Annotated in this window: 47 protein-coding genes, 5 tRNA genes and 1 other RNA gene (1 of these 53 running past the window's edge); 17 read left to right on the forward strand and 36 right to left on the reverse strand. The window is 37.2% G+C overall.

Translation table 11 applies throughout. From position 1 onward, the window contains the following. Positions 1-575: 575 nt before the first annotated feature. From SUCMO_RS0100005 to SUCMO_RS0100015, 3 genes are read right to left on the reverse strand one after another with little or no spacing between them, the layout of a single operon-like run. Positions 576-1,022 (reverse strand): hypothetical protein, encoded by a 447-nt coding sequence (locus SUCMO_RS0100005; protein ID WP_019878286.1) that lies wholly within the window; start codon positions 1,020-1,022, stop codon positions 576-578. Further along, positions 1,022-1,819: a DUF3100 domain-containing protein gene (locus tag SUCMO_RS0100010; protein ID WP_019878287.1), complete on the reverse strand. Its 798-nt coding sequence runs from the start codon at positions 1,817-1,819 to the stop codon at positions 1,022-1,024. Before SUCMO_RS0100010 ends, SUCMO_RS0100005 begins: the two co-directional genes overlap by 1 nt. Before the next feature lie 21 nt (positions 1,820-1,840). Beyond that, the gene (locus SUCMO_RS0100015; RefSeq protein ID WP_019878290.1) at positions 1,841-3,142 is read right to left on the reverse strand and encodes an amidohydrolase; all 1,302 of its coding nucleotides are present in this window, start codon (positions 3,140-3,142) and stop codon (positions 1,841-1,843) included. A 321-nt stretch (positions 3,143-3,463) separates the two neighbouring features. Between SUCMO_RS0100015 and cysE the strand changes: the two genes are divergently transcribed. Together cysE and SUCMO_RS0100025 are read left to right on the forward strand one after the other, a co-directional pair. Next, entirely contained in the window at positions 3,464-4,174 is a 711-nt protein-coding gene (gene cysE, locus SUCMO_RS10015; protein WP_019878291.1) for a serine O-acetyltransferase, read from the forward strand. Next, positions 4,167-5,480, forward strand: coding sequence for an NAD(P)-dependent oxidoreductase (locus SUCMO_RS0100025; RefSeq protein WP_019878292.1), 1,314 nt, complete (start codon positions 4,167-4,169; stop codon positions 5,478-5,480). Before cysE ends, SUCMO_RS0100025 begins: the two co-directional genes overlap by 8 nt. A gap of 238 nt (positions 5,481-5,718) precedes the next feature. Here the strand turns inward: SUCMO_RS0100025 and SUCMO_RS0100030 are convergent, their stop codons facing one another. Then, positions 5,719-7,320, reverse strand: coding sequence for a carbon starvation CstA family protein (locus tag SUCMO_RS0100030; protein WP_019878293.1), 1,602 nt, complete (start codon positions 7,318-7,320; stop codon positions 5,719-5,721). Positions 7,321-7,372: 52 nt separating this feature from the next. After that, positions 7,373-7,759, reverse strand: a complete 387-nt coding sequence (locus SUCMO_RS0100035) for a hypothetical protein (protein ID WP_019878294.1) — start codon at positions 7,757-7,759, stop codon at positions 7,373-7,375. Between the two features lie 109 nt (positions 7,760-7,868). On the opposite strand from SUCMO_RS0100035, the gene SUCMO_RS0100040 reads away from it, so the two are divergent. Next, a complete protein-coding gene (locus tag SUCMO_RS0100040) occupies positions 7,869-8,447 on the forward strand; it encodes a YqaA family protein (protein ID WP_019878295.1) in 579 nt (192 codons plus the stop codon). Positions 8,448-8,664: 217 nt separating this feature from the next. Beyond that, positions 8,665-10,062 (forward strand): sodium:solute symporter family protein, encoded by a 1,398-nt coding sequence (locus tag SUCMO_RS0100045; RefSeq protein WP_019878296.1) that lies wholly within the window; start codon positions 8,665-8,667, stop codon positions 10,060-10,062. A gap of 651 nt (positions 10,063-10,713) precedes the next feature. On the opposite strand, the gene SUCMO_RS0100055 is transcribed toward SUCMO_RS0100045, so the two are convergent. The 8 genes from SUCMO_RS0100055 to SUCMO_RS10020 form a co-directional block, all read right to left on the reverse strand. Next, a tRNA-Val gene (locus tag SUCMO_RS0100055) sits at positions 10,714-10,789 on the reverse strand. Positions 10,790-10,794: 5 nt separating this feature from the next. Next, a tRNA-Glu gene (locus SUCMO_RS0100060) sits at positions 10,795-10,869 on the reverse strand. Between the two features lie 9 nt (positions 10,870-10,878). Further along, a tRNA-Lys gene (locus tag SUCMO_RS0100065) sits at positions 10,879-10,954 on the reverse strand. 112 nt (positions 10,955-11,066) lie between these two features. Beyond that, positions 11,067-11,142 (reverse strand) — tRNA-Lys (locus SUCMO_RS0100070). 49 nt (positions 11,143-11,191) lie between these two features. After that, positions 11,192-12,307, reverse strand: coding sequence for a M20/M25/M40 family metallo-hydrolase (locus SUCMO_RS0100075; RefSeq protein WP_019878299.1), 1,116 nt, complete (start codon positions 12,305-12,307; stop codon positions 11,192-11,194). A 33-nt stretch (positions 12,308-12,340) separates the two neighbouring features. Beyond that, entirely contained in the window at positions 12,341-12,700 is a 360-nt protein-coding gene (locus tag SUCMO_RS0100080; protein ID WP_019878300.1) for a YkvA family protein, read from the reverse strand. A gap of 5 nt (positions 12,701-12,705) precedes the next feature. Beyond that, entirely contained in the window at positions 12,706-13,077 is a 372-nt protein-coding gene (locus tag SUCMO_RS0100085; RefSeq protein ID WP_019878301.1) for a VOC family protein, read from the reverse strand. Between the two features lie 35 nt (positions 13,078-13,112). After that, complete coding sequence (locus tag SUCMO_RS10020; RefSeq protein WP_019878302.1) at positions 13,113-13,610, reverse strand: DUF456 family protein; 498 nt, start codon at positions 13,608-13,610, stop codon at positions 13,113-13,115. Positions 13,611-13,717: 107 nt separating this feature from the next. On the opposite strand from SUCMO_RS10020, the gene SUCMO_RS10025 reads away from it, so the two are divergent. Beyond that, complete coding sequence (locus SUCMO_RS10025) at positions 13,718-14,797, forward strand: mechanosensitive ion channel family protein (protein WP_019878303.1); 1,080 nt, start codon at positions 13,718-13,720, stop codon at positions 14,795-14,797. Here the strand turns inward: SUCMO_RS10025 and SUCMO_RS0100100 are convergent. Together SUCMO_RS0100100 and SUCMO_RS0100105 are read right to left on the reverse strand one after the other, a co-directional pair. Further along, a complete protein-coding gene (locus tag SUCMO_RS0100100; RefSeq protein ID WP_019878305.1) occupies positions 14,785-16,032 on the reverse strand; it encodes an HD-GYP domain-containing protein in 1,248 nt (415 codons plus the stop codon). The two genes, SUCMO_RS10025 and SUCMO_RS0100100, sit on opposite strands and share 13 nt — an antisense overlap. Positions 16,033-16,043: 11 nt before the next feature. Beyond that, positions 16,044-16,805, reverse strand: coding sequence for a DUF3153 domain-containing protein (locus SUCMO_RS0100105; RefSeq protein ID WP_019878306.1), 762 nt, complete (start codon positions 16,803-16,805; stop codon positions 16,044-16,046). A 153-nt stretch (positions 16,806-16,958) separates the two neighbouring features. Between SUCMO_RS0100105 and SUCMO_RS0100110 the strand changes: the two genes are divergently transcribed. From SUCMO_RS0100110 to SUCMO_RS0100120, 3 genes are all read left to right on the forward strand, one after another. After that, the gene (locus SUCMO_RS0100110) at positions 16,959-17,762 is read left to right on the forward strand and encodes a MetQ/NlpA family ABC transporter substrate-binding protein (protein WP_019878307.1); all 804 of its coding nucleotides are present in this window, start codon (positions 16,959-16,961) and stop codon (positions 17,760-17,762) included. 19 nt (positions 17,763-17,781) lie between these two features. Next, positions 17,782-18,153, forward strand: coding sequence for a thioesterase family protein (locus SUCMO_RS0100115; RefSeq protein ID WP_019878308.1), 372 nt, complete (start codon positions 17,782-17,784; stop codon positions 18,151-18,153). 126 nt (positions 18,154-18,279) lie between these two features. Continuing rightward, complete coding sequence (locus SUCMO_RS0100120; protein ID WP_019878309.1) at positions 18,280-20,133, forward strand: diguanylate cyclase domain-containing protein; 1,854 nt, start codon at positions 18,280-18,282, stop codon at positions 20,131-20,133. A 116-nt stretch (positions 20,134-20,249) separates the two neighbouring features. Here the strand turns inward: SUCMO_RS0100120 and SUCMO_RS0100125 are convergent, their stop codons facing one another. From SUCMO_RS0100125 to perR, 8 genes are all read right to left on the reverse strand, one after another. Beyond that, complete coding sequence (locus SUCMO_RS0100125) at positions 20,250-24,680, reverse strand: AAA domain-containing protein (RefSeq protein ID WP_019878310.1); 4,431 nt, start codon at positions 24,678-24,680, stop codon at positions 20,250-20,252. Between the two features lie 252 nt (positions 24,681-24,932). Next, positions 24,933-25,055, reverse strand: a complete 123-nt coding sequence (locus tag SUCMO_RS11730) for an autotransporter outer membrane beta-barrel domain-containing protein (protein ID WP_019878311.1) — start codon at positions 25,053-25,055, stop codon at positions 24,933-24,935. A gap of 3 nt (positions 25,056-25,058) precedes the next feature. After that, positions 25,059-27,038, reverse strand: coding sequence for a putative bifunctional diguanylate cyclase/phosphodiesterase (locus SUCMO_RS10030; protein ID WP_019878312.1), 1,980 nt, complete (start codon positions 27,036-27,038; stop codon positions 25,059-25,061). Between the two features lie 358 nt (positions 27,039-27,396). Continuing rightward, a complete protein-coding gene (locus tag SUCMO_RS0100140) occupies positions 27,397-28,362 on the reverse strand; it encodes a helix-turn-helix transcriptional regulator (RefSeq protein WP_019878314.1) in 966 nt (321 codons plus the stop codon). A gap of 247 nt (positions 28,363-28,609) precedes the next feature. Then, entirely contained in the window at positions 28,610-29,086 is a 477-nt protein-coding gene (gene rlmH, locus SUCMO_RS0100145; RefSeq protein WP_019878315.1) for a 23S rRNA (pseudouridine(1915)-N(3))-methyltransferase RlmH, read from the reverse strand. A gap of 1 nt (position 29,087) precedes the next feature. Next, on the reverse strand, positions 29,088-30,191 hold the full coding sequence (locus tag SUCMO_RS0100150; protein WP_019878317.1) for a S1C family serine protease: 1,104 nt from the start codon (positions 30,189-30,191) through the stop codon (positions 29,088-29,090). 170 nt (positions 30,192-30,361) lie between these two features. Further along, positions 30,362-31,156: an MBL fold metallo-hydrolase gene (locus tag SUCMO_RS0100155; RefSeq protein ID WP_211209212.1), complete on the reverse strand. Its 795-nt coding sequence runs from the start codon at positions 31,154-31,156 to the stop codon at positions 30,362-30,364. 148 nt (positions 31,157-31,304) lie between these two features. Then, positions 31,305-31,718: a transcriptional regulator PerR gene (gene perR / locus SUCMO_RS0100160; protein WP_019878319.1), complete on the reverse strand. Its 414-nt coding sequence runs from the start codon at positions 31,716-31,718 to the stop codon at positions 31,305-31,307. Positions 31,719-31,850: 132 nt separating this feature from the next. Here perR and SUCMO_RS0100165 point away from each other — a divergent pair, with 132 nt between their 5' ends. Continuing rightward, complete coding sequence (locus tag SUCMO_RS0100165) at positions 31,851-34,034, forward strand: Tex family protein (RefSeq protein WP_019878320.1); 2,184 nt, start codon at positions 31,851-31,853, stop codon at positions 34,032-34,034. Here SUCMO_RS0100165 and SUCMO_RS0100170 read toward each other — a convergent pair. Next, positions 34,026-34,622 (reverse strand): LysO family transporter, encoded by a 597-nt coding sequence (locus SUCMO_RS0100170; RefSeq protein ID WP_019878321.1) that lies wholly within the window; start codon positions 34,620-34,622, stop codon positions 34,026-34,028. The two genes, SUCMO_RS0100165 and SUCMO_RS0100170, sit on opposite strands and share 9 nt — an antisense overlap. Next, positions 34,622-34,900 (reverse strand): LysO family transporter, encoded by a 279-nt coding sequence (locus SUCMO_RS0100175; protein ID WP_019878323.1) that lies wholly within the window; start codon positions 34,898-34,900, stop codon positions 34,622-34,624. Before SUCMO_RS0100175 ends, SUCMO_RS0100170 begins: the two co-directional genes overlap by 1 nt. A 115-nt stretch (positions 34,901-35,015) precedes the next feature. Between SUCMO_RS0100175 and SUCMO_RS0100180 the strand changes: the two genes are divergently transcribed. Beyond that, positions 35,016-37,151 carry a cell division protein FtsA gene (locus tag SUCMO_RS0100180; protein WP_051084551.1) on the forward strand — a complete coding sequence of 712 codons (2,136 nt, stop codon included), beginning with the start codon at positions 35,016-35,018 and terminating at the stop codon, positions 37,149-37,151. Here SUCMO_RS0100180 and SUCMO_RS0100185 read toward each other — a convergent pair. From SUCMO_RS0100185 to SUCMO_RS0100230, 10 genes are all read right to left on the reverse strand, one after another. Further along, positions 37,146-38,405 carry a GGDEF domain-containing protein gene (locus tag SUCMO_RS0100185; RefSeq protein WP_019878326.1) on the reverse strand — a complete coding sequence of 420 codons (1,260 nt, stop codon included), beginning with the start codon at positions 38,403-38,405 and terminating at the stop codon, positions 37,146-37,148. The genes SUCMO_RS0100180 and SUCMO_RS0100185 overlap by 6 nt on opposite strands. Before the next feature lie 112 nt (positions 38,406-38,517). Next, a complete protein-coding gene (hemL, locus tag SUCMO_RS0100190) occupies positions 38,518-39,813 on the reverse strand; it encodes a glutamate-1-semialdehyde 2,1-aminomutase (RefSeq protein WP_019878327.1) in 1,296 nt (431 codons plus the stop codon). Positions 39,814-39,833: 20 nt separating this feature from the next. Continuing rightward, on the reverse strand, positions 39,834-40,817 hold the full coding sequence (gene hemB / locus SUCMO_RS0100195) for a porphobilinogen synthase (RefSeq protein WP_019878328.1): 984 nt from the start codon (positions 40,815-40,817) through the stop codon (positions 39,834-39,836). 1 nt (position 40,818) lies between these two features. Then, entirely contained in the window at positions 40,819-42,342 is a 1,524-nt protein-coding gene (gene cobA / locus SUCMO_RS0100200; protein WP_019878329.1) for a uroporphyrinogen-III C-methyltransferase, read from the reverse strand. 12 nt (positions 42,343-42,354) lie between these two features. Next, positions 42,355-43,275: a hydroxymethylbilane synthase gene (gene hemC / locus SUCMO_RS0100205; protein WP_019878330.1), complete on the reverse strand. Its 921-nt coding sequence runs from the start codon at positions 43,273-43,275 to the stop codon at positions 42,355-42,357. Then, positions 43,247-44,548, reverse strand: coding sequence for a glutamyl-tRNA reductase (gene hemA / locus SUCMO_RS0100210; protein WP_019878331.1), 1,302 nt, complete (start codon positions 44,546-44,548; stop codon positions 43,247-43,249). Before hemA ends, hemC begins: the two co-directional genes overlap by 29 nt. Further along, positions 44,523-45,161: a precorrin-2 dehydrogenase/sirohydrochlorin ferrochelatase family protein gene (locus SUCMO_RS0100215; protein WP_019878332.1), complete on the reverse strand. Its 639-nt coding sequence runs from the start codon at positions 45,159-45,161 to the stop codon at positions 44,523-44,525. The genes hemA and SUCMO_RS0100215 overlap by 26 nt, the downstream gene beginning before the upstream one ends. 22 nt (positions 45,162-45,183) lie before the next feature. Next, complete coding sequence (locus tag SUCMO_RS0100220; RefSeq protein ID WP_019878333.1) at positions 45,184-46,551, reverse strand: LCP family protein; 1,368 nt, start codon at positions 46,549-46,551, stop codon at positions 45,184-45,186. Between the two features lie 21 nt (positions 46,552-46,572). Beyond that, a complete protein-coding gene (locus SUCMO_RS0100225; protein WP_019878334.1) occupies positions 46,573-47,235 on the reverse strand; it encodes an NUDIX hydrolase in 663 nt (220 codons plus the stop codon). A gap of 144 nt (positions 47,236-47,379) precedes the next feature. Then, positions 47,380-48,921 carry a Ppx/GppA phosphatase family protein gene (locus SUCMO_RS0100230; protein WP_019878336.1) on the reverse strand — a complete coding sequence of 514 codons (1,542 nt, stop codon included), beginning with the start codon at positions 48,919-48,921 and terminating at the stop codon, positions 47,380-47,382. 108 nt (positions 48,922-49,029) lie between these two features. On the opposite strand from SUCMO_RS0100230, the gene SUCMO_RS0100235 reads away from it, so the two are divergent. Together SUCMO_RS0100235 and SUCMO_RS0100240 are read left to right on the forward strand one after the other, a co-directional pair. Then, positions 49,030-51,153, forward strand: coding sequence for an RNA degradosome polyphosphate kinase (locus SUCMO_RS0100235; RefSeq protein ID WP_019878338.1), 2,124 nt, complete (start codon positions 49,030-49,032; stop codon positions 51,151-51,153). A gap of 96 nt (positions 51,154-51,249) precedes the next feature. Then, a complete protein-coding gene (locus SUCMO_RS0100240) occupies positions 51,250-51,543 on the forward strand; it encodes a hypothetical protein (RefSeq protein ID WP_019878339.1) in 294 nt (97 codons plus the stop codon). Positions 51,544-51,692: 149 nt separating this feature from the next. Here SUCMO_RS0100240 and SUCMO_RS0100245 read toward each other — a convergent pair whose 3' ends face one another. Further along, positions 51,693-52,322, reverse strand: coding sequence for a YigZ family protein (locus SUCMO_RS0100245; protein ID WP_019878340.1), 630 nt, complete (start codon positions 52,320-52,322; stop codon positions 51,693-51,695). A 405-nt stretch (positions 52,323-52,727) separates the two neighbouring features. Between SUCMO_RS0100245 and SUCMO_RS0100250 the strand changes: the two genes are divergently transcribed. From SUCMO_RS0100250 to dnaX, 5 genes are all read left to right on the forward strand, one after another. Beyond that, the gene (locus SUCMO_RS0100250) at positions 52,728-55,172 is read left to right on the forward strand and encodes a cation-translocating P-type ATPase (RefSeq protein ID WP_019878341.1); all 2,445 of its coding nucleotides are present in this window, start codon (positions 52,728-52,730) and stop codon (positions 55,170-55,172) included. Between the two features lie 114 nt (positions 55,173-55,286). Next, on the forward strand, positions 55,287-56,150 hold the full coding sequence (locus SUCMO_RS0100255; RefSeq protein WP_019878342.1) for a universal stress protein: 864 nt from the start codon (positions 55,287-55,289) through the stop codon (positions 56,148-56,150). A gap of 49 nt (positions 56,151-56,199) precedes the next feature. Continuing rightward, positions 56,200-56,290: transfer RNA gene (locus SUCMO_RS0100260), tRNA-Ser, on the forward strand. Between the two features lie 28 nt (positions 56,291-56,318). Further along, positions 56,319-56,418: signal recognition particle sRNA small type (gene ffs / locus SUCMO_RS11095), an RNA gene on the forward strand. Between the two features lie 88 nt (positions 56,419-56,506). Continuing rightward, positions 56,507-57,671, forward strand: partial view of a DNA polymerase III subunit gamma/tau gene (dnaX, locus tag SUCMO_RS0100265; RefSeq protein ID WP_019878343.1) — the 5' portion only. 467 nt of this gene lie beyond the right edge of the window; only the first 1,165 of its 1,632 coding nucleotides appear in the window; it begins with the start codon at positions 56,507-56,509; the stop codon falls past the right edge of the window.

A 57,671-nucleotide genomic window follows, 5' to 3' on the forward strand; every position in this document is an offset into this window, starting at 1 on the left:
CAATATATTTATTGAAAAAGCTAATCTGCTCATTCTACCTATTTGTTTGTGATTTTTAAAACTTTTCTTGTTTTGTTTTGACTTTAAGCAGGATGCGCTTACGCAGTAAACTGCATTTCGCTTATGCAATTTAAAGAACAACTTGTTGCACTTTGAATTGTATTCCATACTCGTTTGTCCCGCACATTCATTATATAATCGTATGATTATCTTACCATTATCCAGTTTTCAAGGAACATCTTGTCAGCCACTTTCTTGACTGCTGAACTAGTTTACTACTTCAACCGTCTTTTGTCAAGCTTTTATTTCGTTTAGTCTAAACCTGCTCGGTGACGACTTTTATATAGTAACATTCTCTAGAGAAGTTTGCAAATAGCTAATTCCTGCTTTTCATTGCTTTATTCGCTTTTATTTTCTTTTTTCTTTTTTTTTCGACTTTTTCCGCCTTTTTGTTAACTTCTTAACAAAAAGGCGAAGTGGATTATCCACTTCGCCTCAAAGCCTAATTATCAGGAGTTGCGCAGCTTTTTAGTATACAACTGCCCTTTCATAATATTAACTTAAGTTAGATAATATTATATTTGTCCCAAAAACTTTAATAATCCTTGTGCAATTAGCGCTGAAGCAATATAGGTCCCTGTGAAAACTACACAAGATACTACCACTACCCGCCAACCTAATTTTTTTAACGCATCTAAATCTCTACCAATTGCAATCCCAGCATAGGCCAAAATAGGTGTAGTTAAAGCTAGAAAGTTAACTTTTTTAATAAGTGCATTCATAGTTTCTGCACCTGGGAAGCCCGGATAAGTTACTATACAACCTAAAGTTACTACATAAGCAACACCAGGTATTCCACCCGGCATATATTTTCCTAATAAGATCCCCCCCATAGAAATTGCTATTAATATCAGCATTCCTGGCAAGGCTTCAAGTATGCCATTTTTAAACCCAACGAAATTCCCCACCAAGGACATTAACCCAACTAACAATAATACATATAGTGTTTCTTTCAAGTTCATTATTTCGCATCCTCCCCTTGTGGTAAAACACCATATTTTAATCTGTAAATTCGTTTGTACAACCATTCACTAAGCGGCAAACCCATCCATAGTGACATATATATTCCATCTAACCCACTTAACATGTTACTTGCTGCTCCAAAGGCAGCAATTTGTTCAGCCATTTGCGGATACATAACTTGTAAAGAACCTACTGCTGCCGTCATCATGCCAGCACTACCTACCCCTGAAGCCATAGCCAAAGCATAAGGATGCAAAGGCGTATAAGCCGCGGCAAAACTAGCCATAAGCCCAAAAAATATCGTTCCAAATACGGTACCGCAAATATAAACACCCATTACGCCGCGCCCCTCTGCGCCGCCCATACCATAAACATCGCCAATCAAGGCAACATTAGGCTCGCGCGCAATAGAATGTGCCGCACCAATACTCTCGCGTTTAAGTCCTAAATACATAGCTACAGGAATTCCGACAATAACCGTCCCTAGGTTTCCAAACTCCTGTAAAATTAAAGCCGGGCTTGCGCTTAAAATTTTAGGCAAAGATGGTCCTACCAAAGTTCCATATCTAGCCATCAATAACATCATTGTTAAACCCACCAACGAATTAGCATCTAACATGTCCTTATCGTTGACGATATTGGTAAACTTAGGTGTTAAAAGTATCCCCATAAGTAAAGCATATAATAGTGGTAATAATACAATTTTACCTACACCTAAAGTAATTGGGATAATACCAATCATTTCCGCAATTACAATCAAAGCAATTACCAAGGCATGTAATTTCAAGTTTTTCAAATTAATCCACCCTCCATTTTTTTATTCTTTGCAAGAAAAATAACTGTCTAATTTTTTAATATATTCTTCTTTAGTAAATACTGGTTTGAAATCTTTTAGAACTTCTTTTGCGGTAATTGCCTTATTAGCTAACAAATCGATTACTGTCATCGCCAAAGTTTTAGCTGGAACTATACAGGCTTTATAATAATCAACTACGCAAAAATCCTTCGAATGTAATTCTCCAGTTACTCCACCTGTAAAGGGGTGTATTACTGGCATCAAGTGCGAAACATCTCCCATATCTAAAGATGCCGCAAAATGATCCCGCTCAAACACTTGCATATCTGACGCAGCAACTTTAGCATTCTCGACAAAAAGTTTATTCATTTTTAAATTACTAATCAAAGGCAAATAGCCTGGCGTGGTTTTTATTACTACTTTCGCACCTACAGCCATAGCTCCTGCTTGCAAAGCTCGATCCACTTTTTCATGTGTTGCATCGATTGCCTGCATAGTTTTAGCACGCACGTAAGTCTCTAAACGCACATCAGCTGGTACTGAGTTTACCAAATCACCGCCCTTGGTAATAATAGGATGAACGCGAATCGCATCAGCATCGCGAAAAGTTTCACGCATGGCATGAATTCCCATCAACCCCAACATTGCCGCATTTAAGGCATTAACTCCTAAGTCTGGCGATTCTGCCGCATGAGAAGTTTCTCCAATATATTGGATAGTTTTGCCAATAAAACCATTACTTGACTTGCCAATAGAAACACTATTTGCTGGTTGATTTTTTTCCGAGTGAATCATCATCGCCATATCCACATCATCAAACTCGCCCAATCTGATTAATTCTTGTTTGCCACCTAAATATTTAATTTTTCCTTGTTCACGCAAAGCATTGCGATAAGCAATCTCAACATATTCCTCCGCAGGAACAGCCATGAAGGTAATTTTACCTGCCAGTTCTTGCATAATTCCTTCATTAAATGCAGTCGCTACTGCCAACAACGCTCCTAATTGTACCGCATGTCCGCAAGCATGTGCTGCACCAGTATTAGGGTCTGCTTTAGGGCTGTCTGCACACAAAACAGCGTCCAACTCTCCCAAAATCGCTACATTCACATCACCTGCGCCAATCGAAGCCTTAACCCCTGTCAAGGCTAGACCAGTTTGATAAGGCAGACCTTGCTTAGCAAAAAAACTTGCTATTTTGGCCGCTGTTTTTTGTTCTTTATACCCAAGTTCGGCCTCAGACTCAATACTCTTAACTAGGGTAATAACTTCTTGTGCCTGTTCATCAATACGCGCACATACAAGTTGCTTTAATTTTTCCATATCTTACTCCTTTCCCCTCAAAATAATATTTGTATTTTACCACAAAACACTGTTCTTGCCAACAATTAGTTGCTTTGCATTTTCTTTATTTTTAATTAGTTTTAACAGATTTTTGTTAAATACATTATCTCTTTTTTAAACCCTCGATACTATTACCAATGTAATCACTGTCTATTCTTCAAGAACATATTAGGGCTTTGTTTTTTCTACACAAACACAGCCCCAGTGGATAAATTAAGTTTACAAAAATATATAATTTATGTTAGAATATCTTTCGAGTTAATTATTCTAGAAACTGACTTTAGGAGAAAATAAAAAATTATGTTGAAACAATTTAAGAAAGATATCGATGTTATCATGGAACGCGATCCCGCAGTTCGGTCTAGACTAGAAGCGGCTTTATGCTATCCTGGTTTACATGCAATTTGGTTACATCGCCTTGCACATCGTCTATACAAAAATAATTATATTTTGCTCGCTAGAATAATCAACACTTTATCTCGTTTCTTAACTAATATTGATATTCACCCTGGCGCAAAATTAGGTGAAGGACTTTTTATAGATCACGGTTTAGGCGTGGTTATTGGTGAAACAGCAGAAATCGGCAAAAATGTTACCTTATATCAAGGAGTTACACTTGGTGGTACTGGTAAAGAAAGTGGCAAACGCCACCCAACAATCGGCAATAATGTTGTCGTAGCGAGCGGCGCCAAAGTTCTTGGTTCTTTTAGTGTCGGTGATAATTCTAAAATCGGAGCTGGTTCTGTAGTTTTAAAAGAAGTTCCTGCAAATTCCGTAGTAGTAGGTATTCCCGGGCGGATTGTTGTCCAAAACGGACAAAAAGTTTCCGAAGATAACGATGCCAATATCGACTTAAATCATGATCGTTTGCCCGATCCTGTAGCTGATTTCGAAAAAATGCTCCAAGACCACCTAGACTTAATCGAACAACGCTTACAAGAAATAGAACATAAATGTTTAAAACGCAAAATTCCTGAAACAAAAGAACAAAGAGGTGCTAATATTGAGTAAAAAACTTTCAACTCAAGAGGCTATAACCGAAGCCAAAAGATGTCTAAACTGTTTAAAACCAGCCTGTAGCAAAGGTTGCCCGATTGAAAATAATATCCCCCACTTTATCCGGTTCCTCGCTGAAGGCAATATTGGTTCAGCCTACGAAGTAATTGCCGAAAAAAGCAACTTACCAGCTGTTTGTGGACGCGTATGTCCTCACGAAAAACAATGCGAGGCCCATTGCATTCTCGCCAAAAAAAATAAGGCCATAAATATTGGCAGTCTAGAAATGTTCATCGCAGATTTTGCGGAAAACAATAATCTTTCGCCACTACCAGCTTCAAATGGTAGCCGCGGGAAAATTGCCGTTGTCGGTTCCGGCCCTGCTGGTTTAACCATTGCTGCAGATATGGCCAAGATGGATTTCGCTGTAACAATTTACGAAGCTCAAGCTGAGCCTGGCGGAGTATTGTTATTCGGAATTCCGCAGTTTCGTTTAGATAAAAACGTAGTAAGGCGAGAAATTCAAAAAACACAAAAGCTAGGTGTAGATATCAAAACTAACTGCGTAATTGGTACAGACGTAACCATCGATGAGCTTTTCACCAAAGGTTATGATGCTGTATTTATTGGTTCTGGTACTGCATTACCTAAAACTTTAAATCTACCTGGTAAAGATTTGCATGGAATTATCACCGCAACCTATTTCTTAAAAACTGTAACCCTCGCCAACAATGGTTACCTAGATAAATCAGAAATCGTCATGAAAGAAAATGATCAAATTATCGTTATCGGTGCCGGCAATGTAGCCATGGATGCGGCAAGAACTGCCATCCGCCAAGGTGCACGTAGTGTAAAAGTTGTTTATCACAAAACTCAAGCAGAAATGACCGCGCTTAATGTTGAATATCAAGGCGCTGTGGAAGATGGTATTGAATTCTGTTTTCTCAATAGTCCTCTAGCCTTTGAAGGTAGTGATAAAGTTACCGGTCTCCTAGTTGAAAAAATAAGCAAAAACGAAGCAGGCGAATTTATTAATACTGGTGAGAAAGAAATCCTTCCTGCCGATGTGGTGATTTTGGCTGTAGGCCAAAAACCTGCTAATCGAATAGTTTCTACCTGCCCACAAATCGAAATCGACAAATGGGGCTTTGTTATAACCCGTGAGCGACCTTATGGTATGACAACTTATCCTGGTGTATTTGCCGGCGGCGATGTAGTTCACGGTCCAGCTACCGTAGTTCTAGCCATGAAGGAAGCAAAAAAAATAGCTTTAGGTATGTCTCAATATGTCGATGCCAAAAAGCTTTTAGCCGAATGTTAAAAACCAATAAAAACAAGGGGCTGTCTCAAAATAGGTTTTAACCTGTTTTAGACAGCCCCTTGTTCATGTTATAAGTCTTTTTATCTAAGCAAAAAACACACAATAAAAAGGCACAGAGTATTGCCTATAAAGAAGGGCTGTATCAATAAATTATTTATACAGCCCTTCTTTTTTATTACAAAATTTATTTCACCTTATTTAATTTCTAGCTAAAACCCATAAGCCAATATAAAAAATTCTAGTTAAGCTCGCTCTTTTCGCATTTCAATGCCGTCCAAGCCTCTTTGCAAAGCATTATCGCCAACACTAACAACAGTGCCGACAAACCAGCTACAATTGGCTTATTTAAATTGTTAACCACTAGTTGTATTAGAGCCACAATTGTTGTCAGCAACATAAATGCCATTGGATACATAACAAAACGCGCATCTTTTTTCAAATCACGAATTATCCACACACCCAAAGCTAACAGGGCTAAAGCCGCCACCAGCTGATTAGATGCCCCGAATACTGGCCAAATAAGCTGCCATACCGCAACATTTCCCGTTTTTACAAAAATCAAAGCCAGTGCAACACCTACCCCAATTGCCGTAGCAATATACTTATCTAATTTCATATCAAAAAATTCTTGTAATTGATAACGTGCCAATCTAGTAGCTGTGTCTAGCGAGGTTAAAATAAATGAATTCAACGCCAACAGCCCAATTGACATTCCTAGTTTAGGAGCTATACCGATTAAAGCGGCAAATTGACCCAAACCTTGACCATAAACCACAGTAGGACCACCTTTAGCCATAACACCACTCATCATTATCGTACCTAAAGCTATAACACCTACCAAACCTTCAATTAACATCGCACCATAACCAACAGGTAAAGCATCGGTTTCACGTTTCAGTTGTTTAGATGTCGTCCCACTGCCAACCAAGGAATGAAAACCAGAAATAGCTCCACAAGCCACAGTTACAAACAACAATGGCCAAATATAATCACCATTAGCAGTACTAATTCCTTTAAAGGCCGCTAGTTTAACCTCAAATTTGTTGCCAAATAGCATCCCTACACCACCAATAAACAAAGAAAAATAGAGCAAGTATGATGCCAAATAATCACGCGGTTGCAACAAGAGCCATACTGGCATTACTGATGCTGCAAAAATATAAATAACTAAAAATATCCGCCAAGTATTAATATCTAAAGTAAAAGCACTTTGCACCCAAGGGCTATAACTGCCATAAATTACAGCGCCAAATATAATCGGTACCATAATCAAAGTGCTGACACTTAAAGAAACGCCAAAACGATAAATCAAAATTCCAAAAAACATTGCGACAAAAATATATAAGCTTGCCGAAAATGCTACTGCTGGATCAGCAGTAAAAGTTTGAGCGGCTAATTCCAAGAACACAGCAATAACTAAAGTCAAAGCTAGCCAAGTAAAAATTAAAAACAAGCGTTTGGCTTTAGCCCCAATCCATTTGTTAATTACTTCCCCAATTGAAAGTCCTTTATGGCGTACTGAGGCTACAATAGAACCCATATCATGTACCCCACCAAAGAAAATACTACCTAATAAGATCCAAATATAAGTGGGTAACCAACCAAACAAAGAAGCCGCTACTATTGGTCCGACTATTGGTCCAGCCCCAGCAATAGAAGCAAAATGATGCCCTAACAACACCGCGGGATGTGCTGGACAATAATCCATCCCATCATTTAACTTTGTTGCGGGTGTTTCTGCGTTGGGATCTAAATCATAAAGTTTTTTCTGAAACCGACCATAATACACATACCCTAATCCTAAGACAACTATCGCCACGATAAAAAGTGTCAATAACATAAAAACCCTCCAATTAATTTTTTATCTATCTCCACAGCCTAAGGCTGTAATTTTAACCCAGTTCTAATAGTTCTAATAAATCCCGAAATTTTTTCTGTGGCTTACAATTTTCTTGATAACCCCAAACTTCTAACCAGCCTTTAAAACCTAACGCAAATGACTTAACCTTTACTTTTTCTTGTGGATGCTGCCATAATAAGAATCTTTGTTTTACTACATCTGCCTTGGCTTTGTAGTTCGCCAAAATATATTCTACACTGTCCACCCCACTATGTTGCTCGACAATATAATCTTCCGCATAATATTCTGCCACAACCCCTATCATAGAGTCTTTTTTAAAAGTATTTCTCCGATAATAGCCCTGTAATCCATTATCTGTCCAAGGTGTAAACCCAACCTGTATCAGGCATTCTCTAATCTTCGAATTAACAATTAGCAACTTTATTCCTCCTCTCTCCAATATAAATTGTTGGAAAATATTAACGCTTGCGGTATAATGAACGAGTACGCCTCTTAAAGGTGAATTTTAACTAAAAGGTGATAAAGTTTTGATTAATTTAGATAATATAATTGCCATTGCTGAACAAAATATCGACCTAGGGGTTTTTCTGTTATCATTTACTGATGCTTTTATTTCCCCAATCGTTCCCGATATTGTTATAATCCCCGCCAGTATCGCCAACCCACAAAATGCCCTTTGGCTAGCTACCCTCGCAACTATTGCCTCAGTTTTAGGCGCTTTCATTGGTTATTTTATCGGCCACAAATTTTCCAATTTCGCTCAACAAAAAATAATCCCCAAAAAACATATGGAACACATTCGTTCCTTAGTAGAAAGATACGGTGGTTGGGCTGTTTTTTGGGCAGCGATGGCTCCTATACCTTACAAATTTGTGGCTATTAGTGCGGGCGTTCTAAAAATCAACTTGAAACTCTTTACGCTAGCTACAGTTTTAGGTCGCGGCAAACGCTTCTTAATAATCGGCATTGCCGTACATTACCTTGGACCACAGGTAATCCCCATTATCCATAAATATTCGCAACAAAGCGCAATTGCTTTAGCCTTAGTAATCTTAATTCTTGTTGGTTATGCCTATTTCCGCTATCGTAAAAAAAAAATTAGCTAAATAACATCTGCGAGTCAGCACAAACGTTTCCTTTTAGAGAGGACGTTTGTGCTATTATTTTTCTTGTCTATCACCAATATTCAATATTATAACCGATTTTATTTTTTTTGTAAGCATTTTTTGTTTATTTTTTTATTTTTAGCCTTTTTTTAGTGGACACAGGTTTTGTGAAAGTGTATAATTTACAACATCATCACTTTGAAAGGAGTTTTTTCATTTGAATATCCCGTTAATAATAATCCTCGTTTACATTTTCATTTTATTTAGCATTAGTCTTATTTCGCGCAAATACTCTCAAACAAATTCAGGCTTCGTTTTAGCTGGTCGTCAATTAAAGACACCCTTAATTATGCTTAATGTTGTTGGTATAGCCATTGGCGGAGCTTCTACAATCGGGGTCTCCGAAACAGCTTATAAAATTGGTCTTTCCGCTGGTTGGTACAATGGTGCCTGGAGCGTTGCAGCAATTTTAGTTGGATATTTTTTAGCAGGCAAGTATCGTGCTGCTAATTTTACAACAATAGCCGAATTTCTTGAGCGTTATTATGGTCAAAATTGCAGTATTCTTACTGTACTTGCTCAAATAATTATTCAAGTAGTAGTTACCGCTTTGCAATACATTGCCGGCGGCAGTATCTTGCATGCACTTTTGCCAGAAGTATTTACCTTCGAACTCGGACTTTTAACTAGTGCCATTGTTTTTGTGACAACAACTTTTATCGGCGGTCTTTGGTCTGCCAGCATTAGCAATATTTTAAATACGACTTTAATTTACTTCGGTATTATAATGGCAACAATTGCCTGCGTTTCTGCCCAAGGTGGCTTAAGCAATATTACTGCTAAATTACCAGCAAACAGTCCCCAAATGCTAGATTTTTTTGCCGGTGCAGGCACAGCAACTATCATAACCTGGTTCAGCGTAATGATTCCCATGGTCGCCTCTTTGCAAGGAGTAATTCAAGTTGCCTCTAGTGCTATCGATACAGCCTCTGCCAAGCGAGGTTACATGTTAGCTGGCGTTTTAATTTTTCCTATGGGCTTTCTTTCTGCCTTACTAGGCATTATCGCGCGCGCTACCTTTCCAAATGCCACGGCAACAACGGCAATGCCACTTACCATAATGTCACTCGATCCACTTTTAGCCGGAATAACCTTGGCTGCACTTTGGGCTGCCGATATTTCCACGGCTTGCAGCATGCTCCTGGGCGCCAGTACCATGCTTTCCCAAGATATTGGTAAAAAGATCATCAATCCTAATCTAAGTGCTAAAGCTTCTTTAACGATTACTCGTGTTTCTGTATTGGTGTTAGGTAGTATCGCCTATTTTCTAGCAGGAAAAGTTAGTGGTATCCTTAGTACTATTATGATAGGTCTAAGTCTTACAGCCGCTTTCACCTTATTAATGGTTGCAACTCTTTATTTCCCGAGCATCTGTCGTAAATCCAGTGGTTTTTACACTTTGTTAGCAGGATTACTTACTTTGTTTATTTGGCAACTTTTCCCTGCGGTGCGTATTTTACCACATCTGATTTACGCTGAATGGTTAGTATGTATTTCTGTCTTTACTTTGGTAGCAATTTTTGATAAAAATAAAATTGTCCTACCCGCAGAATAGCATTTCCACATTTAAAAAGCTATTGCCGCTTAAAATTAAAAAAATCGCCCTTAATTTTCTTCCAGTTCGACAGTTTGAGTGTATAGCTATTTATATTGAGCATGATTTGAAAATCCACCTTTGATTTGTTTAAAAACTTTATCATAAAGGATTTTTCAATATCATGCTCATTTTTTTGTAAAAAAACATGCTGTGATATACAGAATTTTTCCACACACCACAACATATATTATAGAGCCTTTTTTTGTAAAAAATATGTATTCTAGCATATCATTTGGTTGATACTGAGTAAAGACCGTGCTAAAGTACTAAAGGGTATTAGAAGCTTCACCAGTTTCCACAATAGATTATTATTCATTGCTTCTTCAAAAAGTTAAAACTGGATTAAGAACTTTTTCATTCTTAATCCAGTCTAAATATGTTTCTTTATTATTTACACCGCAACATTTTACACAGAGGCATCGCATATGTAGTTCGTTTCCTCAGACCAGAGCTTTTCCGCTGACTGCTATTTATTGACCCCTTGTCTCAGATAATTATTTCAAGCTAATGTTTAACCTTCGTATTGAACTTTTCCCAAAAGTAAGGCCGATACTGGGCGCACACGACAAAAAGGACTTGCAAATTTATTGCAAGTCCTAAAATTACATTTGGTGGGCGATGACGGGATCGAACCGCCGACATCCTGCTTGTAAGGCAGGCGCTCTCCCAGCTGAGCTAATCGCCCAAATGTGGTGACCCGTAAGGGAATCGAACCCTTGATACCGCCGTGAAAGGGCGGTGTCTTAACCGCTTGACCAACGGGCCTTAATATTTTGGTGATCCATGAAGGGCTCGAACCTTCGACACCCTGATTAAGAGTCAGGTGCTCTACCAGCTGAGCTAATGGACCATTAAAGTCATCCAAGTCAACACAACGGCAGGGGTAGAAGTTCTTCTACTCATGTCACTTTTTAATTATAACATGTAGATATATACGTGTCAATAATTAATAATTGTAAATTTGGTGATCCACCCGCGACTCGAACGCGGGACACCCTGATTAAAAGTCAGGTGCTCTACCGACTGAGCTAGTGGATCGCAACACAACAAAAGTAATTATATATTATAAGTTTTCTTTTGTCAAGAATTATTTTACAACATTTTTAATTATCGAAACTACTACACGAGCTGTATCATATAAATGCTCTTCTTTTATGTACTCTTCTTTCGTGTGAACTTTAGTCATCCCTGTCGCTAAAACTGCGCAAGGCACGCCATAAGAGTTTATAAAGTTCGCATCACTACCGCCTCCAGTAGCTTTAGTTTTTGCTTGCAAACCAATAGCTTCTATTGCTTTTTTAGCCGTTTGGATTACTGGATCTGTTTCTTGTAACACATAAGGATTATAGGCTTTAGCAGTTGTTATTTCAACTTCCCCACCATTTTCCTTAACTACTGATTCAAAAGTTTCAACCATCAATTTTAATTGTTTTTCCAATTTTTCAGGATTTCTACTTCTAGCTTCACTAATTATTTTCACATTATCGGGAACTACATTAGTGGCTGTTCCACCATTAATAATGCCTACATTAGCAGTTGTTTCTTCATCAATTCTTCCTTGAGATACGGCTGCAATTGCTTTTGCCGCTAAAGTGATTGCATTCAACCCAGTTTCTGGCGCTAAACCAGCATGTGCAGTCCGCCCTTTAACAACCGTCGTAATTTTGTATTGTCCTGGCGCCATAACAATAATTTCACCTGGAGTACCACTAGAATCTAAAGCATAGCCAAAATCAGCTTTCAACAATGATTTATCCATGTTTTTAGAACCATTTACGCCACCTTCTTCTGATACCGTAAATAAAACTTGAATATCACTGTGCTGCAATTTTTGTTCTTTAACTACTCTCAAAGCTTCTAAAATTGCTACTACGCCAGATTTATCATCGGAACCAAGAATAGTTGTCCCATCAGAAGTAATAATCCCATCTTTTAATTGTGGTTTGATTCCTGTGCAGGGTTCTACGCAATCCATATGGGCACTAAGCAACAAGCAAGGTCCAGCTACATTGCCTTTGAGAAAACCAAAAACATTGCCTGCGTTGCCACCAATTTTTTCTCCAGTATTATCTTCTTGAACTTCCAAGCCTAATGCTGCGAGTTTGCCTTTCAAAATATCAGCTATTTGTCTTTCATTTTTAGTTGAACAAGGCACTTGCACCAACTCGAAAAATTCTTTTAAAACTCTTTCTGTGTTTACCATTATTAAAAATCCCCCTATGTGTTTTTTTATTTATTAGAGGCTTTTAGTACGTGTTAGCTGCGAAAACACTTTTCTTGCTTGTTGTCTAACCTGTTCATCTATATAGGGTTCTATTAAGGCCAGCGTGTAAGTCAGCGCCGCCAAATCGTCTGTATAACCCAATACAGGCATGAAGTCAGGAATGAAATCCAAGGGCAATATTAAATAGCCTAACGCACCATAAACCTTTAATTTTACTGTTAAAGGCATCTTTGGATTTTCTGTTGCATAATATAACTCTAACGCTTTTAAGAGCAGCTCTTGCGTTAAATTTTTAATATTATGTTTTAATTTATTAAAAAACAGTTGTGGCGCAAAATATTTGCGGTATTTCAAATAACTCTTTTCTTCCATAAACTTTACTTTCTAGTTGGAACTACTTCTAACCAATAGCCATCAGGATCGGCAATAAAATAAATCCCCATTTTAGGATTTTCATAACAAATGCAACCCATTTCTTGGTGTTTTTGATGTGCCGCAGCAAAATCATCTACCCGAAAAGCTAAGTGAAATTCGTTATCGCCCAAATTATAAGCTTCTGTCCGATCTCTTAGCCACGTAAGTTCTAGTTCATGGCTGGTTTGTCCATCGCTCAAATACACAATGATAAAACTATTATCTTGCGGAACATGCCGGCGAATCTCTTTTAGTCCCAAAGCCTGTTCATAAAACTGTAGACTCTTTTCTAAATCCAAAACATTAATATTATTATGCGCAATCGTAAATTTCATGTAAACACTCCCTTTCTCTAAACTCTCTTCTTATTCTACCATGCAAGATTAACAATGAACATAATCAACATAATACAACCCACAATTATTTTCCCAAAAGCTGCTAGCAACTGCATACTGGCTGCAACGCAAGCTATATACCAGGAGCGATAACGTGTTTCTCCGCGCAAGCGTTCAATAATAAACGCAAAGCAAAAAGCACCAATACTTGCCCCTAATAAACTACCTACCAACGGCATAACTAAAGTCCCGACAAGACTGCCTATTATGGTTCCACAAGCAATAAAAAAAACTGTAAAAGTTGAAACCTGCTCTTTTTTTATTCCTAAAAAACTTACGCCAAATTCCCAAATTTCGCCTAAAATAAACATAATAAATAACCACAATAAAGTGTTACCTGTAAGTGTCGAAAAATCCGTACTAATGGCATATACAATTGCTAAAACTAAGATTAAGCCATTTCCAGCCAACCCAACTATCGTGAACATCAAAAACCCCAACGCCAAAACAGATAGCAAAATACTTACTAGCATCACCATTCCTCCCCTCAGTTTTCTGTAAGTTATAGCTTATTTCTTGTAAACAATTTCTATCAGTGTTAAAATAATCAAAATAAACTCTAGAAAAAAAGGAGCAACTTATGAACTTAGAAATTTTGAAACCTTGGTTACCAGCGCTACTTATTTTACTGTTATTTCTTTCTTTAAGATTAATTTGCTTTAAATACTTGATTAATTTTATAAAAAAGCTCGCAAACAAAACTACCTCCGAGTTTGACAATCAGCTAATCGAAGCTTTTGAACGGCCCTTCGCAGCTTTAATTTTAGTTTTTGGTATTTATTCTGCTTTAAACCTGGCTCCCCTAGATATCAGTAACTATAAAGTTCTTTTAAGCCGTTTAGTGCGCACTTTTAGCATCTTCTGTTTTTTCTGGGGCATTTATAATTTAACCAATGAAACTAGCGGTTTAATCAATCGTATTTTAACTTCCATGGGCTGGAAATGCGATACTGTTTTGGTCCACCTTATTGCCTCTAGTTCTCGCTTCATAATTATAACTTTGGCTTTTACCATGCTTGCAACTGAATGGAATTACGATATTAATGGTTTTATCACAGGACTAGGTCTAGGCGGTTTAGCTTTTGCCCTCGCCGCCAAAGATTCCTTAGAAAATATTTTCGGGGGAATTTTAATTATTGTCGATAAACCTTTTTCTATCGGGGATTGGGTGCAAACCGCTAGCGGCGAAGGTATCGTCGAAGAGATTTCTTTCCGCAATACTAAAATTCGCACTTTCACCCAAGGAATGATCTATATCCCCAACTCTAAACTTTCTAAAGAGGCTATTACTAATTGGTCTAAAATGACCAAAAGGCGTGTGCGTTTTAACATCGGTCTCACTTATGATACCCCTATCGATAAATTACAATTATGCATTCGAGATATCGAGACTATGATTAGTACTCATTCGGAAATCGATCCTAGTGATATTGTCGTTAAGTTTGATAACTATGGTGCTAGCAGCTTAGACATTTTAATTTCTTATTTCTGTATTCACAAAGATTATAGCAACTATATTCGCGTCAAAGAGGATGTTAATTTGAAAATTATGCAAATTGTAAGCAAGCACCAACTTAGTTTTGCTTTGCCTAGTGCGAGCCTTTACTTTGAGACAGCTTTGCCGCTAGAAAACCTCGATAGTCCTAATCATAAATTATAGCCACTTATTGTTAAACTCGACTTATTTAAATCAATAATATCGCCCTTCGCCGTCAAAATAACAGGTTGCTTAAAAGCCCTGTGGCGATAAATAATTTCCGCTTGTTGTCCATCGCTTAAGACAACCTGATTTACCAACAGGAATCCTTCTAAATACTCTTGAAAAACTTTACAGATCTCTGGATCGTATTTATCCGCTAAAAAAGGTATTTGAGTTACAAAATCAGAAATTTTCAATTTGTTGCCAGACTTATCTTTGCTATGCATCAAGATATCTACTTGATTTGCAAAACCAATAATTCTCGCATATTGACTTATATCCTTGCCTTTAGTTCCAGATGGGTAACCACTACCATCCATTCTTTCATGGTGTTGTAATACTCCTAAGAGAATATCTTTCTTTATTATTTTTTTATCCTTTAATAACACCATTGCCTTGAAGACATGGTTATTCATTTCTTTTTCTTGTACAGTTTTAGGGATATCTTGGTTAATATTACCGCCTGGAACCAAATTGCTCAAGCCAATATCATGCAATACGGCTGTGAACACCACTCCTACCACTTCTTTTTGATCCATTTTTAATAATTGTGCTACTTTTCCAGCCACAATTGCTACCCCTAAAGTATGAGCCACAAGGGCTGGCATATTAGGATAAGTGTGAAAAGCGTAACCAAGTACTCCCGTGGTATTATTTATATAGTTGGTCAGATCACTAGAAAATTGAATTATCTCCGTCATAAAAGTATCATTGTTGTGATTAGATTGTTCGAACAACCGCCTTAGATCAGTCGCAAATTGATAATAATCATCTACTCGTTCTTTTTTTAACAAAGAATGACGTTTAACGTTTAGATTGTTCGCGGCCTTAACAATTTTTTTGGATTTAGCATAACTTTTGCTGTATAATTTTTCATCACCTTGTCCAGCTAAAATACTTAAAATATTTTCAACATAAATCCCCAAAGCTTCTTGAGCTGTTTTTCGCCGTTCATCTGGAGTCATAGTTTCTGTTTCTAAAATCATCCGGTCTAGAAAAAGCTGTTCCGCCAAAGATTCGTCCGTATCAAACTCTTCTCTTATGCGCACAAACGGTACTTGGGCCTGTTGTAAAGTCAAAATCTGCTCGCGCGTTAAAATAGTGTGTTCTGACAAAATCACCTGTTCTGCTTGATTTACGGCATTTTCAGCAAGCACCATACCTGCTTGCAACTCATTTATCGCTAATCTTATCATCTATATCGCTCCTAGCTCTTTCTTTTTTGATAGTTATAAAAACAAACTCCGCCAATAGAAACCACCGCTATAAATAACAACCCCGCATTTTTTAAATTTAAAATTGTTGCCTCTGCCACAATTTGATTTTCTTCCCCGAGGACTAGATTCCACATTAAAGTCCTGCCATCTTCACTAACCTTGTTAGCATTACTTACATCAATTTCCGTAGGTAACTTCAAAATAAATTTCAAGTCAATTTGAGCTAATAAATTTTTTATAAGCCAATTTTCTTCCTTGGGTTGTAATTTTTCCCCTGTTCGCAAGTCAACATTTAAATCAATTTTATATTTATCAAATAAAAAACCTTTCTCTACGACTACTTGTGGCTTTTTTACTAAATTTTCTAAATTATCTTTAGCAGGCGTACTATTTATACTATTTTCTTTTGGTGTTACTTCTCCAGGCTTCGCGATTTTTTTATTTTGGGGTAATTCTATTTTTTGAAAGACCTTTAACTCGCGCATTTGAGACACATTATCAAAATTACGCACAGCTTGAAAACCTTCTAAGTTATTTTCCTTAATATCCATTACCTTAAAATTATCTTGAATAAATTTATCTTTCAAAAGTTTAAGATTTTCTTTTACAAAGGCTGGTACCAATATTTTGGTATTTAAACTGGCACTGCCTGTTCGGCCTAGTTCCAATAAGATTTCACCTTTAACACAACCTGTAGTTGAGAGCAAAATAAAAACTAATAAAATCCCTAATAGTAATTTTCGATATCGCAAAACTTAATCCTCGCTTTCGCTACTTATTCCTAGCATGATTATACCACTTTCGCAAATTTTAGCCAATTACCTAAATCCACTTTCCAATTCTTACAAATCATACGCAATTATGTTATAATACTATAAAAAATAGCAAAGGAGGCGTTTCTATTTATGAAAAAGTCACTAACTCTGCTGCTCATTATTATTTTCACTGTATTGCTTGTGGGTTGTGCTACTAACCAAAAGCAAGATTTCGGCAAAACAATTAAAGTTGGCGCTAATGCAATTCCGCATGCCGAAATTTTAAATTATGTAAAACCAATGCTTGCCAAAGAAAATATTAATTTAAATGTCGTAGAAATTAATGACTACATTCGTCCTAATCTTGCAGTTGCAGACAAAGAATTAGATGCCAATTTTTTCCAACACATACCGTTTTTGATGAAATTTAATAGTGAACGCAACCTTTCTTTAGTTAAAATCTGCAATATTCATATTGAACCGATGGCTATTTATTCAAATAAAATTAAAACTCTGGAACAATTGCCCGAAAGAGCTATTGTTTCTATCCCTAACGATCCTACTAATTCCGGCAGAGCCTTATTGCTGTTAGAAAAAGCCGGTCTAATTAAATTAAGAGAAAATAGTGGCCTTAGTGCCACCAAAGAAGATATTGTCACAAACCCCAAGAAGCTTGAAATAAAAGAACTAGAAGCACCTCAATTACCCCGTTCCTTAGTAGATGTGACTCTAGCTGTTATTAATACAAACTACGCTTTAGATGCCAAACTGCATCCACTAAAAGACGCGCTATACATTGAAGACAAAAATTCTCCCTATGTCAACATCTTAGTTTGCCGCCAAGGCGAAGAAACTCGTCCTGAACTTAAGGCTTTAGCTAAAGCTTTAAATAGTCCTGAGGTGAAGAAATTCATTAAGGAAAAATATAAAGGTGCTATAATTCCAGCATTTTAAACTTTATGAGGTGATAATTATGAAAATTGGTTTAACTGCTACTGCTAGCGAACTAGTAACTACAAACAATACGGCCGCCACTTTAGGTAGTGGCTTTTTAGATGTATACGCAACACCTGCCATGATTGCTTTGATGGAAAAAGCTGCTAGTTTAGCGGTTGCAGACTTTTTACCAGCAACTGAAAGTACGGTAGGCATCAGTTTAAATGTACAACATTCTGCCGCTACACCACTTGGACAGCAGGTTACCGCTACAGCAACTTTAGTTTCTATTGAAGGAAAAAAGTTAGTTTTTGAAGTTACTGCGAAAGATGAACAGAAAACAATCGGACAAGGAAACCACGAGCGCTTCATTATTAACATAGAAAAATTTTTAAATAAATTAAAATAACCCCTTACTTTGGTCGGTTAAAATATTTAAAGGTCAGGCTCCCGCTAAAAAGAGCCTGACCTTTTGCGCCTTATTTTTTTTGTGCTATAATTTATTAAAATACTGTTAAACAGAGGTCGTAATATTATGTTAAAAGTGCCTTTCGCGAAACTAGCCTCAACTATCAAAACTAACACCCTCAGCTATGCGCTTTGCTTACTTATACCAATTTTAGTTTTTATCGGCTACACTTATATAACTCATATTAAAACTCTACTTTTAACCGATGCGCGTAATTCTTTAATAGCAATTTCTACCCATACCAGTAAATCTATCGACCAAAGTCTTGATAATAACCTCTTACAACTAAAGCATTTTAATCTCAATCCTCAACTACACGAAGATTTATCTCTTGAAGAAAAAATCAAGTTAATCATCGCCGATCCTCACTATCAAACCTTCTCTAAAATAGCAATTGCTGATTTAGCAGGTAATGCGATAAGCAGTGATGGCGTAGCTTTTTCGATCGCCGATCGCGATTATTTTCAACAAGCTAAGCAGGGCAGCACAGTCGTTTCTGAGCCCCTAGATAGCCGTATTGATGATGGTCAAAAAATTATTGTACAGGCTCTGCCGCTAAGAAATAATGGCCAAGTAACTGGCGTACTCTTAGCTAGTGAACACCCTGAAAATATTACCAATGCTATTGCCAATATGTATTACCTAGGCCAATTGCGCTTTCTCATAACTAGAGATAACGGCCAAATTATTTCTCAATCAGCCACCGTGCCTATGATAACCGCCACTAACATTTTAGAACTATTTCACGCCCCAGAATACAGTGAAATTCTCCAACAATTAAAACATGGTCTAGCTAGCCGCACCCCCCTTACTTTAAATTATCGCCAAGATGACCGTGGCTATATCCTAAGCTATACTCCCATTCCTAACTTTGTTTATGACTGGCATCTTTTTGTAATCCTCCCCAACTCTGTTGCCCTGGCTCTAACTAATGAGGTTTTGCAATTAACCGCCGTATTAGTGTTTATAGTTATTGCCCTATTAAGTATTATTTTTATCTATATTTTAAAAAATAAAAAGGAATACATTGAAGCCCTAAAAATAAGTGACTATCGCTATAAAATTATCAGCGAGCAGACCGAGAATATTATTTTTGACTGGGATTTAACTAAAAACACTACTTATTTTTCAACAGCTTGGAATAATAAATTTACTTGTTCTCCACCTTTAAATATTTTAACCGATGATTTTTCTTCCTTGTATTCAGCCGATATTCCGCTTTTAAAAACAGCTATTGCCAAACTAGTTACGGGTGAACAAATAGCTGATTTTGATGTACGGGTAAAAACAGCCCACCAAAAATTCGTCTGCGTAAACATTCACCCCACGCTAATTTTCAACGAAGAAAAAAAGCCAATTCGCATAATTGGGGTTATAACTGATGTTACCGCGCGGCGTTTAAAGGAAATTGAAATTAAACAAAAAACCGAGTATGATCCATTGTCAAAACTCCTAAATCGTATTACCTTTGAAGAACGCGCACGCCAAACTTTAGAAACTGCTGCCAGTAACCAACAGCCCTTGGCCTTTCTTTTTGTAGGCATCGATGATTTCCGCTTATTCAATAACAACTACGGTCATGCTTTTGGCGACCGAGTTATAACCTTTATCGGTTCCTGCCTCAATAATTTCGCGCACAATATTGGTTTTGCTGGCCGTAATAGTGGTGACGAATTTATTGTCTGCGTAACCGACCCTAATAGCATTAATAACATTGAGTACATTACCAACAGACTTCAAGCTTTTCTTAAAGATGGCTTACATGCCCGCGAAAGTGATCCTAAAATAAGTGTTGGAAGTAGCATTGGTATTGTTAAATTTCCAGAATCAGGAAAAACATATGATGAATTGATAAAGAAAGCTGATGAAGGTATGTATAAAGCCAAAGCAGCTGGCAAAGGTCGCTATTATCTATTATAAGCAACACTCAACGTCGTTTTATTGGGTATTTTTTGTAACTTCGCATCTTATGTTTAACAGGAACAATGGGCTGTCTAAAACAGGTTCAAACCTATTTTTAGACAGCCCATTTTATTTTAACCAAAACTATTTAAAATTTCTTCTAAAACTGTCTTGCGTTTGAAAAACAGCTCACTTGGTAATAAATGGTAATATTGCCAGCCTACTCGTTGTAAACTCAATTTGCGATTAATACCTTCACTATAATCACGCATAAAGCCACTACAATCTATGGCCATCGTTTTTCCTTGTTTATTCATCACTAACAAGTCACAACAGACATCATCAGCAATCGGATAATCTTCAATTACCTGATAATCCAGGTTTAAGAGATATTGTTTTATTTCTTGCTTGCTTTTTTCAATTGCTTTAAATTCGCTTACTTTTACTTCGCAAAGTCCTGTAGTGTCCAATTTTCGGTAATGATTGCAATAATTAATCAACTTATAACGCAGGCAATCGCGCTCTAGGTTGTTGCTTACTACCGAATGATATAAAAACAGCTGTTCTTTAGCTCTAGTCATAGCAACATTAACCATTTGTTCGTCTTTAATCTTATTTAAAACTCTAAAATCAGTATCAGGCATCACTACCATTGACAAGAAAATAATATCGCGTTCATCACCTTGAAAAGAATAAGCGTCACCACAAACAATTCGACGATTTAAAATTTCATACTCCCCAATCGTATTTCTTAATAAACTCGCAATAAATTCTGCTTGCTCATTTCCCGCCAAGGATATTACGCCCATGCTTTTACCTTGATATTGTTCCAATTGACAAAATTCGGCAATTTTTTCAACTATCAATTGTGCTTCCCGCATGTTTATTGTTGGAATTTCGCTATAACTAATACTATCTTCTACTAAACAACTGTTAATAGCATTGATAGCCTTATTTAATTTTAGTGGTTTAATACTTCCCGAATAGAACTCCCGATTACTAAAATTAATAATTTCTGGGAAACAGCGAAAATGTTCTTTTAACATCAATTGGCTTTCAATATAGGTTTGCTTGGCGATATCATACAAACTATTTTCAACATTAAATCTGGTCTGCAACAAGGGGGTTTGCAGATACTTATTCATTAAGCTATTTACTCGCGCGTTATCGGCAATAATCATCTCGGGGCTAATTTGTTTATCATCACCAACAATAACTACTTGTTTAGCTCGCAATAATACACTTAAAGCAAAAATATCACACTGACTACTTTCGTCAATTATCACCACATCGAATAGTTGCGTACTCGCTGGAATATAGTCTAAAACCTCAGCAATCGGCATAATCCACACCGGCATAAGTTGCGTGCACTGCGGTAATTCTTGGCGAGCATTTTCTAAATACCTATTACTTAACTCATCTTTATTCCGCAAACACTGCAAAACATTTTTCACCCAAACTTTTAGGCTCAATTTATTATTTTTATTTGCAGCCTGCAACATTTGTAACCAAGCTTTATTAGTAACTATTTCCGCGGCTACTACTAGCTCTTGGTCTTTATAATGCAAATAATCGGCATAAAGTTTTCTAATATCTTGTTGCAAATGATTTTGCATAAAGTCTTTTGCTTGTCGCCAAAAATAAGCCTTCTGCCAATCAGGGCGACGCTGAATAAAATCTAAGCGCAATTTTTCAGAATGAAGTTTTTCCAATAAAGCTGGCATCCAAGTTTGCACAATTTGATAAATACTGGAAAGTTCTTTAAAATTCCTTCTTAGACTATCTATTTTCACTAACTCTTCGAACAACAATTTAAAGGTCTGTTCATCCTGTACTAGAAACGCTTTCAAAAACATCCCCCATAATTGATGCGCATTGCTAGAGTTTATTCCAGCCTTTAAAAAGGCTAATGTTTGTTGATAAGTGTCTTGCATTTGTTCTAGCTGTTCACAGGCATGGTGATATTCTAACGCCTCTTGCAACAATGTCAAATCTTGTTTATTGACAATATTAATATGCTGGTCCGGATTTAGAAAATTAATAACTTCTTTTATCTTATCCCAATACTCTAATTTATAAGCAAAAGCTAACTGCATTTTTTGAATTACCGCTTCTACAAAATCTAAGTTGTTTTGCGAAGCACTGGTAATAGCAATTTGCTCACCTAATTTACCTTGATTCCAATACTCCAAAAATTCTTGTTTGGTTTTAGCCAATACCACATAATCTAAAACTACATCTACATCTTGCAAGTTAGAAATTCTAATCCCATTAATTTCGATGGTTTCAAAAATATATTTAGTATCTTTATTGGACAAATATCGGAATAATAACAAGCCTATTTTGTCATTGTCAATTAGTTTTGCTTTAATCCGCTCTAAATCTTGCGCTAGTTTGTCTAAATCTAATTCTTCAACTCCTGTTAAAGTATAGCCCTCCAAGCGACTTTGTAATTCTGCAATTTGATTTAACTTATCTTTCACGGTAATTATAAATTCCCGCCAAAAAGAAACACTCCAAATATTTTGCGAAATATCTTCAATAAATACTTTCAAATATGTCTCTTGGAATTCTTCAAGTTTTTCAATACTTAGCGACAATAACCGCCGGTAAGAAAGATAATGTTCACTTAAATTATTAGCAAAAACCCAGTTAGCAAATTTGTTTACTTGCAAAACTTTTCGCAAGTCGTTAATTTTACTATTCAAATCAATATTTTTAAGAATTTCTCCAGTTTTACTAACCTCTGGTAAGTCTTGTTGCAAAATCCTCAATTTTTCTGGAGTAAAAGGAATACACATTTTAAAATATTCACTGAATTGTTGATTAGTATAGGGGAATTCTTTAGTTGCCGCAGCTTCATCAATAAACCAGTTGTATTCTTGTTCTTTACTTAAAATAAAATCGATTAATTCCGCTTGATTTAAATTTTTATCTACAAAACAACCTTTTTCAAATTCTTCTTGTGAAAGTTTATGAATTTTTTCGATAGTTATTTCGGCCTGTTTTGAGAGCTTTTTAAATCTAGCTTGAGCTAACTCAATATTAGCAGCTAAATGCTCTGCATCTAACTTATCTAATTTAAATAAGTTGTTATCTAAAATATATTCTAATTTATTTAGATCTTGTTTATCATCGCCAAAGATCGTCACACAAAAATTAGCCAATTCCGAGAATTGTCTAGCTATCATATTGTCTATTACTTTCAAGGCTTTCGTTGTTTGACTAGTTACTAAAACCTTTTTGCCACTAGCAACTAAATGCGCCACTAAATTTACAATGTTATGACTTTTACCTGTTCCCGGTGGACCTTGTACAACTACCGCTGGATTTTGTTTAATTTTTTCCACTATTTGTCTTTGCTCTAAATTGGAATACAAAGGGAAATAAATGTCCTCACCTAAGTCATTAGGGGTAAAATTAACCTGGTCTTCATTATTAAGTAAACGTAAGGTTGCTGGAATTTCTAATCCTTTAGCTGTTTTAGCCGCCGCTAAAATATTCAAATATTCTTCTTGCCATTTACGCGAAATTTTATTGCGCACAAACAACACATCTAAATCATGAAAAACAAGGTTGGGGGTATATTCGATGTTATCAATATGCCCAATATTATGAGCTGCATTGAACCGAATTGTTGTTTTAAATAGTTTTTTAACTTGAAAAAACAGCTTTTTGCGTTCTTCTGGCGAAAAAAGATTTACTGGTTTATCCAATAATTGCTGTTGCAATTGCCACAAATTATTTTTATCAATTTGTGGATGATCTGTCAACGCAATGTAATCTAAACAAGTTATTGCCGTAAGCGGAAAAACTTTAAACGCATTCGCCTGTAAATCAAATACCAACTTCAATTTTGTAATAAAGAGCGGATGGGCAATATCAGTATCACCATCACGATAAGTAATTAAACCCTGCCCACAAACAAACTCCAAGGTATTGCCACTACTTTCTAACTTTTGATATAGATCAAAAATATCATCGTAAATTTGTCTACTCTTGGCATTTTCTATTTCTAAATTAGCCCATTTTTGCCAATCTTGATATACTTCTTGAGCGGCACTTAAAATTTCCGGATTTTCTGCCAATTTTTCTAGTTTACAATCAATTATTTCTTGCAACATTAATTTCTTTATTGCAATTTGCTCTTGAATTTGCTTTAGACCATTTTCCTCAAATAATTCCGGAAAGTTGTTTACTTTGTTTTCTAAGCTTTGTATTTCTGCTTCTATTTTTTGAAAAAGTTCTCGATCGGCTGCGGCTAAATTTACTTTTTCTTTTTTCAAGCGAAATTGTGCCGTTTGATTTTCCAAGTCAAAATCCAGCCATTCCCGCACTAAATCCAGTTTTTCACTATCAAAATTATGCTGCGCCGGTTTTTTAAATTTCCAAAGACATTTATTATCAGATAGTACTGGCATTGGATTGTTTTGCCAAGAAATTTTTGGTAATTCCCGACATAACCAAAATTTCCCATTTTCATTTTGAAAAACATTACTGCTAGCACTAAGTATTTTCTTTAAAGATAACAAATATTCAAATATCCACAGTGGTTCTGCTTGCATACCTACACCTCATTTAAAATTTCACTCTTCTTCATTACAGAGAGTCTTAACTTTTATCTGTTCACTCGAGCAAACTCTCCATACAACTAACAATAATTATAACATTATAATAGGCTTATGTGTCTAGTTTTCTCGAGAATTTCTCTATTAAATCTTCGCTATTCTGTGAATTTTCCCCTTGAAAACATAAAACACGAGACAAATTTAAGTGCCTCGTGGTTTTTATGATGCCGCTGTATTTAATTTTTAAATTTAAAAACTATATCTACAGCCAATATTTATTTGCCAATTACTACTAACATCACCGCCAAAAAGCTTTTCAACATTAAGATAACCCTCACTATTGTCATTTATTTTGCCGGTAACGCCTAGCAAGTACTAACCCATATTCTTACCTTGTACTAATAATGCAAGTGCTTTTTCTGCTCCGATCGGTTGGCTAAAAATATAGCCTTGAATTAGATCACAATTGTTATGCTGTAGATATTCGAGTTGCTGTTGGGTTTCAACGCCTTCGGCCACAACTTTCATATTAACTGTGTGTGCCATGTTAATAATTGAATCAATAATTTTGGCCCCTTGCATATCTGTAGTTATAATATCAATGAAAGACTTATCAATTTTCAAAGTTTCTACCGGGAGCATCCGCAAATAGGTCAATGAGGAAAATCCTGTGCCAAAATCATCCAAAGAAATTTTAACGCCCAGTTTTTTTAATTTATTCAATTTCTTAATAACTTCTTCCATTGATGTTAACAATACGCTTTCAGTTATCTCCAATTCTAATTGCGCTGCCTTTATTCCTGTTTCCTTGATAGTATTGCGCACAATTGTTATAAAATCATCAGCAATAATTTGTTTAGCTGAGATATTTACAGCTATCTGAATCTCAGGATAACCCGCTTCGGTCAAGCGTCGAATAAATTTTCCCGCTTCTAAAAGTACCCACTTACCCAAGCCGTGAATAAGTCCTGATTGTTCTGCTAAGGGGATAAATTGCAAGGGAGATATTATCCCATACTCATGATTACGCCACCGTAATAGAGCTTCAAAACCCACTATTTTTTGTTCCGAAGTTAAAATTTGTGGTTGATATACTAAAGAAAATTCGCCCCGCTGTAAAGCATAGCGTAAACTTCCAATCAACTGCATTTTTTTCTGTGCTTCAATTTGCATTTCTTCTTCATAAAACCGCCAACAATTTTTGCTGAATTTTTTGGCCGCATACATTGCATTATCGGCATTTTTAATTATTTCTTCTGTTGTATCACCATTTTCAGGATAAAGTGCAATCCCAATACTGGCGGCTAAATGAAAGTTTTTACCAAAAAATCTTTGCGATTTTCCCAAGGCCTTGCCAATTTTATGGGCAATATCTTCAATCGCCTCGCGCTGATATCTACCGCTTAGTACCACCACAAACTCATCCCCACCAACTCTTGCCACAAAACCCTTATTGCCAATCACATCAACAATTCGCTTACCAGCGGCAATAATAATTTTGTCGCCAAAAGAATGTCCACAAGTGTCATTGAGCATCTTTAAATCGTCTAAATCAATAAACATTACTACGCCGCTAAGCTGTTGTTGACGCGCGGTATCTAATTCCTTAGTTAACCATTCATTTAAATGCTGGCGATTAGGTAACCCTGTTAAAGAGTCAAAATATGCCATATTTTTAATTGTTGCCGCTTGTTGTTGGCGCTCTTGTTCGGCATTAACCCATTCCGTGACATCTTGATTAGTGCCATAGATTCTAACGACATTTTCATTAGCATCGCGCGCGATTTTCCGTCTTACAACTATATAACGCACTATTCCATCACGTCGCACTATTCGATGCCCAAAATCCTTGAAAATCGACTCTCCAATACCAGATACGAGAAATTCTTTTTCTTCCTCAAACAGCCAATAATCTTCTGGATACACAAATTCTTTTATATACTGTTCAAAAGACATAAAACGGCCTTCACGCTCTGCATTCGTTGCATATAAAGCATAAAATTCATCCCCAAACTCAAATAGTTTTGTCGTTGGATCATATTCCCAAATGCCCAATTTAGCCAAACCAGCCGCTAGAACCATTTTATTTTTAGTAGCCAAGAGCATCTCTTGTTGTTGTTGACTCGCTATCTGCATAAACGCCATCTGCCATTCTAGTTGTTGACGACGTTCCCGTTCTTGTTCTAATAAATTTTCTAATTCTTTTTTATTAAAGCTAATAGTGGTGAGCATAGCTGGTTCAGCCACTTGGCCTTGAGCAACGCTAACTTTACCCGTGCAAATACTCTCGTTTTCCTGCTTAGCTGCTGCCCTTTTCTTAGAGTTGTCAGTCTGTTCAGTTTCCAACATGACCATGCATACCACTCCTTAACAACTATTTTACGACTATTTTTAATGTTTTATTATTACAATCATCATCTTTACTAATAATATTTTTTCACTATAATTAAATATTACCCTTAGCACTGTTGCTTGTCAACGAGTAATAGACTCATTTTATCTGTATACATTACCATCAGTCTTAACAGTAGATAAAAATGCTACAAATAAAAAAAACACCCTGGTAATAAACACTTTTATTACCAGGGTAGCATATTAAGTGTGCTCTTTTTATCGGTCCTACACGATAAGACTTGTTTTAGCCTACTCTTATCGTCGCTTCTAAGAAACTCGAATTCAATGATTTTACACGGCAAAACAAATGGCGGTTTTATTACTTCCGCACTGGCCTAATATACTTAAAAAACATTTTCGGATTAAAATAAAAGTATATTATTCTCCCCGGAGAGTTATCAAAGCAGTAACCTGTATCAGCAAAATTAAAAGTTGCCATTGCCTTTTCAATTTTTTCCTCTACACTACGATTTTCTTGCTCATAATCAAATGGCCCATGTTCAAACACAATATACTCGGCTTCAGGAATATCCATCATAAGCATTTGTGGTGGCACTTCCCCTTTATAATCAAAAGGAAGTCTTACACCATAGCACTCTATACGTGGGATGCCCCAGTCACAAAGTCTCCCGTCCGGATCATTAATATATCCCATAATCTGTCCGCTACCACTATTAGATTCGTTCTCGCCATCGTCATCCAATTTGTCCTTTATACTATCAAGTAAGCCGCAAATTGTTTCGCAATCCTGTCCTGGAAGTATACTTTGCTTTTGCCAAAAATCCCAGTAGCCATTACTCTCATAGTTTCTAATGTGCAAAAATTTATGTGCGGGAATCGTTACAAAGTAACTTTCAACAGCATCTGTAGATTTCATCAGTCCAATCTCCTCCAGTCCTAAAAAATATCGATCAAAAGGATTTATTTTTGTGCGAAGAACGATCGGTTTCGGTTTTTTTCGGTATTCACTTGGAGTTATTCCATATGCGCCTTTAAAAGCTCTAGTAAAAGCTTCATGTGATGAAAAGCCATAATCAAACGCAATGTCCAACATACTTTTTTCACTATCCCGAACTTCTTTTAGCGCAAAGGCTAATTTTCTCTGACGCAAATAATCTCTAAACTGAATACCCGATATTTCTTTGAATTTTCTTGTTGTATAAAATTCAGAATAACCCAGTCTCCGAGAAAACAAGCGCAATGTTAAAGCCTCATCATTATAATTTTTAATGCATTTGTCAATTTCATCAACAATTATTTGAATTTGTTTCTGCCACTCGTACATTCTGCTACTCAACTCCTTTCAATTGTCCTGTGTTTATTATAAAGAACTATGATAATTATCGCTTGATTTTACTTGCTATTTATTATTGCAACAAACACTTATATTATAAGGATTAAATAAGTTTTTTGTAATTTTTTTCTGACAAAGATAGCGGCAATATTTTTTTATTTAAATTAAACCTAACAAGCATAAAAATAAAACTCCTGCCTAATTTTGCAAAATTTGACAGGAGTTTTATTTTTCTCTATTACCAGTGATATTTCTCACCTTTACTAATTTTAAAGGCGCGGTATACTTGTTCAATTAATAACAAGCGAATCATTTGATGGGTAAAGGTTAATTGTGAAAACGACCAGCGATAATCAGCACGTTTCCGCAGACTTTCCCCTACTCCAAAAGCCCCGCCAATTACAAAGACAAACTGGCTATAATTATTGGTTAAACCATCAATTTGTGCCGCTAAAGCTTCAGAACTAAGTTGTTGTCCGTGCAAATCTAATAAAAACATATAAGCGCGTTCCGGCACTAATTTTAATATTTTTTGCGCTTCAATTTCCAAATGCTCTTGTAATTGCGCCGTCGAAAATTTCTCGGGCAAAGCATTTTCGCTGACTTCCAAAATTTCTAAACTACAATAGGGCTTCAAGCGTTTTATAAATTCTTGCATCCCCTGCACTAGATATTTTTCTTTGAGCTTGCCTACCGCTAAAATAGTTATTTTCATCTTATTCTCCTAAGGGCATTTCTGTTAAAGTTACATCTAAAGTCTGAACTACACCTTGGCGCACAATATCCATACCTACTGTACTACCGACTTTTAATTTATCTAAAATACTGCGTAATTCTTTAACACTATTGACACTATTGCCTGCCAAAGAAATAATTACATCATCTTTGCGCAACCCCGCTTGATATGCTGGGCCTTCGCTATCAACACGGGCCACTAAAATTCCTTGTTTAAGTGGAAATTCATAACCATATTTCGCCGCTAGATCACGGTCAATCAAGCCCACACCTAAATAAGCTCGCAGCACGCGTCCTTTTTCTACTAATGCCGCTAAAATTGGTTTAGCCGCATTAATCGGAATCGCAAAGCCAATGCCTTCTACACCCGACAAATTAATTTTCGCACTGTTAATTCCAATAACTTTGCCGTCAGCATTAGCTAATGCGCCCCCGGAATTCCCAGGATTAATCGCGGCATCAGTTTGTAATAGTCTAAATGTCCGCTCGCCAATATCCAAAGAACGATTTAAAGCACTAATGACTCCAACCGTCACACTACCTTTGAACTCTAAACCTAATGGATTACCAATTGCAATTGCTGGCTCACCCACTAACACACTATCTGAATCCCCAAATTCAGCTACAGGTAAATTTTCGGCACTAATTTTAACTACTGCCAAATCAGTTGCTGGATCTACCCCTAATACTTTACCTGCTACACTCCGTCCATCAGTTAAGCTAACCGCTATTTCTCTCGCGTTAGCTACCACATGATAATTAGTTACAATTAAACCAGAGGCATCAAAAATAACACCTGAACCAGTGCCTTGTTCTACCATTACTTGCCGATTAAAAATATCGCGCACTAAACCTTTGTTAGTAATTCCCACTACTGCTGGTCCTACTTTATGAGCCACTTGCACAATCGGTGTTTGCCTTGCGGCCGAAATATTTTCATTAGCCTTAGCCTTGCTAGCATCTAAATTAGCCACACCGGTACTTTTTGGCGCTACCGCAGGTTTATTCTCAGCAGCTGGTGCTTTAGTGCAACCAGCTACAATTAACATTATAATTACTAGCAACAATAAAATTTTCTTTTGCAATTTAATCCGCTCCTCGTCTTAATAATTCTGGTCTTAATATACTTGTAAATCAGGCATTTATAATTTATAAAATTTTAGTTGAACAACGCCGCTATTTGTTTTTATTGATAAATCTCTGTTTTTACTAATAGCTGTACTTAGCTACTTATACTGCAAGACGTTTGCGAACTTTACAATATCACAATTTTTTCTTGCGAGGCTACCTTTAAATCAATTTTGTGACGGTTATCTTGTTTTTTCAAAATTTCGGCAACAGTATTTAGCGCTAAACTCGGCAAGTTATTTTCTTGACTAAGATGTGCCAACAACACCCGCATTGGTTTATCTGCTACTAATTCATTTAACAGCCAACCTGCGTCAACATTAGACAGATGACCCCGATTACTTTTTATGCGTTGTTTAAGTACTTCTGGATAAAAACCGGTATTAAGCATTTCTAAATCATGATTAGACTCCAAAACTAGATAATCTGTATTACGTAATTTTTCTTTAATAAGATTACTCGGAAACCCAATATCCGTAACTACACTGCATTTTTTATTGCCCCAGTTAAAATTAAACCCCACCGGTTCAGCAGCATCATGGGGGATAGCAAAACTATCGACGACTACCTGCCCTAACAACATTGTTTCTGGTAAAACTTGACAAAAGTTGCGTCGCAATTCACCCCAACATTTCATGCCCCGCCAAGTATTGTTTTTAGCGAAAACATTAATATCATAATTTTTCATGAATACTCTCAAACCCGCAACATGATCTTGGTGTTCGTGGGTAATCACCACCCCAGTCAAATCCCCTATTGCACAACCGATCTCTGCTAATTTACTTTGCAATTTACGACAACTAATCCCCATATCTACTAAAATTTTTGTTTCGCCCGCTGTAACTAACAAACAATTACCTTTACTACCACTAGCTAGCGAATATATTTTAAAATTATCGATAATACCCATCACCTTCCACATTAAATAGCCAATATCCGCCTAAAATTATAGCAGATTTCGCAGCTTTGTGCACAAAATAAATAAAGACAGCTCTTAAAAAGTTGTCTTTTTAAAGATAGATAGCTAATGCATATATCAGCATATACATTAGCTATCTTTTAATCCCTGTTTATTTATTACATTTTGCACATTTACCAAAAAAATACACACGTTGTTCAGTAATAGTATATCCAGTCTGTTTTTCAATTTTTTTCAAAGCTTTTTGATCTACAGCTTCATAAACGTCATCTACTCGACCACAAACAGTACACTGCACATGATGATGTGAAGTAATATCTGCATCATATCTAAAACTGTCCTCGCCTGTATTTAAAACTCTAATCTTGCCTATTTTCTTTAAGATGTCAATCGTCTTATATACAGTAGCTAAACTCATCGTCGGATAAGTAGGCTGTAGTTTAACAAAGAGGGTTTCTGCTTTAGGGTGCTCTTTCGTAGCACATAAGGCTTCATATATTGCTAAACGTTGCGGAGTTACCTTGTAACCATTATTTCTTAATAGTTCTGTAATATTTTCTGTCATAGTTTTCACCTTTCCTTTATAGCAAAAATCCATAAAGAATTATTATCTATAATAATAATCTGCACAATAATTCTTGTCAAGTAATTTTCTCTATATGTTATAATTTATATATAAATATTTGAGGTGATAACATTGAAAGAAAAAAACACATTAATCCTAGCTAAAGAGCTAAGCTTAAGTGCTGAACAAGTAGCAGCTACCATAAAACTTTTAGATGAAGGTAATACCGTCCCTTTTATTGCGCGCTATCGCAAAGAAATGACGCATGAATTAGACGAAGAAAAAATTCGCACAATTCAAGAACGTATTAACTATTTACGCAATCTTGACAAGCGCCGCGAAGAAATTATCGCTAGTATTAGCCAACAAGAAAAGCTAACTCCAGAATTAGAATTAGCGATTACCAATACTTCAAAGCTACAAGAATTAGAAGATTTATACCTACCTTATAAACCTAAAAAACGGACCCGCGCCCAAATTGCCCGCGAAAAGGGGCTACAACCTTTGGCCGATTTGCTTTTGCAACAAAGCTTAAGTTATGATGAATTAGTTGCACAAACAGAAACATTTCTAGATGTTGAAGCCGGTTTAGAAACTATTGAAATAGCTTGGCAAACTGCCTGCGATATTATTGCCGAACAAATTAGCGAAACAGCTAGCTTGCGGGACTTTATTCGGCGCCAATTTTGGCGTGATTCTAAGTTAACTGCGGAATTAAACCCAGAGAGTGAATTCGCTAATGATTTTTTAAATTACCAAGACTTTAGTAAAGAAGTGCGGTTCTTGCCCTCGCACCAAATCCTAGCTCTAAATCGCGGGGAAAACAAGCAAGCCCTAAAATTAAAATTTATCCATGTTAATGACTTAATTTTAAATATTGTAAATAACAAAATTATTACCAATGCCGATTTCGCCCTAAAAGAACTTTTGTTGAACACTGTTTTAGATAGTTACAAACGCCTAATTGTCCCCGCACTAGAACGCGAATTGCGTAATGAACTCACAGACCGAGCTGAAAAACAAGCTATTTCTGTTTTTTCGCGCAATCTGCGCCAATTGCTCTTGCAAACTCCCTTACAAACTAAGGCGATGCTCGGTCTAGACCCTGGTTATCGCACTGGTTGTAAGGTTGCCGTAATTGACAATTCTGGTAAGGTTTTGGCTACTAGTACAGTTTATCTCACACATAGTTCCGAACAAAAGCAACGCGGTCAAGACTTACTTTTAAAATACATTCAAGAGTTTGATGTTTCCTTAATTGCTATTGGCAACGGTACGGCTTCATTTGAAACGCAAGAAGCAGTTGCTGAAATCATCGAACAACATAATTTAACGGTAAGCTATATTATCGCCAATGAAGCTGGAGCTTCCGTTTACTCTGCCTCTAAATTAGCCAAAGACGAATTACCAGATTTAGATGTATCCTTGCGCGGCGCCGTATCTATCGCGCGTCGCATTCAGGATCCCTTAGCTGAGTTGGTAAAAATCGAACCCAAAGCCATTGGCGTCGGTCAATATCAGCATGACGTTAATCAAAAAGAACTAGCGGAATCTTTAACTACGGTAGTTGAATCTTGTGTAAATCATGTCGGTGTAGAATTAAATACCGCTTCAGCCGAGCTACTCACCTACATTGCTGGTATTCAAAATAGTGTTGCCAAAAACATTGTTGCTTGGCGTAATGAAAATGGACGTTTTAAAAATCGTCGTCAATTACTTAAAGTACCGCGTTTAGGCAATAGTGCCTTTACACAGGCCGCGGGCTTTTTGCGAATTAAAGAAAGTGAACATCCCCTAGATAATACACCTATCCATCCAGAAAGTTATCCCTTAGCCGAAGCAATTATTCAGCAACTCGGGTTTAGTTTGAAAAAAAATCAAGTTCTACCAAGCGAGCTATCACAATTGGCTGCTACGGCAAATGCCGAGCAAATTGCGCAAAGTCTAGAGGCTGGTTTACCTACAGTCCGTGATATTTTAGCCGCTTTAGCTAAACCTGGTCGCGATCCCCGCGCTGATATGCCTGCTCCACTGACACGCAAAAACATCACTAAATTATCCGAGTTGCAAATCGGCAGTATTGTCACAGGCACAGTCCATAACGTTACTGATTTCGGAGTGTTCGTGGATATTGGCATCAAAATAAATGGCTTAATTCACAAATCAGAGCTAAGCTACAAACCTTTTAAACATCCTTTAGATATTGTTTCCGTGGGCGATATTATTGAATGCCTAATTCTAGGCATTGATGAGCCCCGCAAACGAATTAGCCTTAGTTTAAAGCAAGTAAAAGCACAAACATTACAATCAGTTTAGTAAGATTTGTAAAAAAATCGGTACTAAAACACTTAAAATAACCCCATTTACAAAAGCAACTACGCCTACTGCTGGATTGGTTAATTGAATAATTATCGGCAACAGTGAATCCATTGTCGCCGCACCGCTAGTAGGAATACACAATAATTTATTTCTAAAACAACGCACAATTAAGGGAATTACAAAAAAAGAAGCAAATTCCCGCATAAAATTACTTAAAAAAGCAATTGTCCCTAGTTCTACGCTATGTAGCTTAGTGACTACTATGGTCGCTAAGCTATACCAGCCTAAAGAACAAGTCACAATTAGCATATCGCGCACGGGCATGTGCAATAGCCTTGCTGCAACAATTGCCGCAACAACACTCCCAAAAACGCAGGCGGTGGGTACAATTAGCAAAACCACAAAATTTTTCTTTAACTTTAATAGCAAATCTTCTGTCTCACCAATAGCTACGCCTGCACAAAAAACCATAATTGTTAAACTAATCGTGGTAATAACTTCTATAACAGCGCGATGACTTTGATCTAAAGCCATCATCCCTAGTCCTAGTCCAAGTAGCAAAGAAAAAAATATTCCATATAGCATTATAAATTATCTCCTTGCTTAAAAATTTTTAAAGTTATTGCTAAAATTAGCACTCCAAAAAACATTGACAAGGCCGCAATAAGTAATGATTTTGCGCCTAAAATATCTAGCTTGCTAACTAATGAACTATCTGAACCAATAATCGCACCTAGAGAGATTAACATCGCAAATAAGGAATATTGCGCTAATTGCGATAAGAGGGCTACATTTTTTTCAGAGAGCCGTTTACTTAAGCCCAGTAAAATTCCCAAAAACATACTAATAAATACTATTTCCATAATTATTTTCAACCTTTTTCCTTACTTTACAGTAAATATTTTTCACCACTTACGGCATTATATGCTAAAATACTTGTTAATAATATTACGAATTTATTCTATAAAGGACGTGATCATGATGCCCGCAAACCTATTGTTTGCCTTAGATATTGGGACGCGCAACGTAGTCGGAATTGTCGCCGAAGTTGTTGGTAACAAAATCAATATCTTGGCAAGTGAACGCTTAGAACATCAAACGCGTGCGATGTTGGACGGTCAAATCCACGATATTCCTCAAGTAGTATTAGTTATTAAAGAAATAAAAGAAAAGTTAGAAGCAAAGCTAAATGCCTCCTTGACCAAAGCAACAGTGGCCGCGGCAGGGCGTGCCCTCTTAACTATTGAGTCTACCGCAGAGCTAGAAACCTATTCCACCAAACCTTTAACTTTAGAAATGGAACAATCTTTAGAAATTCTCGCTGTGCAAAATGCCCAACAACAACTTGCTAAAAACAATCTCAATAACTTGCAACAAAACTACTATTGTGTTGGTTACAATGTTAGTAATTATCTCCTTGATGATAACCAGTTAGCAACCCTAGTTGGGCAACGGGGCGCTTTAGCTAAAATAAATATCATTGCTACTTTTTTACCTAAGCAAGTAGTCGATTCTCTAGAAACGGCACTCTCTCAATCGGGTTTGCAATTAGGAGGTATAACACTAGAGCCGATAGCCGCAATTAATTTTTTAATTCCTCCGACCATGCGGCATCTTAATATTGCCCTGATTGATATTGGCGCCGGAACATCTGATATTGCTATCACTGCCCAAAATAGTGTTATTGGCTTTGGCATGGTTCCTTGTGCTGGTGACGAAATAACCGAAGCTTTGTCACAACATTATCTGTTAGATTTCAATGACGCTGAACTTATTAAGCGCGATATCAGCTCGGGTTGTGAAACTGTTGAAATTACCGATATCTTAGGTTACAGCACTGCCGTTACCTGTGAAGAAGTTGTGGGCAACATTACACCTACCATCAATGAATTAGCCGATAAACTCACCCAAGAAATTTTGCGTTTAAATAATAAAGTTCCCCAAGCAGTTATTTTAATTGGCGGTGGTGCTTTAACACCACATTTGCCAGATTATATTTCCGAAAAATTAGCCTTACCGAAAAATAAAATTGGTATCAGACAACCTTTAGCTGGCAATGTATTTACTGAAATTCCCACTGATTTAATGACGCCTGAAGCTATTACACCTTTAGGTATTTTAAAATTAGCCAATAGCAATTATTTAAATTTCATTAGTATTACGATAAATAACCAGTTATACCGTATTTTTAATCTAGGAACCTTAACAGTCGGCGACGCTTTATTAGCAATAGGCTTGGATGTTAAAACTATGAAGGGACGACCTGGGTTAGGTATCGCCTTAACCGTAAATGCACAACGCCAATTTATCCCCGGAAGTCATGGTACTGATGGTGTCTTAACAGTTAATGGACAAAATGCCGATCTTAAAACCACCTTGCAAGAAGGAGATAATTTAGAGATCCACAAAGGTAGTAATGGACAATCGCCAATTGTTACACTCACCACCCTCTTGCAACCAGAACATTATCTTGATATTCAAGTTAACGGACAAAAGTATCAAATTGAACCCTTACTATTTGTCAATGCTACTCCAGCTAGCAGCGACCAAGTACTATTGGACGGCGACTGTGTAGAAATTAAGCCGCTTACAACCATTACTGATTTATTAAGTAGCCCATTTATCAATAATTATTTAAGCCAACATCCTTTTACCATAAATAACGAAGAAGTTATCCATACTAGCTATCCCGAAATTTTGGTTAACGAACAGCCCAGCAAGCTTACTACACCGCTAACAGCGTCAGATAAGCTAACAATTGTTAAAGCAAAACAACCAAACTTAACAGAAATTCTCGCCTTAAATAGTGATGCTGATCAAATAAAAGTATATTTCGGGGAACATGAACTAGCGATAAACAAGTTTTTTTCGAAGTTCACGGTCAACAACCAAGAGGCCACCCCTGAGCAGCTTATTTCTGATCATAGCCTTATTAGTTATGAGCGTGTACCGCGCAATTTAATTGTTAGTGATATTTTAGAAGCCGCCGATTTTAAACCTCAGGAACTGCCCGTGGGCAAAAATGTAACTGTCTATTTAAACAACAAAGCAGCTACACTCATCCAACCTATAAAAAATGGTGATGAGGTAACTGTTGTTGTTAGTGATTTATAGCACTTTTTCAAACTCTGGATTATATACTATACAGTCCGCACCTTCGCCTTCTTGCTCTAAGTACAATAAAGCCCGATTAGCAAAATGGAAAAGTTGCGGGTAGCTTTTGCCAGCGCGCGGATAAATTGCCGCACCAGCTTTCGGTAACAAAGCTAATTCTTTTTCACCCATTATTACGGACTCTTTACAGAGCTCCGTAATATTTTTTAATTTCAGCTCTAAATCTTGCTCATCTTCAAAGTCTTTCAATAAAATTATAACTTGGTTTTCACTATTGCGAAAAATAAAACTTTGCTCTTGATAATTCGTCAAAAGCTTATCAGCTATCTTTTGCATGAAATGTTCAAAGGTTACTTCACCAAAATCCGTTGCAATCTGCGTGAAACCCATAAGGTTTATAACAATTAGAGCGTGTTCGCCAAAAATTCCTTCTTCCGCTAAAAAGCTCTCAATAACTCGTTTACCTGACATGCGCGAATAAAAACCCGTAGAAATATCCAGCTGTTCTTGTTCTAATAGTTCTTTTTCTAATTTTTTCTGCTGGTCAATTTCCCGAATACAAATATGTACCAACAGCTTAAGATTTTTCAAATCAAACTTTAATGAACCCATAAATCTTACCCAAATAAATTTATTCTGTTCATTTTTCATTTTACAGTCAAAAATAATTCTATCGCGTCCACTTTTATCTAACTTAATAAGATTTTCAGTGTTAAACACCCGCAAAAAGTCTTTAACATAATAGGGGTCTAAAAGTTTGTTGGCAATAAAACCGATTTGTTCGGTATAGTTATCCGTATCTAATTGGCGTTGTTCCCACTTGTCTAAACCATAAACAAATTTATCATCGGTAACATTCGCCGAGAAAAACTTATCCGTACCAAAACTCCAAAAGAGTTTCTCTAATTCTGCCGCCTCATTTAGAGCTTCTTCTTTTTCTGCTACCTGTTGTTTACAATCAGCAATTACTGAATAAACTTCCGAAAAAACCTCATTTTGCAATTCTTTGTTAGCTACCGGTTCCCCAGTCAACATCCGCTTGATGCCTTTTAGAAATTCTTTCAAAGTTTTATCCTGTAATTCGACTAAAACTACATAAAAAGGTAAATAAATTAGAGCAATAATAAATAAATAAGCTACTAAATCCGCTGCTTTTATCCCACTAAAATCAACAATAAAAAATAATTTACCCACTAATAGTGGGATTGCGCCAAAGACTATTAATACTATTAGAAGCATGCCATTTGTTTTCATAAGTCCTCACTTTCTTATTCCCTTGTTCTCCGCCAACTGTCATACTCGTATTATATTACATTTGCGCAAATAAAAAAAGCATGCTACAAGTCATGCTTTTTTTATTTTTTTATTAGGCTAAACTGGCTTTTACCTTAGTTAAGGCTATACGCATACAGCTTAGAGTTTGTGCTATATCCTCTGGAGTATGAGCACTAGACATAAAGCAAGTTTCAAATTGAGATGGTGGCAAGTAAATACCTTGCTCTAGCATCGCATGAAAATAAATTTTAAAGCTTGCCAAATCACTAGTACAAGCGCTAGCAAAATCAGTTACTTGATTTTTTGTGAAAAACAAAGTAAACATCGAGCCTAAAATGTTAACTGTGCAAGGTAATTCCAGTTCGGCAATAATTTGACGCAAGCCTTGAACTAAATTTTCCGTATTAGTTGCCGCTTGCGCACAAATTTTATGTGCTTTAAGATATTCTAAGGTAGCAATGCCTGCGGCCATTGCCAAAGGATTCCCACTTAAAGTTCCCGCTTGATACATCCCGCCTAGAGGCGCTACACACTGCATAATTTCTTTTTTGCCGCCATAACAAGCCACTGGCAAGCCCCCACCAATAACTTTGCCTAAGCAAGTTAAATCTGGCTCAATAGCATACAAACCCTGAGAACTTTGCTCACTAGAGCGGAAGCCGGACATAACTTCATCGAAAATCAAGACTACGCCATAGGCAGCTGTAAGTTCGCGCACAGCTTGCAGATAGCCTGGATTTGGTAAAACTAAACCCATATTTCCTGGCGTGGGTTCAATAATCAAGCCCGCAATTTCCGAGCCTTTTAACTGCAATAAGTTCTCTAAAGCTGCTACATCATTATAAGGAATTGTCAAAGTATTCCCAGCAATACTTGCTGGCACACCTGGACTATCAGGCACTCCTAAAGTTAGTGCACCAGAGCCTGCTTTTACCAGTAAACTATCATGATGTCCATGATAACAGCCTTCAAACTTAACAATATATTCCCGCTTCGTATAAGCTCGCGCTAAACGCAAAGCACTCATGGTTGCTTCTGTACCAGAGTTTACCATGCGTACCATCTCAATGCTAGGCACAAATTCACAAATCAGTTCCGCCAATTTCGTTTCCGCCAAAGTCGGTGCTCCATACGAAGTACCTTTAAGACTAGCGGCCCGAATTGCCTCTACTACCGTAGGATGAACATGTCCTAAAATTTGTGGCCCATATGATAATACATAGTCAATATATTCATTATCGTCAATATCATAAATTTTACTGCCTTGAGCCTGCTTTATAAAAGGTGGTGTGCCGCCGACACTACGAAACGAGCGTACTGGGCTATTTACCCCCCCAGGAATTACTTGTTTGGCTTTTTCAAAAGCTGCGAGTGATTTTGTCAACATCTATCTAACTCTCCCTCTGCTTATTTATTTTGTAACCAACGGGCAACATCTAAAGCATGATAAGTTATGATAATTTTTGCCCCAGCCCGTTTCATGCTTAGCAATGTTTCTAAGGTTATTTTTTCTTCATCCACTAAGCCCATTTTAGCTGCGGCTTTAATCATCGCATATTCGCCACTAACATTATAAACAGCCACTGGACGATTAAATTGTGCTTTCATTTGTGCCACAATATCTAAGTACGCTAGCGCGGGCTTAACCATAATAATATCGGCCCCTTCTTGGATATCTAACTCTGTTTCACGTAATGCTTCTAACGAGTTAGCTGGATCCATTTGATAGCTTTTGCGATCGCCTTGTTTAGGTGCTGAACTTACTGCTGCCCGAAAAGGTCCATAATAAGCCGAAGCATATTTAGCCGAATAAGCCATAATGGCTACGTTTTCAAAGTAATGTTGATCTAGTGCATGTCTAATTGCTAATACCCGTCCATCCATCATATCCGAAGGAGCAACAATATCTGCTCCTGCTTGGGCATGACTTACAGCCACTTTTTCTAGTAAGCTTAGGGTCGCATCATTTAATACTTCACCATCTTCAGTTAATTGACCACAATGTCCATGTTCCGTATATTGGCACAAGCACACATCAGTGGCCACTACTAATTCAGGGAATTTATCTTTAATTAAGCGTACTGCGGTTTGCACGGGCTCGTTTTCATCCCAAGCACTGGAACCAAAATCATCTTTATAACTAGGCAGGCCAAAGAGGATAATGCCCTTAATGCCTAAATCCCAAGCCTCTTGAACCACTTCTAACACTCGATCTACTGAAAAATGATAAGTTCCTGGTAGCGAGCTAATTTCTTCTTTGATATTTTCCCCCGCAACCACAAAAATCGGGTACATTAAATCCGTAACTTGCAATTCATTTTCGCGCACTAAACTACGCATCGCCTCGTTAGTCCGCATTCTGCGGGGACGATAGTAAGGAAAATGAGCCATTTTATTTCACCTCTTGATAATATTTTTCAATTGCTGCTACTAAGCCAGGTACATTAAATTCATCTGCGGTAATATCCACCTGTAAATTATTCGCTAAACAAGTTTCTGTAGTTATTGGCCCGATACTCGCAATTTTTACATTTTGTAATAATTCAGTACGGCCAGCTAACATTTCTAAGAAATTAGTTACGGTCGACGAACTAGTAAAGGTAATCATTTCAATTCCGCCTTGCTCTAAGGCCTGTAACAGCTCTTTTTGACTGCTTTTATCAGCGACTGTCCGATAAGCTGGCACAACTTCTACTTGCATACCTAACTTAGTTAACTCTTCTGGTAAAATTTCTCGAGCAACTTCTGCCCGGGGAATCAAAATTTGATCGCCAGCTTGTAGTTGCGTTTTCAAGCTTGCTAAAATCCCTTCGGCCCGAAATTCTAGCGGAATTAAATCTGCACTAAGGCCACGGTTTTGTAATTCCAAGGCAGTTTGGGAGCCAATCGCCGCCACCAAATTTTTGTTTAAAGCTCTAGTGTCTTTGTTTGCTAAATGCAAACGTTCAAAAAAGGCCTGCACACCATTAACGCTGGTGAAAATTAGCCATTTATATTTATCTAATTCTTGAATACTGCGGTCTAATTGTTGATAATCTGGCATTGCTTGAATTTTAATGCTCGGCGTTTCCAAAATCTCCGCCCCTAATTCTTGCAAGCGTGAACTTAAGGCACTAGCTTGGGCCCGTGCTCTAGTTACGAGAATTTTTTTGCCAAACAATGGCCGTTTATCAAACCAAGCTAAATCCTTACGCAATTTAACAACATTACCAACAATAAAAATTGCTGGTGGTTTTAAGCCAGCTTTAAGTACATCCGCACTAGCATTGGCGACTGTAGTTTCTAACACGCGTTGTTCGGGCTTAGTACCCCAACGAATTACCGCAGCTGGAGTTTGTGGATCGCGACCATTTTCGATTAATTTTTTAGTAATATGAGGTAAATTTTCTACCCCCATTAAAAATACTAAAGTATCTACTGCTGTTGCTAATTTTTCCCAATTAATATCCGAACGATTTTTATTAGGATCTTCATGTCCCGTTATTACTGCAAAAGAAACCGCTACATTGCGATGCGTAACAGGGATACCTGCATACGCTGGCACCGCAATCGCCGAAGTAATCCCTGGGACAATTTCAAACGGTAAATTATTTTCTTGAAGCAATAAAGCTTCCTCGCCACCGCGACCAAAAACAAAAGGATCGCCACCTTTAAGGCGCGCCACCACTTTACCAGCTTTCGCTAAATCCACCAACAACTGATTAATATCTTCTTGACGCATAGTATGCTGATTAGAAGCTTTGCCAACATAAATTCGTTCAGTATTAGCTTTTACATATTGCAAAATTTCTGGATTAGCTAATTTATCATAAACCACAACATCTGCTTTTTGCAAACATTGCATAGCTTTTATACTTAGTAAGCCCGCATCGCCAGGCCCCGCTCCAATTAAATATACTATTCCTGTTTTTTTCACCCTCAAATCCCCCTACATTATCTCTGCTAAAATTTCGCGACCACCCGCCGCCAACATTTGCTCACCCAATTTAATTCCCAGTTGTTCAGCCTCATCAATTGCGCCTTGAATACAGTCTTTTAACACCCGTTGCCCATCTAAAGAAGCAATTACCGCGCGTAATAAAATTTGCTGTTCGCAAACTTCAGCATACACCCCAATTGGCACCTGACAACCGCCTTCTAGTAAGCGTAAATAAGCTCTTTCCGCCTTAGTTACAGCTTGCGTGTCTGGGTCATTTAAAAATTCTAACATTTGTAATACTTCGGAATCATTAGCCCGCGCTTCAATTGCTAAGGCGCCTTGACCTACCGCGGGCAAGCAAATCGCATGCGGTAGAATTTCTTGGATTCGGTCGCCCAAACCCAGACGCCTTAGACCAGCCACAGCCAAAATAATAGCTTGCATTTTTCCTTCGTCTAACCGCGCTAATCGCGTTTGCACATTACCGCGCAAATCAACAATTTGCAAGTCGGGACGAGCTGCGAGTAATTGGGCCTTTCTTCTTAAACTAGACGTGCCGACCGTCGCGCCTAAGGGCAATTCTGCCAAACTCTTGTAGTTATTACTCACAAAGGCATCCCCTTCGTGTTCGCGTTTAGTTATACAAGCTAAGATCAAGCCTTCTGGCAATTCGGTAGGCATATCTTTTAAACTATGCACCGCTAAATCTACCTCACCCGCCAGCAAATCCTGTTCGATTTCCTTAGTAAATAGCCCTTTACCACCAATTTTAGATAAAGACACATCTAAAATTTTATCGCCCTTCGTCAACACTCGCTTTAAGGCAATTTCACATTCAGGATATTTTTCTTGGAGCAGGGCCGCAATATGTTCAGCTTGCCAAAGCGCTAAGGCACTTTGTCTAGTCCCAATCGTAAGTTTCTTTTTCATCTTCATCCTCTTCATCTTGATTTAATAAATATACCTTAGTAATAAAATCCTTATATTCAGTTTCTTGAGCCGTGCCCGCTACAGAATTCATAGCCCGCATTGGTTCACGCAACATTTTACGCACCAAAGTTTTAGTCAACTGCTCAACAACTCTTTTTTCCGTATCAGTTAAATTACCTAATTTGCTCATACTCCGTTTAAGTAATTTATCGCGTAAAAACTCCATTTTATCTTGGAGTTTACTCATCACCGGACGCATTGATAAATAAGCAAAACGCTCTAGTAAGACCACTACTTCATCTTCAATAATTGCCCGTGCAACGTGCGCTTCATTTTCCCGCAATTCACGATTAGCGTCTACTACCGCTTCTAAATCGTCAATGTTATATAAAGTTACTCCATTTAAAGCACCAACTTCTGGTTCAACATCGCGGGGCATGGCAATATCAATAATAACTAGCGGCCGTCCGGCACGCTCTTTGAGTACATGAGCCATATCATGTAAGGTAATAATATAATGTGGTGCCCCTGTCGAGGTAATAATAATATCAGCATTTACTGAGAGTGTCATAAACTCCTCAAACGGAATGGCCACCCCATGAAACCGCTCGGCCAAACTTTTAGCTCGTTCATGATTACGATTCGACACAAATATTGTGGAAACACCAGTTTCAATTAAATGTTTCGCGGTTAACTCACTCATCGCGCCCGCACCAACTACCAAAACATTCGCTAAAGATAAATCACCCATAATTTCCCCAGCTAAATCTACCGCTGCCGAAGCTACTGATACGGAGTTATAGGCAATCTTAGTTTCTGTCCGCACTCGCTTGCCTACGGCAATAGCTTTATTAAACACTGTATTTAATAAAGTTCCTGTTAGTCCGAGATTTCTGGCGATATTATAAGCATTTTTAACTTGACTTAAAATTTGACCTTCACCTAAAACTAAAGAATCCAAACTGGAAGCCACATTAAATAAGTGGCGAATGCAGTCTTCCCCTTCATAGATATAAAAATGCTCTTCGCTATAATCTTTGCCCGACAAATAGGCGAGCACTCTTTTTATAAAGCGCAATTCCACTTCAGGGTTCTCTAACACTGCATATAACTCGGTACGATTACAAGTAGACAAAATTACCGCTTCTAACCAGCGATCATAACCTTTTATTCTTTTTAGCGACCACTTTACTCGCTCTTCGGGAAAAGAAAAACACTCTCGAATATTAACAGGTGCAGTTCTATGATTAAGACCTAAGACTACTAATTGCATCGCAAATTTCTTCCTCCACCTTTTTTATATTTCCTGCATGTAATTGCCGCACTGTTTCTTGCGTCAAATACTTACGCCAAAAAAGCTCGCGTGCTGGTGCCGAATTTAATTTTTCTTTTACTACTTGACGTTTTTCACGCATAAATTCAATAAATCGGCCAAAATCCTCGCCATAATAAGCTTGTAAATCTTCCCGCAACAACCTAGTTAAACGCGGGCTAACACCCGCGGTATGTACTGTAAAATTCAGTTTGCCAACTGCAACCACACTGGGGCGAGTAAAGTTACCCATTTGCGGATTTTCCGTGGCATTAAATAAAACTCCGAGACTTTTAGCTTCTTGTGCCACCAACTGGTTAGTTGCCGTATCATTGGTGGCGCAAATAACTAAGAAAAACCCCTGTAAATCGCCAGCTTGATAAGCTCGTGCCCAATGGTTTAGCAAACCTTGTTGTTCTAGTTCCATAAGTCGTGCCGCTAATTGTGGGCTAATCACGGTAACTCGGGCCCCAGCTAGTAATAAATCTTCAACTTTGCGTGTCGCTACAGCCCCACCACCAACTATTAGACATTTTTGATTTTGTAAATTTAAAACTATCTCATAGCCTTTCACAGTTTCCTAACCTACTTTCGATTTAGTAGTTGCTGCCCACAAAAATAATCGCATCCGCCGAAACATTCTCATTGTTTGCTACTCTTAAACTGTAATTAAACGGCAAGTTACTTAGACGATCTACCACAATTCTATTAGTTGTAGCACTAACCACACGAGTGCTGTCTCTGAGTTCGCCTTCTTTTACCAATAAGACATTAACATTATTTTCGGCTAAGATTTTTTTCATATTATCTATGGCCCCAGGCTTTTCGGTACATTTAATTAAGATAACATTTAAGGGGCGATTTACTTCTGCTGGTACTGCCTTGCTGGTAGTTGCACCATCTTTACTTGGCGCTACGTTAGTTTTAGAATCTTTAGCATCCTTGGCATCCTTTTTGTCTGTGGTTGCTTTTTCAGACTTCTTGTCAATTGGTACCGCGGTACCCTTGTTTTCCTCTTTATCAACATCTACATTATCCGTTTGTAAGGATTTTTTATATTCGGCTTTTAGTTCTTGAGTGTTTGTTTTATATTTCTCGGTTATTTTACCACCTTGAATTTGTGCTATTTCCGCCCGCACCTTTTCGATATCAGGAATCCAATAGCTAATCCCATCTATATATTCTGGTTCACCAGGAATGCTTTGGGTATTTAAGCCTTGAGCTAAAGCTTTTTTCATTGTCCCAGCAATACTAGCTATATTACTAGTGTACATATCTGTTTTTACCATGCCACTTACTACTTTTAACAATTGGGGCATATTTTTTATATTACTAGGTGAAGTTACTTTATCATACAGGGCTTTAATAAACTTTTGTTGTCTTTTAACACGCCCAATATCGCCTTCTTCATCACGATAACGCACATAGTGAATTGCTTGTTCCCCAGTTAAATGTTGCATACCTGGTTGCAAATCAATTACGAGATTATCATAGGGATCTTCATAATACATGCGTTTTTCCACATCAATATCAATCCCATCTACGGCATCGACAATACTTTTAAAACCTTTAAAATCAATAACCACATAATGATGAATACGCACACCCAAGAAATCTTCTACTGTTTCTTGAGTCAACTTGTGCCCCCCAAATGCAAAAGCATGATTAATCTTATCCCAACCTTTACCAGGAATTCGTACTCTAGTATCGCGAGGAATAGAGAGTACTGTGACTTGTTCTGTTTTCGGGTCGAGCATAACTACCATCAAAGTATCGGAACGACCTTGATCCGAGTCGCGCTCATCTACCCCCATTACCACTATATTAGTTCGCCCCGTCAACAAGTCATCTAAGCCTAGGCGTTTCCCCTCTTTGCCATTTTTGAAAAACCAAGAGAAAAATACTGCTGCTGCCGTAACCACAGCCACAACAATAGCTGTTATCATACAAACTTTTTTAAACAAAATATACCTCCTAAAGACCGCTTATTGTTCCTTAAGCACATCTTTATATTTTTCTAAAAAATTAAATAAAATATGTGCCGTAATACCCCAAATTATATAACCATGATAATCATAGAAACGCAATTCGTAGTTATTTCTTATATTCCAGCCTGTGGGATGCCCCGGTAGTAAATCATAAGGGAATTCCGTTTTAGGACTAGGCCGGGTTGCTACTTCCAACTTCGCAATCCTTGGTTCATTTTGGTAGAGAAAACTTAACGGTACTACAAATACCTCAGCCACCTCGTCCTCACTTGGCACAATTTTATCTAATTCGGCAATCATACCCAAATAAGGATAAACCTCTAGACCCAAAGGAGAAGTAATTGGATCAAGAGCCCCTAGAACTTCAATGTCTTGATCTACTAAAGCTAGTTCTTCACAACATTCTCGAATAGCTGTACAACAATAATTTAAATCTTCCGCTTCAACTCTGCCTCCAGGAAAACAAATTTCCCCAGGTTGCCAAGCTAAATGTTTGGCTCTTACTTCAAACAACACCCCTAGTCCTTCACCATTTTCTACTAAAGGTACTAAAACGGCATTTTTCTTATAAGGTAACATATTATCTACTTGAATAATATCTGCTTGCATTTTATTTAATAAATCTTGTTTTGCTTGTAAAAGCGTCTTTTTGTTCTTCATACTCAGCCTCATTTTCAATAGATATCCTAACTATTATACAAAAAAAATACTTATTTTCCTAGTTTAAGTAAGTGGATTTTTGAAAAAAACAACATAACAACCTCAAAATTTTCAACTTTGCTGCTGTTATGCTTTAAATCATTATTAATTTACCCCAACCATTAACTCGACTCCAAATTCTTTTTTAAACCAACTATTTAGCTTTCTAACTTGAATTAGTTCCATTGTAGGCTTTATTTTATGCTCTTTAAGGCTAACTAAAATTAAAGCATTTTTATCTAAACTAAATTGAGCAAAAATATCATCAATAATCCCAATCTGACTATAATCTAGATTTTCCGCAATAGCCAAAATAGCCGCTAATTTCTTAGCAATAACCCAATCTTCTTCTTGCAGGAAATTGCGATAAATATGGTTTTTAAAGTAACCCGCCACTACACCACCATGCCAACAAGCTACCACGGCACTCATGATTTGTTCATAATGTGACAAGCCAAAGAGTTGGATACTTTCAATTAAGTAGGCACTATGCTGCTCGTGGTTATAATAATTGATACTGATACCTACATCATGCAAAAGGCTAGCCACTTTTAGTATTTTTGCATAATTTTTCGGTAAACGATGCAAAGCAAACCAAGCGGCAAACATTTTATCAGCAAACAAAGTTACCCGCGCCGCATGTTCCACATCGACATGATATAAATTTTGCATAATCTTAACACTATGTTGCAACACATCTGTTAAAATATGATTAGGTTCTTGAAAGACAGAAAAATAATATTCATAAAATAAACCGTCACGAACCCCATAACCAGAAGTTATCATTTTTTTACCAGCAGTTACTTTAAAGAGAACATCAATAATACTAACACCCGCTAAAATAATATCTACGCGATCATTGCTTAAACCAGGAATTTTATATCTTTGCAAACGAGTACTACGCTTTAGAGCCTCAAAAAACTCTTGAAAATAACTCTGCTCAAAAGAGTAATTATGCAATTTATGATAATTATACTTACTTCTTCTTTGTAAAATTTTAGTTAGAGTTCGAGTTGTCCCGCCTATCCCCACCAATGGTAACTCAATATCTTGTAACCACAAAATTTTCCCAATTTCCGCCAATAAAAAATCATACATTCTTTGAAATTCTTTACTAGCTTCTTGATTGTTTTTACTATTAACGGCAAATTTTTCCGTAACATTGACTGCGCCGAGCGGAATACTTTCTGCAAAAACTATTTTACGTGACTTAACCAAGATTAACTCCAGGCTACCGCCGCCTAAATCAAAAAATAGTGCATCTTCTATATCTAACGAATTCACAGCCCCCAAAAAAGAGTAATACGCCTCTTGTTCGCCAGTTAAAACCTGCACTTGCATGTCGGTGTGTTCTTTTATTTGTTCTAGAACATTCTCACTATTGGCGGCATTTCTTATCGCCGCCGTACAAACCGCTAAAATTTTATCAGTTTTAAACAATTTGCACATATGGGCAAAATTGTTCAGAGTCCCAATGGTTGACTTAACTCCCTCAGCAGTTAGCTCGCCTTGGGCATCAATTTTTTGGCTCAAACGCAACGTTTCTTTTTGATTATAAACCATATTGTATGAATGGTTTTCATAAATATGATTTATCACCAATCTTGCGGAATTTGAACCAATATCTATCATTGCTATACGTTGCATAATATCACCTGTTTATAATAGAATATAGGTAGTAATTTATCTATAGTATAGAGAAATTGCTTATATTAAGCAAGAAAAAATATTTACACATATTTAAGGAGTGTTAGTATGTTGCAAAACAGCGAGTATAATCAGCCCGATAATTTTATCAGTCGCGAAATTAGCTGGTTAAAATTTAACCTCCGGGTTCTAAGAGAAGCTGGTATTAAAGACTTGCCAATTCTAGAACGCCTTAAATTTCTCAGTATTTGTTCTTCTAATTTAGATGAGTTTTTTATGATTCGGGTTGCTGCGCTTTGGCAACAAATAGAAAATAATATCAATCATCCCGACGTTGCAGGTTTAACACCTAAACAACAAATAGAGCGGATTTCCAAATCTGCCCATACCCAAACCAAATTGCAATATCGCTATCTTTCAGCTATTTTAAAAGAATTAAATAGCTTACATCAAATTCACTTTGTCCGCGTTTTTGAATTATCAGAGCTTAGTCGTAATTGGTTAGATAATTTTTATCATGAAATAATATATCCCGTGCTAACCCCCATGGCTATTGATGCCAGCCATCCCTTTCCTTTTTTAGCTAATAAAACTTTGAACTTAATTATTGAATTAATTAACTATGAGCAAGAATTAGTTATGGCTGTAGTGCAGGTGCCTTCGGTTTTACCTAGAATTGTCGAAGTTCAAATCGGTTGCGCAGAAAAAACTTATGTGTTTTTGGAAGATATTATCATGCATTATTGCCAACATCTTTTTCAAGGTTGTCAAATCATCGATATCCAACCTTTTAGAATTACTCGCAACTCCGACCTTTGGGTAGATGAAGAAGATACTGATAATTTATTAAAAGAAATTGAAGCCTCTTTACGGCGCCGTAAAAATGGTGACATAATTCGTTTAGAAATATCCAAAAGTGATAACAAAAACATGAAGAATTTTTTAATTAGCACTTTAGAATTAGAAGAAACTGATGTCTATCAAATTCTTGGACCGCTAGATCTAACCTGCTTTATGAACTTTGCTTGTTCAGAGGAATTTTCCCATCTAGAGCACCCACCTTTTATTCCCCAACAACCCTTAGATATCAATCCTGAACTAGATATCTTCGATCAAGTTCGCCAACACGATGTTTTCCTCCATCACCCCTATGAATCCTTTGACCCTGTAATTAACTTAATCAACCAAGCAGCTGACGATCCTAAAGTCTTAGCTATCAAACAAACTCTATATCGTGTCGGGGGCAACTCCCCCATTGTCGCGGCACTAGCTCGCGCTGGTGAAAATGGTAAGCAAGTAACAGTCTTAGTAGAACTGAAAGCGCGCTTTGATGAAGAAAATAATGTCCACTGGGCAAAAAAACTCGAGGCTGCTGGTTGCCATGTAATCTACGGCCTTTATGGTCTAAAAACCCATGCCAAAATAACCTTAATTGTGCGCCGCGAATATAGTGGCTTAAAACGTTATGTCCACCTAGGTACTGGTAACTATAATAATAGTACCGCGAAATTGTATACCGATATGGGTTTAATTACTGCTAACGAGCAATTTGGCGTAGATGCTTCCGCTTTTTTCAATATGCTTTCTGGCTATTGCGAACCTCCTGAACTAAAAAAACTCAGCATCGCTCCCATCAATCTGCGCCAAAAATTTTATGATCTGGTTGACACTGAAATTCGCAATGCCCAAGCAGGCAACCCAGCACATATTATTTTAAAAATGAACTCTTTAATGGATAAAAACGTTATTTTAAAACTCTATGAAGCCTCTGGTGCTGGTGTGAAGATTGAGCTTATAATTCGGGGTATCTGTGGCCTAAAACCAGGTGTAAAAGCTGTAAGTGAAAATATTTCTGTACGCAGCATTATTGGTCGTCAGCTAGAACATAGCCGCATTTTATATTTTCATAATGCCGGAGAAGAAAAAGTATTTCTTTCCAGTGCCGACCTAATGAGCCGTAATTTAAATGACCGCGTAGAAATCCTCTTTCCAATTGAAGATATTAATATCTTGCAACGCATTAAAAACATCTTAAAATTATATCTAAAAGACAATGTTAAAGCACATATGCTTCAATCCAACGGAACTTATCGGCGCATTACCAATGCTAAACAAGTAAAAACCAATGCCCAACAAAGTTTATATGCCTTAGCTAAAAAAAATGTTATTAAACAACCGCTCTCGCTAAATACTAAATTAAAGCCACTCTATCACCGCGATAACAAATATTAATTGCTTAGCAGCGGAAAAATAATGCTTCAGCACTTGACTTTAACTACCTAAACCCCCTAAACTTAATATATTATTTCAAAACAAGGAAGGTATACTATGCAAACAGATTACAAAGTTTCTATTAATGTTGGTCCTCATTATGGCTACATCCAATACAATGAAACCAACAAAACTATTCAAGTTGTTTTCCCAAATGAAAAAATAAAGCAATTAATCTTAGATTATTTAGCTAAACCACATAAAATAAATGTCCCTAGAGAACACAGTGTTTGCGAATTTGAAACTCAAGAAAAACTAGCTCATTTAAGTCGGGAAGATTTTGAACTTGTGTTAGGACGCTTGTGGAATAATTTAAAAGTTCATGTAAACTGGAGTATCCCAGTTAAATAGTTTGTGGATAAGATTTACGATTTTTATCTTTTTCCAAGATTTTCCCTAAAGTTATTAACAGAGTTATCAACAAAACAAGTGTTTCTGTTGATAACTCTGTTCTTTTTCTTATATTTTATGGCTTTTCGCCCTTCAAAGTTGTGGATAACTTATATTTCTCTTTCCATATAACTTTTTGCTTCCAAGGACATTTCTACCCTGGCCTGCAAAATTTCCGTAAGAATTGCTTCGACGTGCGAGAAAACCTCCGGGAAAAAAGCAATGATAAATTTTGCCAATTCATTATACTCCACCGTTTTTACTTGAAAACTGTCTTGCTGGTACAGACAATTTAAAATCCGACCACACTCTGCTAAAGGTACGCTAAAGGAATATTCCACTACTGCTACTTTTTCAACTATTCCGACTTGTTGAATTGCACCACTTACACTTTTCGCATAAGCTCGCACTAAACCACCTGCTCCCAACTTAATCCCACCAAAATAGCGCGTAACCACTACCCCTACATCGTGTAACTGCTGTTTTTTTAAGACTTCTAACATAGGAATCCCTGCTGTACCACTAGGTTCACCATCATCGCTAGAACCTTGAATATCCGCATTTTCACCAATTATAAAGGCCGCACAATTGTGTGTCGCATCCCAATATTCTTTCTTGATTTTTTTGATAAATTCGTAGGCCTGTTCGCGAGATTCAAGCCGCTCAATATGACAGATAAAACGAGATTTTTCAATTACTAATTCATAAATACCCGCTTGCTTAATTGTATATAATCCCATACAAACCCCTTGTATAATGAAAACCGTAAGCTTTCATTATCCTTTCTGAAAAATATCTACAGTTCTTATAAAAATTAGCCTAATAATGTTTTGAACTATCATAGAGTTTTTGCTTCAAGCAAGAGCTCGCTCAATAGTTCGCTATTTTTGCTAATTGCCAATCTAGTTTATATTTATTATACACCATATCATAGTTGTCAAACCAGCCACTATCTTAACCCTAGCTTCGCGCTAACTCTTGACAACTCATGTCGCCTGTGATGTAATATTAACTAATTGAAATTAGTGGACAGACACTACGCTTTAAGTAGTTGTTGGGCAAATTTTGCAGCAGGTAAAAGCCTGTGGGACCTTTTCGTCTCACAGGCTTTTTTTTATCAGTTTTAGGTATAGGAGGTTGTTAATATGTCCTTAACAGGCTTAAGTTCACCCCAAGCAGAGATTCTCTTGAAAAAGTATGGTGAAAATATCTTAATTCCTAAACCCCAATTTAGCCAATTAACTAAATTACGCAAAATTATTTTTCAACCAATTTTTCTCCTGCTCTTTGCAGTGGCTAGTATTTATTTTTTGCTAGGCGAAGCAACTGATGGTTGTATAATGCTTTTTTTTGTTATGTTCATGCTCAGTATTAATCTTATTCAAGAATATAAAACTGAAAAAACTTTACAGAGCCTGCAAGATCTCACTACCCCAAACTGTAAAGTATACCGCGATCAACACTGGCAAACCTTACCTGCAACCTTACTTGTCCCTGGCGATCTTATTTCTTTAATCGAAGGCGATAAAGTTCCTGCCGATGGTAAATTAGTAGAAATTACAGATTTAGCTGTTAATGAATCTACGCTCACGGGCGAAGCAGATTTAGTTTGGAAGTCGCAAGAGGACACAAGTGAAAATTTTTGGCGATTAGATTATTGTTATGCCGGTACAGCAATTATTCAAGGCAGTGCTAAATTACTCCTTACAGCTACTGGTAGCAAAACTCATTTAGGTCAAATAAATCAAAGCCTTCAAAATGCACCCACGATACAAACGCCTCTAGAAATTCAAATTGGTCGGCTAGTAAAAACTTGTACTTTGTTAAGCTTTTGCTTATTAAGCCTTGTTAGTCTTTTAACATATTTAAGTTCTCAAGATATTATCGCAGCAATTTTAGCAGGCTTAACCTTGGCTATGGCAACCCTCCCTGAAGAATTCCCTGTAATTCTTACTGTGTTTTTAGCCATGGGTGCTTGGCGACTGGCCAAGCAGAATGCCCTTATTCGTAATATTGTGAGCACCCAAACTCTGGGCTGTGTAAGCGTACTTTGTTTTGACAAAACAGGTACTATTACGCACAATGAAATGACTTGCCAAGAATTATATCCTGCGACAAATTTTAATTCACAACAACTTCTAGAAATAGCTGTATACGCCAGTGAAATTGGCGCCTATGATAAAATGGAGCAAGCAATTTTAACTTGTGCCCAAGGGCAACAATTAAATATCCAGCAATTACAGCAATCTCCCTTAGTTACTGAATATCCCTTTACCAGCGAAACCAAAATGATGGGCCACGCCTTTGCCCTCCCCCAAACAATTTTACTCGCTGCTAAAGGTGCCTGTGAAAGTATTTTGCCATTATGCAAGCTTACTCCACCTCAATTAGCTTGGTTTGAAGAACTGCAAAAAACTGCTGCAACTAAAGCCTATCGTTTAATTGCCGTCGCTCAACAAACTTATCCAACCGCAGCAACTTTACCTGCTAATTTAGCTAACAGTAGCTTGGAACTTGTAGGCATTTTAGCTTTTAATGATCCACCTCGAGCCGCGGCGCGTGCGGCTATTGAGCATTGTCAACAAGCCGGAATCAAAACCATTATGATAACCGGTGATAACCATTTAACAGCCCAAAGTATTGCCCAACAGATTGGTATGACTGGTGATTATTTAACTGGCGAACAACTAAATAAGTTATCACAGACCGAGCTTCAAGCGGCACTTACCACCACCCGAATTTTCGCTCGCACTATCCCCCAGCAAAAACTTAGAATTATTCAAGCCTTACAAGCAAATGGTGAAGTTGTCGCTATGACTGGTGATGGTGTCAATGATGCGCCGGCACTAAAATATGCCGATATTGGTATTGCGATGGGTAAAAACGGCACGGAAGTTGCCCGTCAAGCCGCTGATTTAGTTTTGCTCGACGACAATATTCTAACTATTATGGACAGCATTAAAGATGCCCGTCGAACTTATGATAATATTCGTAAAGCTATCAATTATGTCTTAATTATTCACTTACCGATAATTTTATTTGCCCTATTAATTCCTAGTCTTAATTTACCCGTGCTCCTATTACCTATTCATATTGTCCTCCTAGAAATGTTGATTGACCCTACCTGTTCCATAATTTTTGAACAGCAACCAGCTGAGCTTACGGTTATGAATCGTCCGCCGCATAAAATCAGCGATGATATTTTACTTCGTAAACATGTCTTGACTAGTTGTCTGCAAGGAGTAGTTATCTTTTTAACACTATTTTCTAGCTACTGCTACCTCTTAAAAAACTCTATACCGCTAACATTGGCTCGAACTTTTTGCTTAACTAGTTTATTAACCGCCAGCTTAATGCTGGTCTTTGTTAATCAAGCCTTTACACGTTCCTTTACCAAAAATTTTTCTTTTAACAAAGCTAATCTAATTATCAGCTTAATTGTCGGTCTCACAATTTTAGCCCTAAATTATAACAGCCTTTGCAATCTAATCTTTAAAACAGCCCCCCTAAGTTCTCTACAACTTATAAGTGCTATTGCTTTAGGTATCGGCAGTACTATCTGGTATGATTTCACCAAAAAACCAGCTTAGTCTTTTATTATAGTTAGCATTGTTTAGCCCTAATAATGTTTTTACCTACATTATTGTAATTTTCCCTAAAACCATATATAATAATATCAATTTGAAGTAAAGAGGTGGTCTTTGGTGCAACCCAAAACTATGAGTAAAGTATTAGTCGCGATAGATTTTTCTGCTCAATCCATTCGTCTGCTAGAGTGCGTTTATGATTTATGCCAAAACGACGTAAAGACGATTATTCTAACCCATGTATTTGAAGATGCAAAAGATGCTAAGAGTTCTGGTGCCGAATGGCAAGAAGTTATTCATCAACTTACTAGTTTTAAAAAGAAATTAGTGGAAAAAGGGTTCGAGGTGAAAATAGTTACCCCCGCAGGCGAAGCCGCGATCGAAATCACTAATTTAGCTATTCAAGAGCAAGTTGACTTGATTATTATGGCCTCTTCTGGCAAAGGCTACATTCAAAGCGCCCTTATGGGTAGTACTTCTTTTGATGTTGTCCGCTTAGCAAAATGTCCTGTTTTTGTAGAACGCGGCAAAATAGCTTTAAAAACCACCAATCAAGCTAAACCTGCGCGTCTAGCTAAAGTACTTTTACCCACCGACTTTTCTTTAGCTTCTTTAGAAGCACTAAGTATCGTTCGCTCTTTGCATGATAAAATTGGCGAAGTAGTTTTTGCCAATGTAATCGAAAAAAGTCGTTCTATTGACGATTTAAATGCTAAAGTAAAGCAAGCCGAGCGCAATCTAATCGAACTGGTAGAAGAAATGAATGCGTTTGGCATTAAAGCTTCTTATCGGGTAAAAGTAGAAGGGGCTGCCTCTAAAGTTTTATTGAACTTAATGAAAGAAGAAGATATAACCTTAACAATTTTACCTAAAACTGGTGCTGGAATTGTTACTGGCTTACTAATTGGTAGTACGGCCCAAGCAATTTCGCTTAATATCGACCGCCCAGTACTCTTGGTACCCACTAGTCACGAAAATTAGTTCTTGACAAACCATTGCCCGAAAGATACAATAGAGTATGTGCTTAATTGGAGAGGTGTCCGAGTGGCTTAAGGAGCACGCCTGGAAAGCGTGTGTTACGGGGAACTGTACCGAGGGTTCAAATCCCTCTCTCTCCGCCATACACTATTTGGTATATTGAGCTGCAGTTTTGGAGTCTTGCGCAATGCAAGCCTGTGAACCCCGTCAGGTTCGGAAGAAAGCAGCGGTAAGCGGGTACTTGTATGTGCCGCGAGGGTGCTCTGGAACTGTGGTTCAATATATTAAATATTGTTTTAGCACTTACAGTCTTTTGACTGTTTTTTTTTACCCTATTTAGCTAGTTTGGAGGTGTTTAGATGTCCTATTTAGCACTGTATCGTAAATATCGTCCCCAAAACTTTTCCGAAGTAGTGGGGCAAGAACCAATAAAATTGGCGTTAAGTAACGCTCTTAAACAAGATAAAATTGTTCATGCCTATTTATTTGCTGGACCACGGGGAACTGGCAAAACCAGCTTAGCCAAAATTTTCGCTAAAACTTTAAATTGCCTAAATAGCGCTGATAAAATTACCGCTTGTAATACTTGCCCCAATTGCCTAAGCATTACAGCTGGTAGCAATATGGATGTCTTTGAGATTGATGCGGCCTCCAATCGTGGCATTGATGAAATCCGTAACTTACGCGATAATGTGAAGTTTTCTCCAACTAGTTGCAAATATAAAGTTTACATTATTGATGAAGTTCATATGTTAACGATCGAAGCTTTCAATGCACTTTTAAAAACTTTGGAAGAACCTCCTGCCCATATAATTTTTATTTTAGCTACCACCGAAGTACATAAAATTCCTATAACTATTCAGTCGCGCTGTCAACGCTTTGATTTTCGTAAATTAAACAAGGCTGATTTAGAGCAGCGACTTAATTTTGTTGCTCAAGATAGCCAAATTTCAGTCACCCCTGAAGCCTTGTCTCTAATCGCTTTACAAGCCGACGGTGCTTTGCGCGATGCTTTAAGTCTTTTGGAACAAGCTAGTATTGTAGAAACACCTGTAAGCGCCGATAGCTTACGCACAATGCTTGGTAGCGTTCATAAAGAACAATTGCGCGAGTTGTTGTTGCTTCTATCCGAAAAAAACACGGCCAGCCTCTTAATTTCCTTAAACAAAATTCTCAACTCTGGCAAAGACAGCCGCAATTTGCTCTATGAATTAATTGGCTACCTGCGAGCCATCCTCATTTTTAAAATACAACCTGAAGATCCGACAATTCTCTTAGCCGATGCAACTACAGAAATCGCTAGTTTTCAAGACTTATTTTCCGAAACGCAACTTACGGAAATAATAAACGCCTTGCAAATACTATTGCAGGAGCTGAAAGTCTCTTCCAAGCCACTTTTAACTATCGAATTAGGTTTTATTAAGCTTTGTCAACATAATGCCTACTATTCTGAATTAGAACAACGTGTAGCTGTCTTAGAAAAAAGAGTCGCTCAAGTTCTCGCAGGTCAAGCTCCAGCCATGA

Origin of the sequence: Succinispira mobilis DSM 6222 (genome assembly GCF_000384135.1) — a bacterium.
Lineage (GTDB): Bacteria > Bacillota > Negativicutes > Acidaminococcales > Succinispiraceae > Succinispira > Succinispira mobilis.

Bases quoted from the DNA above. Each gene is read 5' to 3' on its own strand.
- SUCMO_RS0100180 (WP_051084551.1), top strand. From the start codon at position 35,016: ATGATGCCCGCAAACCTATTGTTTGCCTTAGATATTGGGACGCGCAAC.
- SUCMO_RS0100115 (WP_019878308.1), top strand. From the start codon at position 17,782: ATGAAAATTGGTTTAACTGCTACTGCTAGCGAACTAGTAACTACAAAC.
- SUCMO_RS10025 (WP_019878303.1), top strand. From the start codon at position 13,718: ATGAACTTAGAAATTTTGAAACCTTGGTTACCAGCGCTACTTATTTTA.
- SUCMO_RS10020 (WP_019878302.1), bottom strand. From the start codon at position 13,610: ATGCTAGTAAGTATTTTGCTATCTGTTTTGGCGTTGGGGTTTTTGATG.
- SUCMO_RS0100240 (WP_019878339.1), top strand. From the start codon at position 51,250: ATGCAAACAGATTACAAAGTTTCTATTAATGTTGGTCCTCATTATGGC.
- SUCMO_RS0100015 (WP_019878290.1), bottom strand. From the start codon at position 3,142: ATGGAAAAATTAAAGCAACTTGTATGTGCGCGTATTGATGAACAGGCA.
- rlmH (WP_019878315.1), bottom strand. From the start codon at position 29,086: ATGAAAATAACTATTTTAGCGGTAGGCAAGCTCAAAGAAAAATATCTA.
- SUCMO_RS0100250 (WP_019878341.1), top strand. From the start codon at position 52,728: ATGTCCTTAACAGGCTTAAGTTCACCCCAAGCAGAGATTCTCTTGAAA.
- cysE (WP_019878291.1), top strand. From the start codon at position 3,464: ATGTTGAAACAATTTAAGAAAGATATCGATGTTATCATGGAACGCGAT.
- SUCMO_RS0100140 (WP_019878314.1), bottom strand. From the start codon at position 28,362: ATGTACGAGTGGCAGAAACAAATTCAAATAATTGTTGATGAAATTGAC.
- SUCMO_RS0100120 (WP_019878309.1), top strand. From the start codon at position 18,280: ATGTTAAAAGTGCCTTTCGCGAAACTAGCCTCAACTATCAAAACTAAC.
- SUCMO_RS0100125 (WP_019878310.1), bottom strand. From the start codon at position 24,680: ATGCAAGCAGAACCACTGTGGATATTTGAATATTTGTTATCTTTAAAG.
- SUCMO_RS0100110 (WP_019878307.1), top strand. From the start codon at position 16,959: ATGAAAAAGTCACTAACTCTGCTGCTCATTATTATTTTCACTGTATTG.
- SUCMO_RS0100230 (WP_019878336.1), bottom strand. From the start codon at position 48,921: ATGCAACGTATAGCAATGATAGATATTGGTTCAAATTCCGCAAGATTG.
- hemL (WP_019878327.1), bottom strand. From the start codon at position 39,813: ATGTTGACAAAATCACTCGCAGCTTTTGAAAAAGCCAAACAAGTAATT.
- SUCMO_RS0100155 (WP_211209212.1), bottom strand. From the start codon at position 31,156: ATGTGGAAGGTGATGGGTATTATCGATAATTTTAAAATATATTCGCTA.
- SUCMO_RS0100075 (WP_019878299.1), bottom strand. From the start codon at position 12,307: ATGGTAAACACAGAAAGAGTTTTAAAAGAATTTTTCGAGTTGGTGCAA.
- SUCMO_RS0100170 (WP_019878321.1), bottom strand. From the start codon at position 34,622: ATGCTATATGGAATATTTTTTTCTTTGCTACTTGGACTAGGACTAGGG.
- hemB (WP_019878328.1), bottom strand. From the start codon at position 40,817: ATGGCTCATTTTCCTTACTATCGTCCCCGCAGAATGCGGACTAACGAG.
- SUCMO_RS0100085 (WP_019878301.1), bottom strand. From the start codon at position 13,077: ATGAAATTTACGATTGCGCATAATAATATTAATGTTTTGGATTTAGAA.
- SUCMO_RS0100225 (WP_019878334.1), bottom strand. From the start codon at position 47,235: ATGAAGAACAAAAAGACGCTTTTACAAGCAAAACAAGATTTATTAAAT.
- hemC (WP_019878330.1), bottom strand. From the start codon at position 43,275: ATGAAAAAGAAACTTACGATTGGGACTAGACAAAGTGCCTTAGCGCTT.
- SUCMO_RS0100005 (WP_019878286.1), bottom strand. From the start codon at position 1,022: ATGAACTTGAAAGAAACACTATATGTATTATTGTTAGTTGGGTTAATG.
- SUCMO_RS0100175 (WP_019878323.1), bottom strand. From the start codon at position 34,900: ATGGAAATAGTATTTATTAGTATGTTTTTGGGAATTTTACTGGGCTTA.
- SUCMO_RS10030 (WP_019878312.1), bottom strand. From the start codon at position 27,038: ATGGTCATGTTGGAAACTGAACAGACTGACAACTCTAAGAAAAGGGCA.
- SUCMO_RS0100080 (WP_019878300.1), bottom strand. From the start codon at position 12,700: ATGGAAGAAAAGAGTTATTTGAAATACCGCAAATATTTTGCGCCACAA.
- SUCMO_RS0100100 (WP_019878305.1), bottom strand. From the start codon at position 16,032: ATGATAAGATTAGCGATAAATGAGTTGCAAGCAGGTATGGTGCTTGCT.
- SUCMO_RS0100245 (WP_019878340.1), bottom strand. From the start codon at position 52,322: ATGGGATTATATACAATTAAGCAAGCGGGTATTTATGAATTAGTAATT.
- SUCMO_RS0100235 (WP_019878338.1), top strand. From the start codon at position 49,030: ATGTTGCAAAACAGCGAGTATAATCAGCCCGATAATTTTATCAGTCGC.
- perR (WP_019878319.1), bottom strand. From the start codon at position 31,718: ATGACAGAAAATATTACAGAACTATTAAGAAATAATGGTTACAAGGTA.
- SUCMO_RS0100185 (WP_019878326.1), bottom strand. From the start codon at position 38,405: ATGAAAACAAATGGCATGCTTCTAATAGTATTAATAGTCTTTGGCGCA.
- hemA (WP_019878331.1), bottom strand. From the start codon at position 44,548: ATGCAATTAGTAGTCTTAGGTCTTAATCATAGAACTGCACCTGTTAAT.
- SUCMO_RS0100030 (WP_019878293.1), bottom strand. From the start codon at position 7,320: ATGTTATTGACACTTTTTATCGTGGCGATAGTTGTCTTAGGATTAGGG.